This window comes from Kineococcus esterisolvens, assembly GCF_050871405.1.
In the GTDB taxonomy this organism is placed as follows: domain Bacteria; phylum Actinomycetota; class Actinomycetes; order Actinomycetales; family Kineococcaceae; genus Kineococcus.
The window spans coordinates 55,691-107,318 of the sequence record NZ_JBJLRI010000006.1 but is presented as its reverse complement, the minus strand read 5'-3'; the positions used below and the strand labels follow the sequence as shown (position 1 = coordinate 107,318).

46 protein-coding genes, 1 tRNA gene and 1 pseudogene (1 of these 48 only partly in view) are annotated in these 51,628 nt (G+C 76.3%); 26 read left to right on the top strand and 22 right to left on the bottom strand.

What is annotated here, in order from left to right; all coding sequences use genetic code 11:
- Positions 1 to 184 precede the first annotated feature (184 nt).
- From ACRYR8_RS04215 to ACRYR8_RS04205, 3 genes are all read left to right on the top strand, one after another.
- Positions 185 to 1,174: a putative endonuclease domain-containing protein gene (locus ACRYR8_RS04215; protein ID WP_432482822.1), complete on the top strand. Its 990-nt coding sequence runs from the start codon at positions 185 to 187 to the stop codon at positions 1,172 to 1,174.
- Positions 1,171 to 1,347: a hypothetical protein gene (locus ACRYR8_RS04210; protein WP_432482821.1), complete on the top strand. Its 177-nt coding sequence runs from the start codon at positions 1,171 to 1,173 to the stop codon at positions 1,345 to 1,347. The genes ACRYR8_RS04215 and ACRYR8_RS04210 overlap by 4 nt, the downstream gene beginning before the upstream one ends.
- Before the next feature lie 267 nt (positions 1,348 to 1,614).
- On the top strand, positions 1,615 to 3,624 hold the full coding sequence (locus tag ACRYR8_RS04205) for a putative bifunctional diguanylate cyclase/phosphodiesterase (protein ID WP_432482820.1): 2,010 nt from the start codon (positions 1,615 to 1,617) through the stop codon (positions 3,622 to 3,624).
- 31 nt (positions 3,625 to 3,655) lie between these two features.
- Here the strand turns inward: ACRYR8_RS04205 and ACRYR8_RS04200 are convergent, their stop codons facing one another.
- The 6 genes from ACRYR8_RS04200 to ACRYR8_RS04175 all read right to left on the bottom strand — a co-directional run bounded on the left by ACRYR8_RS04200 (position 3,656) and on the right by ACRYR8_RS04175 (position 11,467).
- Positions 3,656 to 4,318, bottom strand: coding sequence for an SAF domain-containing protein (locus ACRYR8_RS04200; protein WP_432482819.1), 663 nt, complete (start codon positions 4,316 to 4,318; stop codon positions 3,656 to 3,658).
- 115 nt (positions 4,319 to 4,433) lie between these two features.
- Positions 4,434 to 4,802: an FmdB family zinc ribbon protein gene (locus tag ACRYR8_RS04195; protein WP_432482818.1), complete on the bottom strand. Its 369-nt coding sequence runs from the start codon at positions 4,800 to 4,802 to the stop codon at positions 4,434 to 4,436.
- Between the two features lie 86 nt (positions 4,803 to 4,888).
- Positions 4,889 to 7,963 carry a phosphodiester glycosidase family protein gene (locus ACRYR8_RS04190; protein ID WP_432482817.1) on the bottom strand — a complete coding sequence of 1,025 codons (3,075 nt, stop codon included), beginning with the start codon at positions 7,961 to 7,963 and terminating at the stop codon, positions 4,889 to 4,891.
- 21 nt (positions 7,964 to 7,984) lie between these two features.
- A complete protein-coding gene (locus ACRYR8_RS04185) occupies positions 7,985 to 9,511 on the bottom strand; it encodes a potassium/proton antiporter (RefSeq protein ID WP_432482816.1) in 1,527 nt (508 codons plus the stop codon).
- Positions 9,512 to 9,610: 99 nt separating this feature from the next.
- Entirely contained in the window at positions 9,611 to 10,669 is a 1,059-nt protein-coding gene (locus ACRYR8_RS04180; protein WP_432482815.1) for a glycosyltransferase family 2 protein, read from the bottom strand.
- 144 nt (positions 10,670 to 10,813) lie between these two features.
- The gene (locus ACRYR8_RS04175; protein ID WP_432482814.1) at positions 10,814 to 11,467 is read right to left on the bottom strand and encodes a 5-formyltetrahydrofolate cyclo-ligase; all 654 of its coding nucleotides are present in this window, start codon (positions 11,465 to 11,467) and stop codon (positions 10,814 to 10,816) included.
- A gap of 157 nt (positions 11,468 to 11,624) precedes the next feature.
- Here ACRYR8_RS04175 and galU point away from each other — a divergent pair, with 157 nt between their 5' ends.
- The 8 genes from galU to ACRYR8_RS04135 all read left to right on the top strand — a co-directional run bounded on the left by galU (position 11,625) and on the right by ACRYR8_RS04135 (position 18,534).
- Positions 11,625 to 12,551 carry a UTP--glucose-1-phosphate uridylyltransferase GalU gene (galU, locus tag ACRYR8_RS04170; protein WP_432482813.1) on the top strand — a complete coding sequence of 309 codons (927 nt, stop codon included), beginning with the start codon at positions 11,625 to 11,627 and terminating at the stop codon, positions 12,549 to 12,551.
- The gene (gene glp / locus ACRYR8_RS04165) at positions 12,548 to 13,858 is read left to right on the top strand and encodes a molybdotransferase-like divisome protein Glp (RefSeq protein ID WP_432482812.1); all 1,311 of its coding nucleotides are present in this window, start codon (positions 12,548 to 12,550) and stop codon (positions 13,856 to 13,858) included. Before galU ends, glp begins: the two co-directional genes overlap by 4 nt.
- Entirely contained in the window at positions 13,855 to 14,364 is a 510-nt protein-coding gene (gene moaC, locus ACRYR8_RS04160) for a cyclic pyranopterin monophosphate synthase MoaC (RefSeq protein ID WP_432482811.1), read from the top strand. Before glp ends, moaC begins: the two co-directional genes overlap by 4 nt.
- Positions 14,357 to 14,866, top strand: a complete 510-nt coding sequence (locus ACRYR8_RS04155) for a MogA/MoaB family molybdenum cofactor biosynthesis protein (protein WP_432482810.1) — start codon at positions 14,357 to 14,359, stop codon at positions 14,864 to 14,866. The genes moaC and ACRYR8_RS04155 overlap by 8 nt, the downstream gene beginning before the upstream one ends.
- Positions 14,867 to 14,873: 7 nt before the next feature.
- Positions 14,874 to 15,473: a GNAT family N-acetyltransferase gene (locus tag ACRYR8_RS04150; protein WP_432482809.1), complete on the top strand. Its 600-nt coding sequence runs from the start codon at positions 14,874 to 14,876 to the stop codon at positions 15,471 to 15,473.
- Positions 15,474 to 15,597: 124 nt separating this feature from the next.
- Positions 15,598 to 16,500, top strand: a complete 903-nt coding sequence (locus ACRYR8_RS04145; protein ID WP_432482808.1) for a SepX/GlpR family protein — start codon at positions 15,598 to 15,600, stop codon at positions 16,498 to 16,500.
- A 96-nt stretch (positions 16,501 to 16,596) separates the two neighbouring features.
- Positions 16,597 to 16,669, top strand: a tRNA-Ala gene (locus ACRYR8_RS04140).
- Positions 16,670 to 16,971: 302 nt separating this feature from the next.
- On the top strand, positions 16,972 to 18,534 hold the full coding sequence (locus tag ACRYR8_RS04135; RefSeq protein WP_432482807.1) for a sugar transferase: 1,563 nt from the start codon (positions 16,972 to 16,974) through the stop codon (positions 18,532 to 18,534).
- Between the two features lie 21 nt (positions 18,535 to 18,555).
- Here ACRYR8_RS04135 and ACRYR8_RS04130 read toward each other — a convergent pair whose 3' ends face one another.
- From ACRYR8_RS04130 to ACRYR8_RS04115, 4 genes are all read right to left on the bottom strand, one after another.
- Entirely contained in the window at positions 18,556 to 19,764 is a 1,209-nt protein-coding gene (locus tag ACRYR8_RS04130; RefSeq protein ID WP_432482806.1) for a right-handed parallel beta-helix repeat-containing protein, read from the bottom strand.
- Positions 19,765 to 19,949: 185 nt separating this feature from the next.
- Positions 19,950 to 20,408, bottom strand: coding sequence for an acyltransferase (locus tag ACRYR8_RS04125; RefSeq protein WP_432482805.1), 459 nt, complete (start codon positions 20,406 to 20,408; stop codon positions 19,950 to 19,952).
- Between the two features lie 51 nt (positions 20,409 to 20,459).
- The gene (locus ACRYR8_RS04120; RefSeq protein WP_432482804.1) at positions 20,460 to 21,326 is read right to left on the bottom strand and encodes a glycosyltransferase; all 867 of its coding nucleotides are present in this window, start codon (positions 21,324 to 21,326) and stop codon (positions 20,460 to 20,462) included.
- A 47-nt stretch (positions 21,327 to 21,373) separates the two neighbouring features.
- Positions 21,374 to 22,309, bottom strand: coding sequence for a right-handed parallel beta-helix repeat-containing protein (locus ACRYR8_RS04115; protein WP_432482803.1), 936 nt, complete (start codon positions 22,307 to 22,309; stop codon positions 21,374 to 21,376).
- Positions 22,310 to 22,586: 277 nt separating this feature from the next.
- On the opposite strand from ACRYR8_RS04115, the gene ACRYR8_RS04110 reads away from it, so the two are divergent.
- From ACRYR8_RS04110 to ACRYR8_RS04090, 5 genes are all read left to right on the top strand, one after another.
- Positions 22,587 to 23,459 carry a hypothetical protein gene (locus ACRYR8_RS04110; RefSeq protein ID WP_432482802.1) on the top strand — a complete coding sequence of 291 codons (873 nt, stop codon included), beginning with the start codon at positions 22,587 to 22,589 and terminating at the stop codon, positions 23,457 to 23,459.
- Between the two features lie 110 nt (positions 23,460 to 23,569).
- Entirely contained in the window at positions 23,570 to 24,862 is a 1,293-nt protein-coding gene (locus tag ACRYR8_RS04105; RefSeq protein WP_432482801.1) for an O-antigen ligase family protein, read from the top strand.
- Between the two features lie 5 nt (positions 24,863 to 24,867).
- Entirely contained in the window at positions 24,868 to 25,935 is a 1,068-nt protein-coding gene (locus ACRYR8_RS04100) for a polysaccharide pyruvyl transferase family protein (protein WP_432482800.1), read from the top strand.
- A 195-nt stretch (positions 25,936 to 26,130) separates the two neighbouring features.
- On the top strand, positions 26,131 to 27,711 hold the full coding sequence (locus ACRYR8_RS04095; RefSeq protein ID WP_432482799.1) for a lipopolysaccharide biosynthesis protein: 1,581 nt from the start codon (positions 26,131 to 26,133) through the stop codon (positions 27,709 to 27,711).
- Positions 27,701 to 28,618, top strand: a complete 918-nt coding sequence (locus ACRYR8_RS04090) for a glycosyltransferase family 2 protein (RefSeq protein WP_432482798.1) — start codon at positions 27,701 to 27,703, stop codon at positions 28,616 to 28,618. The genes ACRYR8_RS04095 and ACRYR8_RS04090 overlap by 11 nt, the downstream gene beginning before the upstream one ends.
- Before the next feature lie 133 nt (positions 28,619 to 28,751).
- Here ACRYR8_RS04090 and ACRYR8_RS04085 read toward each other — a convergent pair.
- Both ACRYR8_RS04085 and ACRYR8_RS04080 read right to left on the bottom strand, forming a co-directional pair.
- Positions 28,752 to 29,489, bottom strand: a pseudogene (locus ACRYR8_RS04085) (nucleotidyltransferase family protein); the annotation flags it as partial.
- Between the two features lie 322 nt (positions 29,490 to 29,811).
- Entirely contained in the window at positions 29,812 to 30,681 is an 870-nt protein-coding gene (locus tag ACRYR8_RS04080) for a glycosyltransferase family 2 protein (RefSeq protein WP_432482797.1), read from the bottom strand.
- Positions 30,682 to 30,785: 104 nt separating this feature from the next.
- Between ACRYR8_RS04080 and ACRYR8_RS04075 the strand changes: the two genes are divergently transcribed.
- Both ACRYR8_RS04075 and ACRYR8_RS04070 read left to right on the top strand, forming a co-directional pair.
- The gene (locus ACRYR8_RS04075) at positions 30,786 to 31,724 is read left to right on the top strand and encodes a glycosyltransferase family 2 protein (protein WP_432482796.1); all 939 of its coding nucleotides are present in this window, start codon (positions 30,786 to 30,788) and stop codon (positions 31,722 to 31,724) included.
- Positions 31,725 to 31,747: 23 nt separating this feature from the next.
- Entirely contained in the window at positions 31,748 to 32,920 is a 1,173-nt protein-coding gene (locus ACRYR8_RS04070) for a glycosyltransferase family protein (protein WP_432482795.1), read from the top strand.
- Here ACRYR8_RS04070 and ACRYR8_RS04065 read toward each other — a convergent pair.
- Complete coding sequence (locus ACRYR8_RS04065; RefSeq protein WP_432482794.1) at positions 32,913 to 34,124, bottom strand: glycosyltransferase family 4 protein; 1,212 nt, start codon at positions 34,122 to 34,124, stop codon at positions 32,913 to 32,915. The two genes, ACRYR8_RS04070 and ACRYR8_RS04065, sit on opposite strands and share 8 nt — an antisense overlap.
- A 107-nt stretch (positions 34,125 to 34,231) precedes the next feature.
- Entirely contained in the window at positions 34,232 to 34,861 is a 630-nt protein-coding gene (locus ACRYR8_RS04060) for a dTDP-4-dehydrorhamnose 3,5-epimerase family protein (RefSeq protein ID WP_432482793.1), read from the bottom strand.
- A 148-nt stretch (positions 34,862 to 35,009) separates the two neighbouring features.
- On the opposite strand from ACRYR8_RS04060, the gene rfbD reads away from it, so the two are divergent.
- Positions 35,010 to 35,855 (top strand): dTDP-4-dehydrorhamnose reductase, encoded by an 846-nt coding sequence (gene rfbD / locus ACRYR8_RS04055; RefSeq protein WP_432482792.1) that lies wholly within the window; start codon positions 35,010 to 35,012, stop codon positions 35,853 to 35,855.
- 11 nt (positions 35,856 to 35,866) lie between these two features.
- On the opposite strand, the gene rfbA is transcribed toward rfbD, so the two are convergent.
- A complete protein-coding gene (rfbA, locus tag ACRYR8_RS04050; RefSeq protein WP_432482791.1) occupies positions 35,867 to 36,739 on the bottom strand; it encodes a glucose-1-phosphate thymidylyltransferase RfbA in 873 nt (290 codons plus the stop codon).
- Positions 36,740 to 36,759: 20 nt separating this feature from the next.
- Between rfbA and rfbB the strand changes: the two genes are divergently transcribed.
- Positions 36,760 to 37,749, top strand: a complete 990-nt coding sequence (gene rfbB / locus ACRYR8_RS04045) for a dTDP-glucose 4,6-dehydratase (protein ID WP_432482790.1) — start codon at positions 36,760 to 36,762, stop codon at positions 37,747 to 37,749.
- Positions 37,750 to 37,844: 95 nt separating this feature from the next.
- Here rfbB and ACRYR8_RS04040 read toward each other — a convergent pair whose 3' ends face one another.
- Together ACRYR8_RS04040 and ACRYR8_RS04035 are read right to left on the bottom strand one after the other, a co-directional pair.
- Positions 37,845 to 38,786, bottom strand: coding sequence for a glycosyltransferase (locus ACRYR8_RS04040; RefSeq protein ID WP_432482789.1), 942 nt, complete (start codon positions 38,784 to 38,786; stop codon positions 37,845 to 37,847).
- 123 nt (positions 38,787 to 38,909) lie between these two features.
- Complete coding sequence (locus ACRYR8_RS04035) at positions 38,910 to 40,535, bottom strand: dolichyl-phosphate-mannose--protein mannosyltransferase (RefSeq protein WP_432482788.1); 1,626 nt, start codon at positions 40,533 to 40,535, stop codon at positions 38,910 to 38,912.
- Positions 40,536 to 40,661: 126 nt separating this feature from the next.
- Between ACRYR8_RS04035 and rsmI the strand changes: the two genes are divergently transcribed.
- From rsmI to ACRYR8_RS04020, 3 genes are all read left to right on the top strand, one after another.
- Positions 40,662 to 41,543, top strand: a complete 882-nt coding sequence (gene rsmI, locus ACRYR8_RS04030; protein WP_432482787.1) for a 16S rRNA (cytidine(1402)-2'-O)-methyltransferase — start codon at positions 40,662 to 40,664, stop codon at positions 41,541 to 41,543.
- Positions 41,544 to 41,679: 136 nt separating this feature from the next.
- Positions 41,680 to 42,852, top strand: a complete 1,173-nt coding sequence (locus tag ACRYR8_RS04025; RefSeq protein WP_432482786.1) for a hypothetical protein — start codon at positions 41,680 to 41,682, stop codon at positions 42,850 to 42,852.
- A gap of 193 nt (positions 42,853 to 43,045) precedes the next feature.
- The gene (locus ACRYR8_RS04020; protein WP_432482785.1) at positions 43,046 to 44,065 is read left to right on the top strand and encodes an acyltransferase family protein; all 1,020 of its coding nucleotides are present in this window, start codon (positions 43,046 to 43,048) and stop codon (positions 44,063 to 44,065) included.
- Positions 44,066 to 44,192: 127 nt separating this feature from the next.
- Here the strand turns inward: ACRYR8_RS04020 and ACRYR8_RS04015 are convergent, their stop codons facing one another.
- Complete coding sequence (locus ACRYR8_RS04015) at positions 44,193 to 45,860, bottom strand: monocarboxylic acid transporter (RefSeq protein WP_432482826.1); 1,668 nt, start codon at positions 45,858 to 45,860, stop codon at positions 44,193 to 44,195.
- Positions 45,860 to 46,225 (bottom strand): DUF485 domain-containing protein, encoded by a 366-nt coding sequence (locus ACRYR8_RS04010; RefSeq protein WP_432482784.1) that lies wholly within the window; start codon positions 46,223 to 46,225, stop codon positions 45,860 to 45,862. Before ACRYR8_RS04010 ends, ACRYR8_RS04015 begins: the two co-directional genes overlap by 1 nt.
- A gap of 228 nt (positions 46,226 to 46,453) precedes the next feature.
- On the opposite strand from ACRYR8_RS04010, the gene ACRYR8_RS04005 reads away from it, so the two are divergent.
- Positions 46,454 to 47,656, top strand: coding sequence for a glycosyltransferase family 61 protein (locus ACRYR8_RS04005; protein ID WP_432482783.1), 1,203 nt, complete (start codon positions 46,454 to 46,456; stop codon positions 47,654 to 47,656).
- A 60-nt stretch (positions 47,657 to 47,716) separates the two neighbouring features.
- A complete protein-coding gene (locus ACRYR8_RS04000; protein ID WP_432482782.1) occupies positions 47,717 to 48,637 on the top strand; it encodes a diacylglycerol/lipid kinase family protein in 921 nt (306 codons plus the stop codon).
- A 29-nt stretch (positions 48,638 to 48,666) separates the two neighbouring features.
- Here ACRYR8_RS04000 and ACRYR8_RS03995 read toward each other — a convergent pair whose 3' ends face one another.
- Positions 48,667 to 49,272: a DUF7711 family protein gene (locus tag ACRYR8_RS03995; RefSeq protein WP_432482781.1), complete on the bottom strand. Its 606-nt coding sequence runs from the start codon at positions 49,270 to 49,272 to the stop codon at positions 48,667 to 48,669.
- A 135-nt stretch (positions 49,273 to 49,407) separates the two neighbouring features.
- On the opposite strand from ACRYR8_RS03995, the gene ACRYR8_RS03990 reads away from it, so the two are divergent.
- Entirely contained in the window at positions 49,408 to 49,911 is a 504-nt protein-coding gene (locus ACRYR8_RS03990) for an OsmC family protein (RefSeq protein WP_432482780.1), read from the top strand.
- A 50-nt stretch (positions 49,912 to 49,961) separates the two neighbouring features.
- On the opposite strand, the gene ACRYR8_RS03985 is transcribed toward ACRYR8_RS03990, so the two are convergent.
- Both ACRYR8_RS03985 and ACRYR8_RS03980 read right to left on the bottom strand, forming a co-directional pair.
- A complete protein-coding gene (locus tag ACRYR8_RS03985) occupies positions 49,962 to 51,053 on the bottom strand; it encodes an aldose epimerase family protein (protein WP_432482779.1) in 1,092 nt (363 codons plus the stop codon).
- A gap of 46 nt (positions 51,054 to 51,099) precedes the next feature.
- On the bottom strand, positions 51,100 to 51,628 hold the 3' portion of the coding sequence (locus tag ACRYR8_RS03980; protein WP_432482778.1) for a uracil-DNA glycosylase. Its footprint extends 179 nt past the window's final position; the window shows 529 of its 708 coding nt (coding positions 180-708); its start codon lies off the right edge, out of view; its stop codon occupies positions 51,100 to 51,102.

Sequence of the window (51,628 nt, the reverse complement as noted above, 5' to 3'; positions counted from 1 at the left end):
CCCCCCCCCCCCCCCCCCCCCCCCCCCCCCCCCCCCCCCCCCCCCCCCCCCCCCCCCCCCCCCCCCCCCCCCCCCCCCCCCCCCCCCCCCCGCCCCCCCGCCCCCCCCCCCCCCCCCCCCCCCCCCCCCCCCCGCCCCCCCCCCCCAGGACTCCCTGCCCGGTGCCGGGCCCGACCCGCGGGCGGTGCACCGCACCTCGGCGCGGGCCGTCGGTGCCCGCCGCGGGCCCGACGCCCTGGTGGACCTGGTCGTCGGCGTCGTCGCCGACGCGCTGCGGCAGCGGCCGGGGCAGTCCCTGGGGGTGCTGGTCCCCGACACCGCGGGCGCCGACCTCCTCGCCGACGCCGTGCGCCGCCGCGTGGCCGGGCAGGGCCTGGGGCGGGTCAGCGGTGTGGAGGAGCTGCTGGTCGCCGAGCCGTCCCGCTGGAGCGGTGAGCGTCGCGACCACGTCGTGGTGCTCGTGGACCCCGTGCTCGTGGACCCCGTGCTCGTGGACCCCGTGCTCACGGACCCCGCGCAGGCCGGGCCCGTGACCGGCGGTGGGCGGGAGGAGGCCGTGCTCGCGCTGACCCGGTCGCGCCTGCGCACCACCCTCGTGCTGGACGACGCCCGCTGGGACGGGCCGGAGCCGTCCGGTGAGGCGGTACCCGCGGGGTCCACCCGGCACCTGCTGACGCGCACCGCGCTGGCCTGGGAAGCCGGCACGGCCGAACCCGCTGCGACCCCCGGTGCGCTGGAACGCCGGCTCGCCGACGCCTGCCGCGACCTCGGGCTGCCGGTGAACCCGGGCGTGGGCGATTCGCGGACGGTGCCGCTGGCCGTGCGCCGCCCCGACGGGACCGGCCCGGCGCTCGCGGTGGAGCTGGACGGCCCGGCGTGGGCCGCCGCCCCCGTGCTGGAGCGCGAGGTGGCCGGGCCGGCGCGGCTGGAGCGCTGCGGCTGGCGCTACGTGCGCTCCCTCAGCAGCGACGTGCTCGCCGACCCCGTGGCGGAGGCGGAGCGGATCGCGGGCCGGTGGCGCGAGGCGGTCGCCGAGCTGGGCCCGGACGCCGACCTCGTGCTGGACCTGCGCGGGCCCGCCGCGCCGCCGCCACCGCCGCGGGAGCCCGACCGCGACGTGCTGCCGCAGCAGCAGGGGCCCCAGGTGCCGGTCCCCCGGGAGGAGGCGTCGTGAGCGCCGCGGGTGCCGGCCGTCCGGGGGGCGCGGAGCCGGGGCGGGCCGCGGACCGGCAGACCGCCCCGGAGGACGAGCGCTCGGCCGACGACCGCGACGAGGGCTGGGGGGACGCCCCGGGTGGGCTCGACGACGAGTGGTACCTGTCCCAGCGCCCGCCCCACTGGGACTGAACGTGCCCGGCGGACGGGGAGCGCCGCTGCTCCCCGCACACCTCCACCACTCAGCGTGTTCGGTTCGTCGTCGATCAGCGAGGTCTTGATGACGTCGAGTCGTTGATCCGTGACGGTCGGTCGAGGTTCGTGGACCACTACTGCCGCAGGGGTTCCTCGTGCGGGCGCGGGCGCACATGATGGGCGCCAACCAGCGACCGGGGTGCACCCGAGCGGTCGTGGTCGAGGCGACGAGCGGTGCGACGGTCACGACGGGGGAGGTGGGCTGTGCACCGGCACCCGTCCTCCTCCACCGCTCCCGCCGTCCCGCCCGAGCCGGTGGGGACGCTCCTCACCGCCCCCGCTGAGCCCGCCGCCGCACCGGCCCCCGCCCGCCGGCCCCGCGCGGGCCGCTCCCCCGCGGGCCTGCCGGCGCCGGTGCCGACAGCGCTGGTCCTGGTGGTCTGCGCGTCGCTGGTGCTGACGCCCCCGTGGCGGGCGACGCCCCCGGCCCTCGCCCTGGCCGCTGCCGTCGCCGTCGTCACCTGGATCGCCCCCCGGGCCGGTGCTCCCGGCGCCGCCGCCTCCCGGCGCGCGGCGCTCCGCCGGTTTGCGACCCGGGTGCCGCCCTGGTGCCTGACGGCGACCCTGACGGCGGTGTCCCCCTTCCCCCTGGCCGTGGCGGCGCGGTGCCTGCCCCTGCTCCACCGCGGCCTGCGGCACGGCCACCCCCGCGAGCGCGTCGTGGCCGACCTGGTCACCGCGGCGGTCGGCGTCCTCACCTGCCGGCTCGTGACCTGCGCGCTGACGGCCACCTCCCCCCTGGCCGGGGTCGTCGTCCTGGACGTGCGGCAGTGGCCGGTCGTGCTGGCCGGCGCCTCGGCCGGCCTGCTCGCGGAGGCCCTGGTGGCGAGCGCCGTGGGGGTTCCCGGTGCGGCCGCCCGCCCCGGTCGCCAGCCCGCGCGCGACGAGGTGACCGGGCTGCCGGGGCGGGAGGTGCTGCTCGAGGTCGCCGAGCGCGCCCTCGGCGCCGCCGGTGCGCCGGGTCCGGCCGGGCCCGGCGCACCCGGCCTGCTGCTGGTCGACCTGGACCGCTTCCGCGACGTCAACGACGCCCTGGGCCACCGCGCGGGGGACGAGGTGCTGCACCGGGTGGCCGGGCGCCTGCTGGCGCTGGCGCCACCCGGCGCGGTGGTGGCCCGCCTGGGCGGCGACGAGTTCGCCGTGCTGGTCGCCGACGGCGGCTGCGCAGAGGACCTGGCCCGGCGCGTCGTGGCGCGCGCGGCGCAGCCCCTGCACGTCGGCGGGCTGCAGGTGCTGCTGCCCGCGAGCGTCGGCGTGGCCCTGGCGCCCGAGCACGGCCGCAGCGCCTCGGCGCTGCTGCGCGCCGCCGAGGCCGCCCTGTACGAGGCCAAGGAGGTGCGGGGCCGGGCCTGCACCTACGCGGGGGAGCGCGGCGACGGCGTGGAGCGGCTGCGGCTGCAGGGTGAGCTGGCGCGTGCGGTGCAGCGCGGTGAGCTGTTCGTGCAGTACCAGCCGCAGGCGGACCCGGCGACGGGTGCGCTGGTCGGGGCCGAGGCCCTGGTGCGCTGGCGCCACCCCGAGCTGGGGACCGTGGCCCCGGACCGCTTCGTGCCCCTGGCCGAGCGCTCGGACCTCGTGCGCGACCTGACCCGGGTGGTGCTGGAGCGGGCGCTGGCCGACGTGGCCGGCTGGCGGGCCTGCGGTTGCGACGTGACGGTCTCGGTGAACCTGTCCGCCCGCTCGCTGGCCGACGCCGACCTGGCGGGGCTGGTCGCCGAGGCGCTGCAGCGGCACGGGGTGCCGGCGCGCACGCTGGTCCTGGAGATCACCGAGACGGGGCTGGTGTCGCACCCGGAACGGGCCGGTGCCGTGGTGCGCGCGCTGCGCGCGCTGGGCTGTTCCGTGGCGGTCGACGACTACGGCACCGGTCACTCCTCGCTGTGCCACCTGACGGACCTGGCCGTGGACGAGCTGAAGATCGACCGCAGCTTCGTCACCGCCATGACCACCGACCGCACCCGGGCCGTCATCGTCCGCTCCACCGTGCAGATGGCGCGCGACCTGGGGCTGCGCGTGGTCGCCGAGGGCGTGGAGGACGCCGGCACGCTGCGCGCCCTGGCCGCGATGGGCTGCCACGTCGTCCAGGGCACCCACGTGGGCGTCCCCGTGGCACCGGGGGAGGTGCTGTGGCTGCTGGCGACGCGGGGCGCGGCGGGCGGGCCGCACGCCGCGTCGCGGCTCGTCGCGACGCGCCGCGCGGCCGGCACCGGCTGAGGGGGCCTCGGCGGGACGGCGCTCACCGGTGTCACGGTGCCCGCAGGACCAGGACGGTGCGCCCGGCGGCCCCGGCGAGGGCGGTGGCGGTGCGCGCGTCCACGGCCACCAGCACGCCGCCCGCGGCGGTGGCCGGCGCCGCGCCCAGCAGGCCGCCGGAGGCGCTCGCCGAGGGCGCGGCGAGCACGACGACGTCCGTGGCCACGCGCTCGGCGCCGGTGGCCAGCCCGGTGACGGGGTCGTCGGTGCGGGCGAGGACGTCGACGCGGGCACCGGGCCGCAGCCCCTCGAGGACGGCCTGGTCGCCCACGGCGACCGTGGTGGCCAGGGTGCCCGGTGGCTGCCCGGCCATCAGCCCGGGACCGGTGGTGCGGGCGTCGGTGAGGACCTCGCCGCGGCGCACCGCACCGGCCAGCACCGCGCCGGCTCCGGCGCCCGGTCCCAGGGCGCCGTCGGGCACGGTGTCGAGGGGGCGGTCGGTGCGCTGCAGGTCGCCGGCCGCGAGGACCGCTCCGGCGGGCAGGTCGTGCGCGGCGACGAGGACCGCCCGCGTGCGCGGTTCCGGCGGGGCGAGCGTCCAGACCGCCACCCCGGCGGCGGCCGCGGCCAGGCCCGCGCTGAGCCGGCGGCGGGCCAGGCGGCGGTGCCGCCGCTCGCGGGGGCCGGGAGGGCGGGGTGTCGTCTGGCGCAGCACGCGGCGACCGTAGGCACCGGCCGGGGACTCCCCGGCGGCTGAGCGGGCTCGTTGTGGACGGCCGGGCCCGTACGGCGCCCGTGGACACCGCGCGGGCCCGGCCGCGGGGGTGCCGTCAGGCGGCGGAGGTGGACCCCTTCGAGGACGAGCCGGCCGAGCCCGACGAGCCGGCGGAGGAGGAACCCGACGAGGACGCCGAAGGGGCGGGCGACGCGGAGGAGGACGCGGAGGACGCCGAGGAGCCGTCCTTCGACGCGCCGTCGGACGAGGAGCCCGAGGAGCCCGTCGAGGAGGGGCCCTTGGCGCCGTCGCGGGAGTCGTTGCGGTAGAACCCGGAGCCCTTGAAGACGATGCCGACGCTGTTGAAGAGCTTGCGCAGCCGCCCGGAGCACTCCGGGCAGGTGGTCAGGGCGTCGTCGCTGAAGGACTGGCGGACCTCGAAGGTGTGGTCGCACTGCTGGCACGCGTAGGCGTAGGTGGGCACGTCGTCTCCAGGGAGCTGCGGACCCCGACTGGCACTCGGGGTGTTCGAGTGCCAATCGTACTCGTCGTGCGGGCTCCGCGCGGCGCCTAGCGCGCCACCCGCTCCCGGCGCGCCACCAGGGCCCCCAGCGGCCGGGCGTGCACCCGCAGCCAGCCGTCGTCGCGGCCGGCCGGTGCTGCGCCGGCGACCTCCGGCGGGGCGGGGGCCGCGGCGTCGGCGGTGAGCAGCGTCCAGCCGCCCGCGGTGGTCCCGGGCACGACCGCGCGGGCGGCCGCCACCTCCAGCACCCCCTCGCGCCGGGTGACGAGCGGTGCCGGGCCGGGGGACCGCCCCAGGAGCGCCACGCGCTTGCCGGTCGCGGCGCGCCAGTCGGCCGCCCAGCCGCGCAGCAGGGCCGTCTCGTCGGGGTCGGTCAGGTCGCCGGCTCCCCGCCCGGGCCCGCGGGAGGCGGCGACGACGACGCCGGTGACGGCTGCTCCACCCGCTGCGGCGTCGAGCTCGGCGCGCAGCCACGGCAGCTGCGCGAAGCCGGCGGTGCGCAGCGACCCGCCGGTGGCGTCCAGCAGCAGGTAGCGGGTGCCGGCCAGGTCCAGGCGGCGGTGCCCGGCCCCGCCCGCCGAGCCCGCACCCGGGGCGGCGGCGGTGCCCGCCTCCCCGTCGCCGGGCAGCCACGACCACCCCGTCCCGGCGGGCAGGACCGCTGCGAGCACCTCGCGCACGAACGCCACGTCGGCGTCGGTACCCCGGTGGCCGGGTGCGCCCACCACGTCCCCGGCGAGCAGGACGTGCTGCGCCCCCGCCTCGGCCGCCTGCTGCAGCGCCTGGCGCAGCAGCGCCTCCCGGCCCGCCCCGCCGGCCCGCACGTGCAGGGCGGCGAGGACCGCCACGCGCCCGGTGCGCGGCCCGGTGGCGGTGCCCGGCCCGAGGGCGGGCTCGCGCGGGCCACCCGTCCCGGCCGGCGCCCCCGGCGCGGCGCCGGCCTCCAGCAGGGCCAGGTCCAGGGCGCCCGCCGCCCTGCGCGTCACGTCCGTCTGGGCCAGGTAGACGCGTTCGAGGGCCACGTCTCGCGCGTCGGCGGGCACCGCGGACACCAGCCGCCGCCAGCCGGTGACGCCGACCCGCTCGGCGAACGTCAGCGGCCGCGCGGCCCCGTCGACGCGCAGGACCGCCCTCAGCCAGCCGCCGGTGCCGTCGCCGCGCACGTGCAGCGCCACCTCGCGCGTGCCGGTGGGCAGCGCCACGGGCGGGTCGGCGACGGCGGCGGCCACCGAGGTGCCGGCCGGATGGTCGCGGGAGTCGTACGCCAGCCGCAGCGCGGTGCGCACCCCCGGCAGGTCGGGCACGGGCACGGCGGTGAGCGTGGCGGTGGCGCGGGTGGCGGACGCGCGCCAGCGCGCGGGGTCGGTCACCGGGTCGGCGGTGGTGGTGCGCAGCCCGAGGGCGACGGGGGTGCTCACGCGCACCGGCCCGGCGCGCAGCACGAGACCGGTGACGGCCGGTCCGGCGCCGGTCGCGGTCAGCCGCACCCGCCCGTCGGGCAGCGCGGTGGCGCTCAGGAGCGCGGGGTCGGCGCTCAGCTCCACGTCGGCGGCGTCCACGCGGGCGCGCCGGCCCTCGCCGTCGCGGCCGACGACCTCCACGTCGGCCACGGCACCGGCGGTGGTCAGCACCGGGTCCGGCTGCAGCTCCAGGGCGGTGAGCGGGCCGAGCACCTGCAGGGCCAGCTCACCGGAGGCGCTGCCGGAGAGCACGCGCAGGGCGGTGCGGCCGGGGGCGAGGCCGCGCAGCAGCACCTGCACGCCCGCCCCGCCGGCGCTCCCGGCGCGCTCGACGAGCGCGACGGCGGGGTCGACGGTGGCGACTGACGCCGCGGGCAGGGGTGCGGGGGCCAGCGCGGCGTCGGTGCCCACGGCCTCCACGGCCAGGTGCAGGCCGGGGAAGACCCGCCCGGCCGGGCCCCGCCAGGCGACTCCGGTGGCGCGGCCGTCCGCGGGGGGCGGCAGCAGCCCCACCGCGTGGGCGACGGGGCGGGGGGCGCCGTCGGAGGGTTCGCCGACGACGGCGACGGAGGCCTCGCCGGCCGGGCGCGCCACCAGCTGGGCCGAGCCGCCGCCGTCGAGCATGACGGCGCCGGCGGCCCCGGCCTCCAGCAGCCGCTGGGCGGTCTCCACGGCCGTCAGCCCCCGCGAGCGGGAGGTGCCGCCGTCGACCGTCAGCAGCAGCAGCTCCCCGGCGCCGGTCCAGCCGATCGCGGTGCGGGCGCGCAGGGCGGCCCAGGTGGGGTCGGCGGCGTCGATCGGCGCGAGCCGCCCGTCGCGCACGAGCTCCAGCCGGGCGCCGAGCGCGAACCCGTCCGAGCCGGGCTCGAGGGCGTCGACGCGCACGTCGACGGTGGTGGTGGCGGGCGTGCCCGCGGCGGTGCCGGCCAGGGCGGCGGCGACGGTGCCGGTGGCGACGAGGACGACGCCGTCAGCGGGCACGGGGACGTGCCCGGGTGCGCGGACGGCGCTGACGCGGCCGGCGCGCACCTCCAGCTCCAGGCCGCCGGGTGCGGCCGGGGCGCGGTCCCCGGGCCCCCAGGCGGGGGTGAAGAGGGCCACGGCGTCGGCGGGGACGGTGCGGGTGCCGAGGGCGGCCAGCGGCCAGGTGCGGGTGCCGACGGTCGCGGTGCCGGTCAGCCGGACGTCGCCGAGGCGGCCGGCCCACCCGGCGGGGGAGTCGTCGACGCCGACGGCGCGCTGGCCGGCGGCGTCGGCCTTGAGGGGGCGCCCGTCCACGACGACGGGGCCGTCGGGGGTGCCGGTGCGGTCGATGTCGAAGAAGTCGCCGTTGACGGCGGCGACCGCACCGGCGGCGGTGGCGAGCGCCGCGGGGGTGCGCGGCGCGGACAGGCTGTGCTGCAGCAGCGCTGGGCGGGTGCCGGTGCCGGGGGCCAGCCGCAGCAGGGCGCTGCGCACGGGGCCGGCGGCGTCGAGGGTGGCGAGCCGTTCGAGGGTGAGCCCGGGGGCGACGGTCGTCAGGCCGCGGCTGAGCTCGACGCGGCCGGGCGCGGCGGCGAGCGAGCGCAGGTCGGGCAGGTCGGGCAGGGCGGCGCGGGCGGGGACGCCGGTCGGTGCGAGGAGGATCCCGAGGCTCCCGGTGAGGACCGTGCGACGGCGCATGGACGAACCGTACCCATGCGGCTACGCCCCGTGACCGCCTTCGGTGTGCCGCGTGCGCCAGCCCGCCAGCTTGCCGTGCCTGCTGACCTGCTGAAGCCGCTCCTCCACCGCCGCCCGCTCGGCGGCGCCGGTGACCACGAGGACCTCGTCGCCGCGGCGCAGGACCGTGCGCGCGCCGGGCACGAACGTCGCCCCGTCCCGGAACACCAGCGTCACGTTCGCACCGGCCGGCAGCCGCAGCTCGAACACCTCCACCCCGTGCAGCCGCGAGCCGGGACCCACCCGCACCTGCACCACGTCCGCCGACAGAGCCCCCAGCGGCGAGACCTCCACGTCCAGGTCGGCGGTGGCGGCGGTGGGGACCAGGCCCAGCCGGCGCGCCAGCGGCTGCAGGGTGGGCGCCTGCAGCAGGGTGAAGACCACCACGAGCACCAGCACCACGTCGAAGAGCCGCTCGGTGCCCGGCACCCCCGCCACCGCCGGCACCGTGGCCAGCACGATCGGCACCGCCCCGCGCAGCCCCGCCCACGACAGGAACACCAGCTCCGCCCGGCTCGCCCGCTGCTCCCCGCGGAAGGGCAGCAGGCTCACCAGCACCGACGCCGGCCGGGCCAGCACCGTCAGCACGAGCCCCACCAGCAGGGCGTCGAGCACCACGCCGGGCAGCCGGCTGGGGGTGGCGAGCAGGCCGAGCACGACGAACAGCCCGATCTGGGCCAGCCACCCGGCGGACTCGGCGACACCGCGCGTGGCCTGCCGGTGCGGCAGTCGCGTGTTGCCCAGCACGAGACCGCACAGGTAGGTGGCCAGGAACCCCGAGCCGCCGACCAGGTCGGCCAGGGCGTAGGCGCCGACGGTCAGGGCGAGCACCGCCACCGGGTACAGGCCCGAGCTCGGCAGGGCGCTGCGGCGCAGCAGCCACGCCCCGGCGAAGCCGCCCCCCACGCCGACGAGCGTGCCCAGGAGCAGCTGCAGCACCGCCTGCCCCGCGGAGAACCACCACGCCGGTGACGCGCCGCCGCCCGCGATCTCCGTGAGGGTCAGCACGGCGATGACGACGGGCGCGTCGTTGAGCCCGGACTCGGCCTCCAGCATCCCCGTCAGCCGCCGCGGCAGGGGCACCGAGCGCAGCACGGAGAAGACGGCGGCGGCGTCGGTGGAGGAGACCACCGCACCGATCAGCAGCGACACCGGCCAGGAGGTGCCCAGCAGCAGGTGCGCGCCGACGCCCACGACGGCCGTGGACACGGCGGTGCCCACCGTGGACAGCACCGCCGCGGGGGCCAGGACCCCGCGCACGGTGCTCCAGCGCGTCGTCAGCCCGCCCTCGGCCAGGATCAGCACGAGGGCGCCGTAGCCGAGGACCTGCGCCAGCTCGGCGTCGGAGAAGAGGATGCCCAGCCCGTCCTCGCCCAGCAGCAGCCCCAGCCCCAGGTACAGCAGCAGGGACGGGAGCCCGGTGCGGGCGGACAGCCGCACGGCCAGCACAGCGGCCAGCAGCACGAGGGAGGAGACCAGCAGGACGGTGCTGAACTCCTCGACGTCCATGCGGCACCGTACCGAGCGCCCGGGCGGTGTCCCGGCGGCGGGGGTCCCCGCAGCGGGGGACCGGCGGCGGGGGTCCCGGTGGCGGGGGTCCCGGTGGCGTCAGCCGGTGACCGCGCCCCGCTCGCGCAGGTCGACCTCGGCGCGAGCGCCCGTCACGGTGACGAGCTCGCCGGACACGGGCCCGCGCACCGCGGCGACGGCGTCGGCGGGCCAGCCGGCGCCCCAGTCGCGGCGCTCGCGCCACAGCGGCGCCCAGGTCTCCTCGCGCCCGCCGCGGCCGACGAGCGCCAGCGCCTTCTCCCCGGCGGTGCGCAGCCCGGCCCCGGCGGCGAGCAGGCCGATGCCGGCGGCGGCGCGCGCCGGGCTCCAGTGCTTGCGGGCGAACTCGGCCTTGCCGCGCATGAGCATGCGCAGCTTGCCGGTGCGCGAGGACGACGACTTGCCGCCGGCGTGCACGACGACGGCGTCGGGGGTGACCGACGGGTGCAGGCCGCGGGCGATGGCGCGGGCGCTGAGGTCGGCGTCCTCGCTGTACATGAAGAAGGCCTCGTCGAACCCGCCGAGGGCGTCCCACGTCTCGCGGGAGGCGAGCAGGAAGGCGCCGCTGACGACGCCGACGTCGCGCACGCTGTCGCGGTCCCAGCGCCCCAGGGACTCGGGGTCGAAGACGGGGGAGCGCTTGAACGCGGTGGACAGCCCGGTGGCGTAGCAGAACCAGCTCCACAGGGTGGGCTGGGCGAAGCAGGAGGTTAGGGACACCGAGCCGTCGGGGTAGAGGACGCGGCCGCCGACGATGCCGCGGCGGGGGTCCTGCTCCAGGAAGGCCAGCAGCGCGTCGACGGCGCCGGGGAGCACGACGGCGTCGGGGTTGAGCAGCAGCACGTACCGTCCGCGGCCGAGCTCGGCGGCGCGGTTGCACGCCGCGGCGAAGCCGAGGTTCTGCGGCGACAGGTGCACGCGCAGCGAGGGGTCGGCCGCGGCGCGCTCGGCGAGCAGTCGGCGGGTGGGTTCCTCGGAGGCGTTGTCGAGGACGACGACCTCGTGGCTGGCCGCGGGCCGCCCCTCGCCGGCGAGGGCGTCCAGGCACTGGGCGGTCCACTCGGGGGCGTTGTAGGTCACGACGACGACGGACACGTCCACGGTCTCGTCCAGGGTCACGGGGCTCCTCCTCGCCGGCACCGCCGGGCGGCACGCGGAGTCGATCTGGGCACAACTCGCAGTCACCATCGACGGGGCACAGTGAACCACGGCCGGTGCCCGGCGCCGCCGGGCCGAGGGCCTGCGGCGGGCGTGGAGGGGCGCTCAGGCGGTCAGCGGCATCCAGCGGGTGGGGGTGACCACGGCGTGCACGGGCCGGTCGTGCGGCAGCACCGGCAGCGGGCTGACGGCGGCGTCGAACAGCTCGTCGTCGTGCACGAGCGCCACCACCGGCACCCGCGGCGGCACCCGCAGCAGCGCCCGGTCGTAGCTGCCGCCGCCCTGGCCGAGGCGGCGCCCGGCGGTGTCCACGGCCAGGGCGGGCACGACGACGACGTCGGCGGTGGCGATGGCGTGCGGCCCCAGGGGCCCGGGGTCCTGCCCGTGACCGGCGCCGGTGCGCGCCGGGCGCGCCTCCCAGTCCAGGTCGGCGTCGGGCAGCAGGACGGGCAGCAGCACCTCCACGCCGTGGCGGCGCAGCTCGGCCAGGACGCCCCGGGTGCCCGGCTCCCCGGGCAGGGAGGAGTAGCAGGCCACGCGGTGCGCGCCGGCGACCAGGGGGCAGGTGAGCAGGGTGCGGGCCAGGGCGGCGTCGACGTCGGCGGCCTCGCCGGCGTCGCGCGCGCGGCGGCGGGCGCGCAGGGCACGGCGCAGGCCGAGCTTGCGCGCTGCGACCTCGAGGTGGTCGTGCGTGACGCGCAGGTCGCCGGGACCGGCCGTGGTGGCGCTGGTCCTCGCGTCGTCGCGGGTGGGGGGCACGGCGGCTCCTGGGTCCGGACGCCTCGCGCAGGGGGTTGCGCGCGCGGCGGGGTGGTGCGTCCAGTCTGCCTCCGCGGAGACCGGAAAGCCATGCCCCCGCGTGAGCGCGCGGCTGCGGTCGGTGGGCGCGGTGGGCCGGGCGGTAGCCTCCGGCCCCATGAGCGAACGCGACGAGCGTCCCGGCCGCCCGGTCCGCAAGGCCGTCATCCCGGCCGCCGGCCAGGGGACCCGGTTCCTGCCCGCCACGAAGGCGATGCCCAAGGAGATGCTGCCGGTGGTGGACACCCCGGCCATCCAGTACATCGTCGAGGAGGCCGTGCGCGCCGGCCTGACCGACGTCCTCATGATCACCGGCCGCAACAAGCGGTCGCTGGAGGACCACTTCGACCGCAACGTCGAGCTGGAGGTCGCGCTGCAGGCCAAGGGCGACGAGGCCAAGCTCGCCCGCGTGCAGGAGTCCACGGACCTCGCGCAGGTGCACTACGTGCGCCAGGGCGACCCCAAGGGCCTGGGGCACGCGGTGCTGGTGGCCGAGCGGCACGTGGGCGACGAGCCGTTCGTGGTGCTGCTGGGCGACGACATCGTCGACTCCCGCGACCCGCTGCTCGACAGGATGATCGAGGTGCGCGAGCAGCGCGGCGGCAGCGTCGTGGCGTTCATGGAGGTCCCCGAGGACCAGATCCACCTGTACGGCTGCGCGGTGGCCGAGCCCACCGACACCGAGGACGTCGTGAAGGTCTCCGGGCTGGTGGAGAAGCCCAAGCGCGAGGAGGCCCCCAGCAACCTGGCCATCATCGGCCGCTACCTGCTGGACCCGTCGGTGTTCGCGGTGCTGCACGAGACCCCGCCCGGCAAGGGCGGTGAGATCCAGCTGACCGACGCCCTGCAGGTGCTGGCGCAGTCCGACGCCCCGGGCGGCGGCGTGCACGGCGTCGTCTTCCGCGGCCGCCGCTACGACACCGGCGACAAGCTGGACTACATCAAGGCCGTGGTGCGCCTGGCCAGCGAGCGCCAGGACATCGGGCCGGAGCTGCGCACGTGGCTGGGCGAGTACGTCGCCTCGGGGGCCGGCGCACCCTCGTGAGCGCCCCGCACGTCGGTCCCCACGCCTCCTCGCACGGCGACGGGCCGTTCACCCCGGTCGCCGAGCACGTCCGCACCTGCCTGGACCTGGTGCGACCGCTGCCGCCGCTGGACCTGGCGCTGCGCGACGCGCTGGGCTGCGTGCTGGCGGAGGACGTGGTGAGCCCGCGACCGCTTCCGGCGTTCGACAACTCCGGCATGGACGGCTACGCGGTGCGGCTGCGCGACGTGGAGGGCGCCTCGGAGGAGTCCCCGGTGGGGTTGCCGGTGGTGGTGGACATCGCCGCCGGCAGCGGTGACCCGATGCGCCTGCCGGGTGGTGCGTGCGCGCGCATCATGACCGGCGCGCCGGTGCCGGCGGGCGCGGAGGCCGTGGTGCCGGTGGAGTGGACCGACCGCGGGGTGGCCCACGTGACGGTCCGGCGCGTCCCGCGCCCCGGTCAGCACGTGCGCCGCGCCGGGGAGGACGTGGCGGCCGGCGTGGTGGTCGTGGAGGCCGGCACGCGCCTGCAGCCCCGCCACGTCGGGGTCCTGGCGGCGGTGGGCCGCGCCCGGGTGCGGGTGCGCCCGCGCCCGCGCGTCGTGGTGGTCTCCACCGGCACGGAGGTGGTGGAGCCGGGTGCGGCGCTGGCGCCGGGGCAGCTGCACGACGCCAACGGCTACCTGCTGACCGCGGCGGCCGAGGACGTGGGCGCCCTGGCGTACCGGGTGGGCGTGGTCGCCGACGACGCCGCGGCGCTGGCGTCGGTGCTGGACGACCAGCTGGTGCGCGCCGACGTGGTCGTGACCTCCGGCGGGGTCAGCGAGGGCGCCTACGACACGGTCAAGGAGGTGCTGTCGGGCCGGGCGGCCGAGCGCGCCGGGCACCGGGTGCGCTTCGAGCGGGTCGCGGTGCAGCCGGGCATGCCGCAGGGTGCGGGCACGCTGGGCGAGCAGCGGGTGCCGGTGTTCACGCTGCCGGGCAACCCGGTCAGCTCGTTCGTGTCCTTCGAGGTGTTCGTGCGCCCCGCGCTGCGGCGGATGCTGGGCGCGCAGGGCCCGGACCCGGACCGGCCCCGCGTGCGGGCCGTGGCGGCGGAGCGCTGGACGTCCCCGCCGGCGAAGGAGCAGTACGTGCGCTGCGCGTGGACGCGCGGCCACGACGGCCGGCTGCACGTGGCTCCGGTGTCCGGGCACGGCTCGCACCTGGTGACCGCCCTGGCGCGCACGACGTGCCTGGCCGTGGTACCCGTGGGCACGTCCGAGGTGGAGGTGGGCGACGAGGTGGAGTGCGTGCTGCTGGGACCGCTGCCGGTGGAGCAGCCGTGAGCGGGCGGGCGGGTGAGGGCGGCGAGCGCCTGACGCACCTGGACGACCGCGGTCACGCGCGCGTCGTGGACGTGTCGGCCAAACCCGTCACGGTGCGCGAGGCGCGCGCGGAGGGCCGGGTGCTGTGCTCGCCGCGCGTGCTGGAGCTGATCGCCTCCGGTGGGCTGCCCAAGGGCGACGCGCTGGCGGTGGCGCGCATCGCGGGCCTGCAGGCGGCCAAGCGCACCCCCGACCTGGTGCCGCTGGCGCACCCGGTGGCGGTGCACGCCGTCGAGGTGGAGATCGACGTGGAACCGGGTGCCGAGCAGCCGGGCGTGCTGATCCGCTCGGCGGTGCGCACCGCGGACCGCACGGGCATCGAGATGGAGGCGCTGACGTGCGTGGTCGTCGCAGCGCTGACGTTCGTGGACATGGTGAAGGCCGTGGACAAGCGCACCGTCGTGACGGGGGTTCGGGTGACCGCGAAGAGCGGTGGCCGCTCGGGGGACTGGAGCGTCGATGGCTGAGCGGGTGCAGCGCAGCGCCCTGGTGGTGACGGTGTCGAACCGCGCGTCGGCGGGGGTGTACGCCGACGACTCCGGTCCCGTCGTCGTCGACGGGCTGCGGGGCCTGGGTTTCTCCGTGGACGGCCCCGTCGTGGTCCCCGACGGCGACCCGGTGGAGGAGGCGCTGCGCGACGCGGTGGCCGCCGGGTACGACGTCGTGGTCACCAACGGCGGCACGGGTCTGAGCCCGCTGGACCTAACGCCGGAGCGGACCCGGCGCGTGCTGGACTACGACGTCCCCGGTGTGCCGGAGGCGATCCGGGCGGCGGGCGTGGCGAAGGGGGTTCCCGCGGCGGTGCTCTCGCGCGGGCTGGCCGGTGTCGCCGGGCGCACGTTCGTGGTGAACCTGCCGGGTTCGCCGGGTGCCGCGCGCGACGGCGTGCAGGTCCTGTCGGGGTTCCTCGCCCACGCCGTGGAACAGCTGCACGGTGCCGACCACCGTCGGGCGGGGGGAAACCCGTGAGCCGGCCGTGACGGGTCCCGTCTGGCCGGTGGAGCTCGTCGAGGGCCCGGTGCGGCTGCGGCCGCTGCGCCGTCGCGACGCCGCGCAGTGGCGTGCGGTGCGCGCGGCGAACGCGTCGTGGTTGCGGCCGTGGGAGGCGACGAGCCCGGACCCCGCCGGCCCGGTGCCCACGTTCGGGCAGATGGTGCGGGGTTTCTCCCGCGAGGCGCGCGCGGGGCGGATGCTGCCGTTCGTGGTGGAGCTCGACGGCCGTCTCGTGGGGCAGGTCACCGTCTCGGGGGTGACGTGGGGTTCGCTGCGCTCGGCGCACGTGGGGTACTGGATCGACCAGCGGGTCGCCGGGCGCGGCACGATCCCGCTGGCGCTGGCGATGGTGACCGACCACTGCTTCCGGACGTTGCGGCTGCACCGGATCGAGGTGAACATCCGCCCGGAGAACGCCGCGTCCCTGCGGGTGGCGGCCAAGCTGGGCCTGCGCGACGAGGGGCTGCGCGAGCGGTTCCTGCACATCGACGGCGCCTGGCGCGACCACCGCACGTTCGCCGTCACGGCGGAGGAGGTCCCCGAGGGGTTGGTGGCCCGGTACCGGAACTCGCGCGGTTCCTGACGCGGCGGCTCGCCGGGGTCTGCGCTCGTTCCGGGCGGGGCCGGCCGGGGTTCCCGGTGAATGCACAGGCGACACGCCCGGCACGTGCACGTCGGTGCAGTTGTCAAACCGTAGCGTTGCGCCCGTGCCCGCGAGCAGCCTGATCTTCCTCGTCATCGTCGTCCTGTGGGCTGCCTACCTGGTGCCCTCGGCCATCCGGCGGCGCCGGCACGCGGCCGAGGCCCGCGTCGGCGACCGCGACTCCGGCGCGATGCGCGTGGTGGTGCGGCAGGGACCGGCCGCGCTGGGCCAGACCGCCGCCGTCCCCGGCTCCAGCCGCCCGGTGCTCGCCGGCCCCGCCGCCCGCCCGCAGCTGGCGGCGCCCGCGGCCGCCGCGCCCACCGCTGCCGTGGTGCCGCCGGTGGCGCCGGTGGCGCGCGAGCCCCGCGTGCTGGTGCAGCAGTCCCGCACGAGCCGGGTGGTGCGCCGCCGCCGGCGGCTGCTGGGCGCCGTGCTGGCCGCCGCCGCGGTGACGTGGGTGCTGGTGCTCGCCTCCGTGGCGCCGGCGTGGGCGGCGCTGGTGCCGACGGCGGTGCTGGCGCTGGTCGTGGTGGCGCTGCGCCGCCACGCGGCCCAGGCCCCGGCCCGCCTCGTGGTGCCGACCGCGGTCGTGCCGGCGCCGGCGACGGTGGCCGAGGAGGGGGTCTCCGTGCTGGACGACCTGACCGCGCAGCTGGAGCGGGAGCTGGCGGACGAGGTGACCAGGGTCACCGCTGCGGCGTCCGCTGCGGCCGCCACCGTGCCGGCGCCGCGGCCGGAGACCCCCGCCGCCGCTGCGGGGGAGGGGGCGTCGTGGGAGCCGACCGAGGTGCCGCTGCCGACCTACCTGCTCAAGCCGCGCGCCCGCGTGGTGCGTCCCGCGGCCGGTGCCCCGGTCACCGCGCCGGCCGCCGGGCCGGTCGAGGTGGACGTGGAGGTCGCCGCGCCGTCGGTGCGCAGCCACCGGGTCATCGACGTGCGCGACCACGCCCGGGTCGTCAACGGCTGAGCCGGGGGCGTCCCGGGGGCGACCCCGCGGTGTCGGGACCGCCGGTGCGAGCCTGGTAGTGTTCTTCTCGCTCCCGCGGTCACGGGGAGCGAGCAAGGGGCTGTGGCGCAGCTGGTAGCGCACCTCGTTCGCAACGAGGGGGTCAGGGGTTCGAGTCCCCTCAGCTCCACGTCGTTGAAGAGGCCCCCGCCGGGTTCGGCGGGGGCCTCTCGTCGTTCCCGGGGTCCACTGCCGCTCGACGGGAAGCCGCCCACCACCTCTCGTGCCGTTCCTGTGAACGGAGGTGTCGATGGTGCTGATGTTGCGCTGAGCGGCCGTTGTGGGAGGGTTGCGGAGAACGGGTGAGCGACGGCTACTATCGGTGGCGCAGGTTCACCCGAAAGTACGCAGGTCGCTTGAGGCGGCCGGGTGACCCGGCACCACACCGTCGTGGTCGCGAAGATCTGTAGCAACCTCGACGGGGGGAGAGGCATGGCCGCAGAGGAACTGGCCGCCGGAGAAGTGCGGGTGCTCCCGCTGCAGCAACGACGGGTCATCGACGGCTCCGCCACCTCTGCTCCCTTCCTGCCCGTCTCCCGGCGCCGCCCGGGCGCGACCGGCGCGCACCGCGCCACCCGTCGTTCGGTGTGGCAGCGCGAGTACGTGCGCACCCTCGTCGTCAGCGACGCCCTCGCCGCCCTGCTGGGGGCCCTGCTCGGCTGGGCGGCCCGCTTCGGCGGCTCCCCGCTGCACCTGGGCACCACCAGCGGCATGTCCGTGCTGTGGCTCATGGCTCTGCTGCCGCCGATCTGGGTGGCGGCGGCCGGTCTGATGCGCGCCTACGAGCCGCGCTTCCTCGGGGTGGGGTCCGAGGAGTTCCAGCGGGTCCTGACCGCCGGCACGGCCGTGGTCGCCATGGTGGGGACCCTCTCCTGGGCGTTCAGCCTGGACGTGGCGCGCGGCTTCGTGGTCGTGGCGCTGCCGGTGGCCGGTGTGCTGACGCTGGTGGGCCGGCTCGCGGCGCGCCGCTACCTCCACCGCCGCCGCGCGGCGGGCGAGTGCGTGCAGTCCACCCTCGTGGCCGGGCACCCCGGTGCCGTCGCCGCCCTGGTGCGGCAGGTGCGCCGCGACACCGACCACGGCCTGCGCATCGACGGCGCCTGCACCCCCGGTGGTCGCAGCAGCGTCGAGCTGCAGGAGCTGGACGTGCCGGTGCTGGGGTCGCTGGAGGACGTCGCCGCGGTGGCGCGCCGCTCCGACGTCGACGTGGTCGCCACCCTGACCTGCCCGGAGCTGGACGGCCCCGTGCTGCGCCGGCTGGGCTGGCAGCTGGAGGACACCCGCGCCGACCTCGTCGTGGCTCCCGCCCTGACGGACGTCGTGGGCCCGCGCGTGGTGATCCGCCCCGTCTCGGGGCTGCCGCTGCTGCACGTGGACCGCCCGGAGCTGCGCGGCCTGCGCCACGTCGGCAAGGCCCTGCTGGACCGCGGCTCCGCCGCGCTGGCACTGCTGCTGCTCAGCCCCGTGTTCCTGCTGATCGCGGCGATGGTGAAGCTGGACTCCAAGGGCCCGGCGTTCTTCCTGCAGACCCGCGTGGGCCGCGACGGCCGCGAGTTCACGATGGTGAAGTTCCGCTCGATGGTCACCGACGCGGAGAAGCTGCTCATCGACCTGCGTGAGCAGTCGGAGGGCAACGGCCTGCTGTTCAAGATGAAGCGCGACCCGCGCATCACCCGCGTCGGCGGCTTCCTGCGCCGCTACTCCCTGGACGAGCTGCCGCAGCTGTTCAACGTCCTCACCGGGTCGATGTCCCTCGTGGGCCCGCGCCCGCCGCTGCCCAAGGAGGTCGCCGAGTACGGCGACGACCTGCGCCGCCGGCTGCTGGTCAAGCCCGGCCTGACGGGCCTGTGGCAGGTCAGCGGGCGCTCGGACCTCGACCTCGACGAGTCCACCCGGCTGGACCTGCAGTACGTGGAGAACTGGTCGCCGATGTTCGACGCGATGATCCTCGCGAAGACGGTCAAGGCCGTGGTGAGCGGTCGCGGGGCGTACTGAGCGAGGGCTCCGCGCCGCACGTCACCACGTGTCGGCGGTGATCTCCTTGCCGGTCCAGCCCATGACGTTGCGGCTGATGGCGATGTCCTTGCCCGCCGGGGTGACGATCGCCCCGTAGCGGCTGTTGTCCTCGAAGGTGTTGCCCCGGATGACCAGCCCGCTGATGTTCGCGTCCCCGCGCACGTTGATCGTGTAGGTGCCGCCACCGAGGCGGTTGTCCTCGATGAGGACGTTGGACAACTTCTTCGTGCCCAGCTCGGTGCCGATCATGATGGCCGCGTTGAGCGGATCACCGCCGCTGGACGGGTCCAGCACGTTGCCGCGGATGACGACGTTGGAGCCGGAGGTGGTCTGGGTGGCGTCGCTGTGCAGGCCGTCGATGCGGGACATGCCGTGGATCCAGCTGTCCTCGATGACGACGTTGTGGCCCCAGCGGGCGCCGTCGGCGGAGCCGTGCAGGTTCACCCGGCGCAGCGTGTAGTTGCCCCACCCGACACCGACGTCGGCGCCGGTGGCGTCGATCTCGGTGTCCTCGATCAGCAGGTTGCGCTTGCCCTCGGCGACCTTGACCGCCACCTGGCGGCCCTTCTTGCGGCACACGACCTCGCTGTTGCGGATCACCACGTCGTTCGCGTCCACGACGACGCACCCGACGATCCGCACGCCGTCCAGGACGGTCCCGTCCCGGGTGATCGTCTGGTCGCCGGTCAGGGTGCGCTGCGCGCGCCCGCCGCGCAGGCCGGTCGTGAAGGGGCCGGGGCGCCCGTCGGTGGCCTGCGCGCGCACCTTGCGGGCCGGGCGCTCCACGACGGCGGTCCCGCTGCCGGAGCCGAGGCTGGAGGTGGGGTCCACCACGCGCAGCGACTTCGCGACGCTGCTGCTGCTCTTCCCGCTGACCATCCTGGCGGTGATGCTGGTGCGCCCGGAGAACGCCGACAGGTCCGCGTCGGCGGTGGCGACCCAGTCCCCGTTGGACGCGGGCGCCGCGGTGACGGTGGCGCTGACGGCCTTGCCGCCCACGAGGTACGTGAGGGTGTCGAACGCCTTGGGCGAGCGCGTCGTCAGGCTCACCGTGGTGGCGGGCACGCGGGCGTTGTTGACGCTGGTGCCGGCGTAGGCGATCCACGGCGCGTTGCTCGCCGCCTGGGCCGGGGCCCCGCTCGCGGCGAGGACGAGGGCGGTGCCCACGGCGGCCAGGGCGGCCTTCCAGGTGCGCTTCCTGCCGGCCACGGGAGCCTCCGCTCGACTGTCTCAGGGGACGTGCTGTCCCTTGAGGCATCGGATCGGTGGAGGCGTGAGCGCCATCCCCCCGTCGTGTGAGGCGGACGGGGTGGTTTCTGCAGCGAAGCGTCACGCTCCGTGGCTGGAGGCGGGGGGAGCGGCGCACGGGTCCCCCGGACGGGTGGTGCCCCGGGTCAGACCTGCGGTGCGACGGCCGGGTGGTCGGTGCGCACGAGCCTGCCGTAGGGCCCGACGACGATGTCGCTGCGGATGACGCGGGCGGGGGAGCCGGCCACGATCGAGCCCGGCGGGACGTCCTTGGTGACCACCGCGCCGGCGGCCACGATCGAGCCGTCCCCGATCGTGACGCCGGGCAGCACGATGCTGCCGGCGCCGATGAAGCAGTGCCGGCCGATGCGCGTGTGCGTCTTCTTCGCCCTCGTCATGTCGTGGGCGAGGATGATCGCCTCCAGGGCCACGTAGCTGCGCTCGCCGATGTGGATGCCCTGCGGGTGGGTGCGGTCGAAGCGGGCGGACAGGCTGAACGTCGCCGTGGGGTGGATGTCCATCCCCCACACGCGCACGTTCACCGCGCGCCTGACCCCGACGATCCCCTTGCGCAGCCAGCGCAACTGGTTCAGCGACCTCGGCATCGCGGTGCCTCCTCGGGGCGTGGGCGTGGGCGTGGGCTTGGGCGTGGGCCGTCAGGCGGCGGGGGCGGTGCGGGAGGTGGTGTCACGGTCCCAGGGGGCCTGCGCGCCGGCGCGCAGGCGGCGCCTGGCGCGCAGCCGCGTCAGCAGCCCCACGGCCGCGTACACGGGCACGGACGGCCACAGCCCGGGCCGCGCGGCCAGCCGGCGCGCGGCGGAGGCCGGCTGCGGGCCCGCCCCGGCGGCGGTCGGTGCCGCGGAGACCACGTGCTCGCCGACGCTGAAGCGTGCGCGCGTCTTGATCGCGAGCAGGGCGCCGAGGGTGCGCGGGGGGTGCACGGTGAAGGTCGTGCCGGGCACCGAGACGCGCTCGCCGGGCGCGAACAGGGCCCGCACGAAGGTGTCGTCGCCGGTGGCTGCGGGGAAGCGGCCGAAGCGGGCCCGGCCCTCGCGGGACAGGGCGTACAGCCCCGAGCCGATCAGGTCGTCGGTGACGTACGGCAGCGCCGTCCACACCCGGTAGTAGGCGCGCACCGGCCAGGAGGAGCGGCTGACGTCCACCCGCAGGCGCGGCGCGGCCGCCAGTGCCGGACCCTCGCGCAGCAGGTCGAGGACGCGGCGCAGGTCGTCGCCGTCGACGGTGACGTCGGCGTCCAGGTAGGCGCGGGGGAAGACCGTGCACGCGTCGTCGCCGAGGTCCAGGGCGTTCGCCTTGCCGGGGACCGGGGTCTCCACGACCCGCACGCCGTGGGCGCGGGCCCGCTGGGCGGTGTCGTCGGTGCACGCGTTGGCGACCACCACGACCTCCAGGTCGTCACCCGGCCGCAGGGCGCGCAGGCACCGGTCGATGACGGCGCCCTCGTCGTGCGCGGGGACGACGACGCTGCCCTTCGGCGGCTCCCCGGGGCTCGGCGTGCTCACGCAGCGCACCGTAGCAGTCACCCCCGAGCGTTCGGCCGTGTCGCTGATCACGGTTCCACGACGCGCACGGTCGCCTCGGACCGCTTGCCGGTGTTGTCGTCCGCGACCTGCACCGCGTCCTGCGGGGCCAGCACCGGCCCGTAGCGGGCGCCGTCGCCGAAGACGTTGCCGCGCAGCACGATCCCGGAGACGCCCTCGTCGTCGCGGACGTTGACGCTGTAGTTGCCGCCGTCGAGGTAGTTGCCCTCGATCAGCACGTCGGACAACTGCCCGGAGTCGTTCTCGGCCCCCAGCTGCACGGCGGCGTTCAGGACGTCGCCGGTGCCGGTGTCCGTGGGCACCAGGGTGTTGCCCCGCACGACGATGCCCGTCCCGCCGTTGGACTGCAGGGCGTCGCTGTGGAGGTCGCCGACCCGCACCATGTCGTGGATCCAGCTGTCCTCGACGGTGACGCCGCTGCCCAGGCGGGGCCCGTCGACCACGTCGTGCACCTCCACCCCGCGCAGCGTGTAGCCGCTCCACCCCACGGCGATCTCGGTGCTCCCGAGGCCGTCGATCTCGGAGTCCTCCACGAGCAGGTTCCGGTCCGAGCCCTCGATCACGATCGCGCGCTGCTGGTGCCCGCACCGGATCCGCACGTTGCGCAGGACGACGTCGTCGGCCTTGACGGACACGCACCCGTCGACGTCCAGGTTCTCCACGACCCGGCCGTCCTCGGTGATCGTCAACGGTCCCGACGGCTGCAGCACCGCACCCAGTGGCACACCGGTGTCGTGCGGGCCGGGGAAGCCCTCGGGGATGCCCAGGACGCGGGCCTGCTGCTCCAGGCGCGTGCGCTGCGCGGCGAAGCGGTCCTCCTGCTCCTCCTCCCCGCCGCACGCCCCGGTCAGGAGGACGAGCACGAGGGCGAGCAGGGCGGCGGGGGCGGCGGGGCGGGGCAGCCGGGGCACGGGCACCTCTCGGGAGTCGTCCGGCGTGCTCACCCTCGAGGACACCGCGGCCGGGCGGTCGGGACCAGTCGGGACTGGCGGCGCGGCCAGCATACGAGCGGGCCTTGCACGGACGGTCACCGCGGACGTCGCGACGGCCGCGACCGGTCGACGGAGCCCCGAGCACGTATTCCTGCTACCTCCGGTGACTGTGCAATGCTCTGCGTCGTCAACCGAGGGCCGGGTGGGTGTCACCCGGCCTGACGATGCCCGAGGACGCGCCCTCTCCCGTCCCGGGTGCGCGAGGGAAGACGACGCCGAGGAGAAGTCGATGACCATCGGATCGCTCACGCGGGTGCTCCTGCACCGCTGGTACCTCACCGTCGTGGTCGTCGCCCTCGTGGCCTGGGCCGCGCGCGGGGTGTGGAACCAGGCGGAGCCGGAGTACGAGACCTCCGCGACCTTCCTGGTGACCCCCAGCGTCTCCCTGTCCACGCCCCGGCCGGAGCAGGAGCCCGGGACCCAGCCGGGACCCAGCAACCCCTTCTCGCTGTCCGGCGGGGCCAGCACGCTCGCCGCGACCGTGTCGACGGCGCTGAACACCGCGCCCGTGCAGGCCGGGGTGCTGTCCGCCTTCCCGGACGCGGGCTTCTCCGCCGGCGAGGCGAGCAGCAGCTCCGGCAACCGCACCTACTTCCCCGTCGTGGTGAGCACGACGAGCCCCGAGGCCGGCCCCGCCCTCGTCGAGGCCGCGCTGCAGGCGGCGAGGCAGCAGCTGCTGGAGGTCCAGCAGCGCGTGGAGGCCCCCGCCGACGGGTTGTTCATCGTCATCCAGTCCACGCCGACCGACGGGCCCCGCGAGCTGTACCCGGACCGGGCGCGCTCCGTCGGCGCCATCGCCCTCGGCGGGCTCGCCGCCGGCACCGTGCTGATCGTGCTGATCGACTTCGCCCTCACCTCGCTGGCCGAGCGCCGCCGCCGCCGCGCGTCCACGTCCGGCTCGACGTCCGGCTCGACGTCCGGCTCGACGTCCGGCTCCACGTCCGGCTCGAGCCCCGCTCCCGCGACCGCGGGCGCCGCCGGGCTCGACCTGCGCGGTCCCGACGGCGGCGGGCAGCACAGGGCCGAGCAGGGGGCCGAGCGCGGCGCGCAGGGCACCGGCCAGGCGCGGGCGCGGGCGGGCAGCTCCGCCCGGTCCTCCTGAGCGCCACCTCGGCGGCCGCGTCGATCGGTCGCGCCGTCGCGGACCCGCTGCGGTCCGTCGCGACCCGCCCGCGCCCGCTGCGGATCTCCTGGCTGCCGATCGCGGTGGTCGTGTTCGCCTTCACCCTGCCCGGCAACTTCGTGCTGCCCGGCCCGCTGAAGTCCAACGGCGCCCCCGCCCGGCTGCTGTCCCTGGCCTGCCTCGTCCTGGCGGTCCTCACCGTCCTCGCCGCGCGCCGCCGCCGCGCCGACCGCGAGGACCCGCGCTGGTCCCTCGTGGGCGGCGTCCTCGTGCTCACCCTCGCCGAGGCGTTCTGGACCTACGGCGTCGCGCTCACCAGCCCCCTGGACGCCGCCGAGACCGCCGGGGCGCTGCGCTCGCTCACGGGCTCGCTCAGCGCGACCGGTGTCGGCTTCTACCTGTGGCTGGCGCTGCGCCGCCGCGACGACCTCGACCGGATCCTCGGCTGGATCGTCGGGTGCGCGGCGTTCTCCGCCCTCGTGGCCGCCGCCAGCTGGGCGGGGCTGCTGCCGAGCTGGGCGTCGCTCGTGCGGGCGGTGGGCCTGGTGGAGAACACCCCCACCCTGGGCACCGTCAGCCGCCTGGACTTCCTGCGCGCGCGCGGCACCGGGGAGCACCCCATCGAGTACTCCCTGGGCCTGACCGCGGCCCTGCCGATCGCCCTGCACCTGGCCCGGCACGCCGTCACCGCCCACGGCCGCCGCTGGGCCTCGGTGGCCTCCGCCGTCATCGTCGTCGGCATCCCCCTGTCGGTCTCGCGCACCGCCGTGCTCGGCCTGGTCCTCGGCCTGGCCGTCGCCGTGTCGGTGTGGCCGGCGCGGCAGAAGCTCGCCGCGCTCGTCACCGCCGCCGTCGGCGCCGTGCTCATGTTCGTCCTCGTGCCGGAGCTGTCGCGCTCCCTCACGCAGATCTTCCTGCTGGCGGAGGAGGACGACAGCGTCACCGGGCGGCTGGACGACTACGCCCTCGTCGAGCAGATGTTCCGCGAGAACCCCTGGTTCGGGATGGGCGCCGGCGTGTACCGGCCCGAGACCGGCGGGGTGTACCTCGACAACACCTTCCTGGGGACCCTCGTGGGCGGCGGCGCGATCGGCGTGGCCGTGTTCGTGCTGGTGTTCCTCGTCGGCGGCGCCGTGGCGTGGGACCGCAGCGTGCTGGCCCCCGACGCCGCCGACCGCAGCCTGAACCGCTCGCTGCTGGCGGTCCTCGTGGTCGTGGCCATGGGGGCGGCGACCAGTGACGTGATGTCCTTCCAGCACCCGAGGGTCCTGTTCGTGGTGGCGCTGGGGTTGCTGGCGTCCCGGGCGGGCGCCGCCCGGAGGCGGATCGAGGACGGTGCGAGCGGGCCGGGCGCACCCCGTCCCGCGGGGGCGCGGCGGTGAGCCGGGTGGCGGGTCGCGACGGGACGGACGAGAGGGGCGGGACGGACGTGCAGGACGGGGTGGACGTGCAGGACGGGACGGACGGGGGCGGCGACGCGGTGGGCGCCGGCCCTCCGGTCGTGCAGGCGCTGCGCGCGCGGTTGCTGAGCGACCTGGGGGAGGTCCTGCCAGCGCACCGGTCATGGATCGCCCTGGACTTCCCCATGCACCTCAACTGCGGCGACTCCGCCCTGCACCTCGGGCTGGAGGCCGTCGCGGCCGAGCGCGGGGCGCGGGTCACCAGGATCCTGGACCGCCGTTCCTACCGCCCCGACCTGCTGGATCCCGGCTCGCTGCCCGTGTCCATGGCCGGTGGCACCTGGGGAGGGCTATACCCCACCCACCACGAACTGCGCCTGCGGTTCCTGCGCGACACCCGCGGCAGAGACGCGGTCCAGATGCCCCAGTCCATCGAGCACGTGGACGAGCGACACCGCGATGAGCTGCGCCGGGCGGTCGGCGAGCACGGGCGCTTCACCTTCCTCGTGCGCGACCGGCGCAGCTACGACATCGCGGTGCGGGACTACGACTGCGAGGTGCGCCTCGTGCCCGACCTGGCCTTCGCGCTCGGTGCGCTGCCGCGCGGCACCGCCGGCCGGCCCCTGGTCGTGCAGGCCCGCACCGACCGCGAGGCGGGCGGTGTGGAGGGCTTCGAGGAGACCTTCGACTGGATCACCGCCCCGCCCCGCTCCCGGTCAGCGGTGCTGTTGCGCCTCGCTCGCCGGCTGAACGCCCAGCAGCGGCGCACCGGCGCCCGCCCGGTCGCCGTGGCGGCCAGGACGGCCATGCGGGCACTGGCGCGGGCCAACCTGCAGCGCGCCTGCTCGATGCTGTCCGTGGGGGAGCGGGTCGTCACCGACCGGCTGCACGGGCACGTCATCAGCACCCTGCTGGGCATCCCGCACGTCGTGGTCAACGACAGGTTCGGCAAGGTGCGGGCGCTGCACGAGACCTGGACCGCCGAGGACCCGGGGACGTCGTTCGCGGCCTCCTGGTCGGAGGTCCCGGAGGCGCTGGCGCGGCTGGGGCGCTGATCGCGTTGACCACCCGCGTCGCCCCCTCGCTGCTTGAGGCCGTGAGATGACCGTCGGTACCCTGGGCCGCGCGTGTGACGGTGGGGTCCAGTCGAGTGTGGTCGACCCGGCCTCGGCGCTGGGCGGAGAGAGGTGTTCCTTGCCCGTGCCATCGCCCGTGCCACCGTGTCCGGCGGAGCTCCCGCGAGCTGCGCGGTGACGCCCTCGCTGCGGGCGCGCGCCGCGTCCGGCGTCTTGTGGAGCGGCGCCCAGATGTGGCTCGTGCGCGCCACGACCGCCGGCGCGTTCATCGTCATCAGCCGCCAGCTGCAGCCCGCCGAGTTCGGCCTCGTCGCGCTGGCCATGTCCGTCATCGCCGTTCTGCAGCTGCTCGGCGACAGCGGCATGGCGACCTACCTCATCCGCACCCCCGGACTCGGCGAGCGGCACCGCAGCACCGCGTTCTGGACGAGCATGCTGCTCGCCACGCTCCTCGCCGGCGCGCTCGCCGCGCTCGCCGGACCGGTGTCCGCGCTGTTCGGCGAACCCGGCCTGGCGCCGGTGCTGCGCTGGCTCAGCCTCGGTCTCGTCCTGACGGGCCTGGGCAGCGTGCCCAGCGCGCTGATGCGCCGCGACATGCGCTTCAAGCAGCTGGCCCTGCGCGGCACCGTCGCCACACTCCTCGGCTCCGTGGTCGCCATCGTCCTGGCCCTGCTCGGCGCGGGCGTGTGGGCGCTCGTCGCCCAGAACCTCGTGCGCGGGGTCGTCAACGTCGCCATCACCTGGTCGGTGGTGCACTGGTGGCCGCGGTTCCTGCTGGACCGGCGCGAAGCCCGCGCGATGCTCACGTTCGGGAGCAAGCTGCTGAGCATCGACCTGTTGCTGCAGGCCCGCACGCGCGGCGAGGAGTTCGTGATCGCCGGGGTGGCCGGCGCCACGACCCTCGGGTTCTGGGCGCTGGCGAACCGGCTGGTGAAGATCATCCAGGAGACGGGCAGCTCCGTCGTCAGCACCGTGGCCACCCCCGCCTTCGCCAAGCTGCAGGACGACCGGCCGAGGTTGTTCCGCGCCTACGAGTCGGCGTTGTACACCGCCGGGCTCGTCATGTTCCCCGCCATGCTGCTGCTCGCCGTCACCAGCACCGACCTCGTGCCGCTGCTGCTGGGCGAGCAGTGGGCCGTCACCTCCCGCGTCGCGCAGGTCGTCGCCCTCTCCGCCGCCCTCGCGGTGTTCAGCCAGTTCGACCGCGCCGTGTTCGTGGCCGTCGGCACGCTGCGCCCCGAGGTCGTCATGGTCAGCGTCATCGTCGCCCTGCACCTCGGGATCGTCGTGGTCCTTCTCCCGCACGGGCTCCTCTGGGTGGCCGTCGGCCTGCTGGCGCGGGTCGTGCTGGCCCTGCCGGTGCGCCAGGTTGTGCTGCACCGCACCGTCGGGCTGCCGCTGCGCAGCTCCCTCAAGGCCTGGCGCGTGCTCCTCGCCGCGGTCGTGATGGCCCTGCTCGTGCAGGTCTCCTCCCTCCTGCTGGACGACGCCGAGGCGTGGCTGCGCGTGGTCGTCGCCCTCGCGGTCGCCGCCGCCACCTACCCGGTGGCGCTGTGGCTGGTGGCGCGCCCGGTCGTGCGCAGCGTCCTCGCCGACGTGCGCGGCCTGCGCCGCCGGCGGCCGGCCGCACCGCCGGCCCAGGCGCCGTCCGAGGACGCCGTCGCGGTCGGCGCCGCACCCGGCACCGCCGTCACCCCGGACGTCCCGCCCACCGTCACCCCGACCCCAGGAGCTGGCACCGACCGTGAGCGCTGAGCCCACCACCGCCCCCGCGCCCGACGCCGCCCCGGCCGACCGGGCCGTCGACGTGTCCGTCGTCGTGCCCTGCCTGAACGTGGTCGGCGTGGTCGAGGAGCAGCTCGCCGCCCTGGCCGCGCAGGACTACGGGGGCACCTTCGAGGTGGTCCTGGCCGACAACGGCAGCACCGACGGCCTCGCCGACCACGTGCCCGGGTGGGCGCAGCGGTACGGGCTGGACCTGCGCCACGTCGACGCCTCCGACGTGCGCGGCGTCAGCCACGCCCGCAACGCGGGGCTTCGCGCGGCGCGCGCCGACCTGGTCGCCGTCTGCGACGCCGACGACGTCGTGGTCCCCGGCTGGCTGCGCGCCCTCACCGACGCCGCCCGCGACGCCGACCTCGTGGCCGGCACCATGGACGTGGTCACGCCCAACGACGCGGTGCGCCGCGAGTGGCGCCCCGGCCCCGCCCCCGGGCAGCTGCAGACCCGCTTCGGGTTCCTGCCCTTCGCGATGGGCTGCAACGTCGCCGTGCGCCGCGAGGTCGCGCTCGCGGTCGGCGGCTGGGACGAGTCGTACGTGGCCGGCGGCGACGACGTCGACTTCAGCTGGCGGGTGCAGCTGGCCGGGCACCGCATCGCCCTGGCCGAGGACGCCGTCGTCCGCTACCGCTACCGCACCGACCTGAAGGGCACCGCCCGCCAGTTCCGCGACTACGCCCGCAACGAGGCGCGCCTGCTGGCGCAGTACCGCGAGCACGGTGCGGTGCCGCCGGACGGCGTCTCGCGCTCGGACCTGGTGTGGCTGCTGCGGCACTGCTACCACGTGCTGCAGGGCCCCGGCCGGCGCGGGCGGTGGGTCTGCCGCGCGGCCCGGCTCCTCGGGCGCGAGCAGGGCCGGCGGCGCTACCAGCGCACGGGCTAGGCCCGCCCCGCCCCGCCCCGGTCAGGGCGTGCGGGGGCCGCAGCGCGGTCGCGGCGGTGCCCAGCACCGCCCACGGCGAGCGGCCGGCCAGGGCGCGCAGCGCCGGTGCCGGGACGGGAGCGCCCAGCACGTCGCGGGCGCGGCCCAGGGCCATCGCCACCGGCAGGCCGGTGCCGGCCCCGGCGCACCGCTCCGCGAGCACGTCCCAGCCGCGCCGGGTCGCCGCGCCCAGGCGCAGGTCGTACAGCCACAGCAGACGCCACGCGCCGCTGAGGCAGGCGTGCAGCGCGAGGTGGTGCAGCTGGTCGTCCGGGTCGAGCACCGGTGCGGGCGTGCCCAGCAGCGGGACGGGCCGGGTGCGCCCCAGCAGCGACGGCACGTCCACGCGGAAGCGGGAGCGGCGCGCGGGGCGGTTCACCAGGTGCCAGTGCAGGTCCAGGAACGTGCCGTGCGGCAGGGCGACCGCGATCTCGCCGGCGCCGGCGGCGCGGATGCCCGCCCGGTCGGGGTCCATCGCGCGGGCCCCGCGGGCCTCCAGCGCGCTCAGGGCGTCCCCGAAGGCGGCCGGGTGCACGAGCACGTCGAGGTCGTGGAACTCGCGGGGGGCGCCGGCGTGCAGGGTGGCGGCGACGGCGGGGCCCTTGAGCACCGCCCAGGGCAGGCCGTCCAGGGCCTCGGCGACCACGCGCAGGTCCAGCTGCACCGTCAGCCGCCGGGCGCCCTGCACGACGGCGGCCCGGTGGGTGGCCGCCCGCAGCGGGGCGAGCGCCCGCCCCGGTGCGGTGGCCAGCAGGTGGTCCAGGGAGGGGCCGACGCGGTGGTGCGCCGCGACCCGGGCCAGGGCACCGACCTCGACGCCCGCCGGGTCCACCGCGCGCTCGCGTGCGGGACCGGGTGCCCCGGCCAGCACGGAGCGCGCGAAGGCTCCCGCAGCGCGCAGCGCGCGGCGGGAGCCTTCGGGAGCACTCGGAGGGCGCCGGAGGAGCAGTCGCAGGAGACCGTGTGGAGCGGCTTGCCGGCGACGAAGTCGCCGTCGCTGGTGACGCCGAACTCCTTGGGGCTGGCCAGGGTCGGGTCCGCCAGCGACCCCGGGGTCGTCAGCGCCGGTGCTTCGCGGGGTCGTGCCACGGGGTCCTCCTGGTGCCGGGCCAGGGCGAGGTCGTCGACCCGGGCTCCGCCGGTCCCCGCCGTGCTCAGCGGTACTTCACCGCGGCCGCGGCGCGCCCGTAGCGCATGTAGAAGGCGCCCACGACGTACGCCAGGCGGCTGCGCGGGCCGTCCAGCTCCGCGGCGCGCACCGCCCGGGCCAGCGCCCCCACCGGCGGCACGAACGCCTTCGCGGTCAGCGCGCCGGGGGGCTCCTCGCCGTTGCGCACCCGCAGCTGCCGGCCGTGCTGCACGCGGCACAGCTTCGTCCACGCCTCGGCGTAGGACTCGCGGGCGGGGTGGCGCACGACGGCATCGTGGACGTAGGTCAGCGGGAAACCGGCCGCGACGGCGCGCCCGCACCACTCCGCGTCACCGCCGGAGGGCAGGTCGGCGTCGAAGGGCCCCACCGCGTCGAACACGTCCCGCGGCACCACGAGGTTCGCGGTCACGGCGAAGCCCCGCGGCACGGTGCGGTCCTGGCGGAAGGCGTTGACGACCTCGAAGGCCTCCACGGGGTGCGGGCGGCGGGCGTCGCGCGGGTACACCCGCACCCGACCGGCGACGACGCGCGCCCCCGCCTCCAGGGCGCGCACGGCCGCCGACACCCACGAGGGGTCCGGCAGGGTGTCGGAGTCGGTGAACGCCAGCACGTCCCCCCGCGCCACCGCGACGGCGGCGTTGCGGGCGGCGTAGGAGCCCGGTCGCGGCTCCGACAGCACCGTCACGCGCGGGTCGAGGTCGGCCAGGTCGGTGCGCGGCTCGCGCGAGCCGTTGTCGGCCACGACGATCCGCAGCTTCTCGGCGGGGTGGTCCTGGACCAGCAGCGCGCGCACGCACGCCTCCAGGCGCGGGTCGTCCTTGACGGGGACGACGACGTCGACGGTCGGCGCGCTGGTCGGGGCGGCGCTCGGCATGGGGACGGGCGTCCTTCCGGGGGCGGGCTGCCTGGGGGTGGTGGGCGCATCGTCGCACACCCGGCGTTGCGCCCCAGCGACCACGCGTAGCAGGATCCCGCTGCGTGAGCGCCCTCAGCGAGACCGCCGAGCGGGAGCCCGCGACGCCCTCCCCGCCCCCCACCGCCAGCGTCGTGGTGCCCGTGCACGACGGCGTGCAGGAGCTGCGCCGGTGCCTGTCGGCGCTGCTGCGCCAGGACTACCCGGCGGGCAGGTTCCGCGTGATCGTCGTGGACAACGCCTCCCGCGAGGACGTCTCGGCGGCCCTGCCCGACGACGAGCGGTTCGTGCTGCTGTCCGAGCCGGTGCCCGGTTCCTACCGCGCCCGCAACCGCGCGCTGGCCGAGGCCGACGGTGAGGTGGTGGCCTTCACCGACGCCGACTGCACGCCGGAGCCGGACTGGCTGCGCCGCGGCGTGGAGGCGCTGCGGCGCACCGGCGACCACCTGGCCATGGTGGGCGGTGCGGTCGAGCTGACCTTCCCGGCCGGGCGGCCGCGCACCGCGTGGGAGCTCTACGAGGCCGCGCACGCCTTCCCGCAGCGCGAGTACCTGGCCAAGCAGCGCTTCGCCGTCACCGCGAACCTGTTCACCTGGCGGTCCGCGCTGGAGGAGATCGGCCCGTTCGACGCCTCGCTGGCCTCGCGCGGCGACGCGGAGTGGGGTCAGCGCCTCGCCGCCCGCGGAGGGGCCCAGGGGTACGCCCCCGACGCGGTCGTGCACCACCCGGCCCGGTCGACGTGGTCGGCGATGTGCACCAAGACGCTGCGGGTGGCGCGCGGGCGCCGCGACGTCGACCTGGCCCGGGGGCGCGGCAGGCGGCACTTCCTGGGGGTCGCCGCGGCGCACGTGCGGCTGGGTGCCGTGGGCGTCGTGCGTCCCCCCGCACCGGCGCACCTGCTGTCCACGCGCTCGGCCACGGCCCGCTACGTGGCCGCGTACTCCACCGCCAGGGCGCTGTACGTCGCGGTGAACCTCGCCACCGGCGTGCGGCCGCGTCTTTGACACCGGCTGCGCGGAACGGTCAGATGACCGCTGTGGAGGACGTCCTGTTCTACGGCAGCAGTCCCTGGGACGAGACCTGGCTCACCGAGCACTACCTGTCGGAGGCGCTCTCGCAGCGGGTCCGGGTGCTGTTCGTCGACCCCGCCTTCAGCGTCCTCACCCCGCTGCGCCGCCACGGCGCCGTGGCGGGCGCCCGCCGCGTGGCCGGGTTGCTGGCCCGCCCCCGGCGCAGCGAGGGCCACGTCCACGTCCTGCGCACCACGGCGCTGCCCCCCAAGGAGAACCGCTGGGCGCGCGCGGCGTCCGCGCCGTGGCGGCGCGCCCAGGTCCAGCGGGCGGTGCGGGCCGCGGGGCTGGACGTCGGTCTCGTGGTGACGGCCGCCGCGTTCGACGACAGCACCTGGATCCCCGACGGCGCGGTGCGCGTCTCGATCGTCAAGGACTGGCTCGAGGCCGGTGCCCACCTCACCGGGCTGCCCGCCGAGGTGGTGCGCGAGCGGCAGCAGCGCACCTGGCGCACGGCGGACCTCGTCTGCGCGATCTCCACGCGGCTGCAGGACCGGCTGCGCGAGGAGGGCGTGGAGGCGGAACTGCTGCGGCACGGTTCGCTGTCCGCCCGGACGGCCCCGGTTTCCGGCCGGCCGGTGCCGGCGGCGCTGAGCGCGCTGCCGCGCCCGCTCATCGGCGCCGTCGGCCGCATCGACGCCCGCTGGGACCACGCGGCGCTGGCGGCGGTGGCCGAGGAGAACCCCGGCGGTTCCGTCCTGCTCATCGGGCCGGTCAGCCCGCGCGCCGACCGCGGTGCCCTCGAGCGTTTGCAGCGGCTGCCGAACGTGCACCTGCTGCCCGCGGTGCCCAACGTGCAGTTGCCCGCGTGGGTGGAGGCCCTGGACTGCGCCACGGTGCCCTACGTCGACGACCCGTGGCAGCGCTACGCCTCCCCGCTGAAGATCTGGGACTACCTGCGGGCGGGGACCCCGACCGCGGCGACGGGCTGCCCGGCGCTGGGGGAGTTCCCCGACGGCCTGGTCCACTTCGCCCTGCCGTCGCGCGAACTGCCCCGGCTGGTGCGCGAGGCGCTCGCCGAGCCCGCGGAGAACCGCCAGCACCGCACGGCGTTCGCGGCCGCGAACACGTGGGACGACCGCGCCGCGCAGCTGCTGGGGCTCGCCGCGTCGCGCCGCGCCCTCAGCTGAGGGCGGCGGCGCCGGGGCGGCGGGGCAGGAACTCCGGCAGTTCCGCGGTGCCCGGGTCCACGCCCAGCCCCCGCACGAGGCGGCCCGCCAGCGCCGGCCACGTGAACAGCGGTGACCTCGCCGCGGCCCGTGCCCCAGTCCCCGCCGCCGTCGAGGGGTCGCTGAACCGGCGCATGGCCTCCAGCACCGCGTCGGTGTCGGTGGGGTCCACCACGACACCCCCGTCGCCGATGAAGTCCGCCGACCCGCCGTTCGTGCCGCCGATGCTCGGCAGGCCGGCGGCGGCCGCCTCGGTGAACACCACGCCCGCGGGTTCGTACAGGGAGGGCATGACGAAGCACGTGGCCGCGTCGAAGAGCCCCTGCAGGCGCGCGCGCCCCTCGGGCGTGCCGCGCGGGATCCGCCCGTGCGTGCGGACCCCCGGGGCGGAGATCTCCGGGTGCCCGCCCACGACGTCGAGCGTGGCGGCGGGGTGCTCGGCGCGCAGCCGGGCGAACGCCTCCAGGACGCGGGGGCCGTTCTTGCGCGTGAAGTCCAGGCCGACGAACAGGAACCTCGGGACGGAGAAGTCCCGCTCAGGGCTGCGCGGGACCTCGTGCGTGCCGGCGCCCACGACGCGCACCCGCCCGGCCGGCACGCCGTAGTCGGACTCCGCGGAGTCCGCCGCCCAGCTGCTCGTCATGCAGCACGTCGTGGCGGAGACGTAGGCCTCGGCCTGCACGCGCAGCCGCGCCTCGACGTCCCGGCGGCGCATCGCGTCCCAGTTGGCGTACGGGTACCGCAGGGCCTGCGCGACGGTCATGTCGTCGTAGACGACCCTCGGCAGCTCGGTGCGCACGAGGTAGCCGGCGCCCAGCTGCACCACGCCGTCGAGGCCGCGCAGCGCGTCCAGGCGCCGCTGGCCGGTCCGGCTGCGCAGCGCGGCCAGGTGCGCGCCGACGAGCGCGGCGCTGTACCCGCGGCGCAGCCGCTCGCGCGGCGGCAGGCCGGCCCCGCCGCGGCGGTGCAGCGGGCTCAGCGCCAGGGCGAGGCCCCGCTCCAGCCGCGGGTCGGGCCGCACGTCGACCGGGACGACGTCCACGCCCCAGTGCCTCAGCCCCTGCAGGACCCCGTAGGGGGTCCCGGAGCGGACGGTGGGGTCGGTGGCGTCCCCCGGGAACAGCACCGCCAGGCGCAGACGGAGGGAGGGGCGGTCGTCCGGCATGGCGTCAGGGTAGGGCATCGGTCACGCAGCGTCGCCAACGCTGCCGGGGTCCGCATGCGCCGCGCAACCGCCTTGCGCCGCAGGCGTTCTCGCGCGCAGGGCGGAGCTCAGCGGTCGGCGGCCGCCCGCAGGCCGGCGACGAACCCCTCCACGTCGGCGTGCGACGGCAGCGCTCCCGCCTCGCGCGCCTGCGCCAGGGTCGGCGCCTGCTCGTCCTTGCCGGACAGCGTGAACTCCAGCTCCCGCCCGTCGCGTCCGGTGCGCGGCCACTCGATGCCCAGCTCGGGGTCCAGCGGGTGCACGCCGTGCTCGCGCTCGGGGGCGTAGCCCTGCGAGCACAGGTAGACGACGGTCGAGCCGTCCGCCAGGGACAGGAACGCGTGCCCCAGGCCCTCGGACAGGTACACCGCGCGGCGGTCGACGTCGTCGAGCAGCACCGATTCCCAGCGCCCGAACGTGGGGGAACCCACCCGCAGGTCCACGACGACGTCCAGGACGGCGCCGGCGGCGCAGAACACGTACTTGGCCTGTCCGGGCGGCACGTCGGCGTAGTGGACGCCGCGCAGGACCCCCGCCGCCGACACCGAGCAGTTCGCCTGCGCCAGGGACAGCCCGTGCCCGGCGGCGCCGGTGAGAGCAGGCTCCCTGAACCACTCCAGGAACGTGCCGCGGTCGTCGCCGAACTGCCGGGGAGTGAACTCCCAGGCGCCGGCGATGCTCAGTTCCCGGGTCTGCACCGCGTCGTCCCCCTCGTCGCCGAAGCGGCCCGCCCGGACCGCAGGCGCGACCCTACCCACCCCGCCGGCCCACCGGTGGAGGCTGTCGGTGAGGAGCCGGTCACCGTAGGCTGCGGCGCGTCGTGCCGGAGGAGGACGAGGGGGACGTGTGCGCTGGGTCGTGACCGGGGCCACCGGGATGCTGGGGACGGACGTCGTGGCGGCGCTGCGCGAGCGCGGGGAGGACGTCGCACCCCTCGGGCGCGCGGACCTGGACGTCACCGACCTCGCCGCCTGCCGGCGCGCGGCGGCCGGTGCGGACGTCGTCGTGAACTGCGCCGCGCACACCGCGGTGGACGCCGCGGAGACGGAGGAGGCCGCGGCGTTCGCCGTGAACGCCGTCGGCGCGCGCAACCTCGCCCTCGCCGCCGCGGGCGCCGGGGCGCGACTGGTGCACGTGTCCACCGACTACGTGTTCGACGGCGAGGCCAACGAGCCGTACGCGCCGGACGTCCCGCAGGCGCCGCGCAGCGCCTACGGGCGCACCAAGGCCGCGGGGGAGTGGGCGGTCGCGGCCAGCGGTGCCGACGCGCTCGTGCTGCGCACCGCGTGGCTGTACGGCGCGCACGGGCCGTGCTTCCCGAAGACGATGGCGCGGGTGGGTGCCGAGCGCGGTGCGCTCTCCGTCGTCGACGACCAGGTCGGCCAGCCGACGTGGACCGTGGACGTGGCGCGCCTGGCCCTGGACCTGGTCGCGGTCGCCGCCCCGGCGGGCACCTACCACGCGGTCTCGGCGGGGCGCTGCTCGTGGTTCCGGTTCGCCGGCGCCGTGCTCGCCTCGGCGGGCCTGGGGCGCGTGGCGCTGGAACCCGTCACGAGTGCGGAGTTCGTGCGCCCCGCGCCGCGGCCGGCGTTCTCCGTGCTGGACACCTCGAACCTGGCTCCGGTGGGGGTGGAGCCGATCGGCGACTGGCGCGAGCGCTGGGAGGTGGCCGCGCCCGCCGTCCTGGGCTGAGCGCCGGCGCGTCAGCGCGCCCCGCGCGCCAGCAGTTCCAGCAGGTACGCGCCGTACCCGCTCTTGGCGAGCCGCTCGCCGCGCGCGCGCAGCGCGTCGTCGTCCAGCCAGCCGTTGCGCCAGGCGATCTCCTCGGGGCAGCCGATCTTCAGGCCCTGGCGCGCCTCCAGGGTGCTGACGTAGTTGCCCGCCGCGAGCATCTGGTCGAACGTCCCGGTGTCCAGCCAGGCCGTGCCCCGCGGCAGCACCTCCACGCGCAGCGCACCCCGCTGCAGGTAGGTGCGGTTCACGTCGGTGATCTCCAGTTCCCCGCGCGCCGACGGGCGCAGGCCCTCGGCGATGCCCACGACGTCGTTGTCGTAGAAGTACAGGCCGGGCACGGCGTAGTTGCTGGCGGGGTTCGCGGGTTTCTCCTCCAGCGACAGCGCGTTGCCCTCGGCGTCGAAGGAGACGACGCCGTAGGCGGTGGGGTCGCCCACCCAGTAGGCGAAGATGGCGCCGCCGGTCAGCCCGTCGAAGCGGCGCAGCTGCGTGCCCAGACCCGGCCCGTAGAAGATGTTGTCGCCCAGCACGAGGGCCACGGAGTCGGACCCGATGAACTCCTTGCCGATGAGGAAGGCCTGTGCCAGGCCGTCGGGGGAGGGCTGCACGGCCCAGCTGATCGAGATGCCGAACTGCGAGCCGTCGCCCAGCAGCCGCCGGAACCCCTCCGCGTCGTGCGGGGTGGTGATGACCAGGACGTCGCGCACCCCCGCCAGCATGAGCGTCGACAGCGGGTAGTAGACCATCGGCTTGTCGTACACCGGGACGAGCTGCTTGCTGATGCCCTGGGTGATGGGGTGCAGCCGGGTACCGGATCCGCCGGCGAGGATGATTCCGCGCATGGCACCGTAGTATGACGCTCATGAGACTCCTGGTCACCGGCGGTGCAGGTTTCATCGGGAGCCACTACGTGCGCTCCGCGCTGACGGGGGCGCACGGCGCGCAGGACGTCGAGTCCCTCGTCGTGCTGGACAAGCTCACGTACGCCGGGAACCTGGCGAACCTGGACCCGGTGGCCACCGACCCTCGCCTGGAGGTCGTCGAGGGCGACATCACCGACGCCCCCACGGTGGACGCGCTCATCGAGCGCGCCGACGTCGTGGTCCACTTCGCCGCCGAGAGCCACGTCGACCGCTCCATCACCGGAGCGGCGGGTTTCGTGCACACCAACGTCGTGGGCACCCAGACCCTGCTGGACTCCGCGCTGCGCCACGGCGTGGACAAGTTCGTCCACGTCTCCACCGACGAGGTGTACGGCAGCATCGAGTCCGGTTCCTGGAGCGAGGACCACGCGCTGGAGCCGAACAGCCCGTACTCGGCGTCCAAGGCGTCCAGCGACCTGCTGGCGCGGGCCTACCACCGCACGCACGGCGTGCCCACGGTCGTCACGCGCTGCTCGAACAACTACGGGCCCTACCAGTTCCCGGAGAAGGTGATCCCGCTCTTCATCACCTCGCTGATGCGCGGCGGGACGGTGCCGCTGTACGGCGACGGCCTCAACGTGCGCGACTGGCTGCACGTGGACGACCACTGCCGCGGCATCCAGCTCGTCGTCGACGGCGGCCGCCCGGGCGAGGTCTACAACATCGGCGGCGGCACGGAGCTGACCAACCGCGAGCTCACCGAGCGGATCCTGGACGCCCTCGGCGCCGGCTGGGACCGGGTGCGGCAGGTGGAGGACCGCAAGGGCCACGACCGGCGCTACTCCGTGGACATCTCCAAGATCCGCGGCGAGCTCGGCTACGAGCCGCGGCACACCTTCACCGAGGGGCTGGCCGACACGGTCGCGTGGTACCGCGACAACGAGCAGTGGTGGCAGCCCCTGCTGGCGCACCTGTCGGTGGTGCGCTGACCGGTGGTGCGCTGACCGGTGGTGCGCCGACCCTTGGCGCGCCGAGCGGCACGGGCGGCGGCCCCGGACTCCCGCCCGGGGCGCCACCGCCCGCGCTAGAGCGCCAGCGGCTGGGCGTCGCCGCGCAGCTCCACGGCGCTGGAGGCCGCGGTGAGGAAGTCGTCGTGGTCCAGAGCGTCGGCCTCGCGCACGACGGCCAGGCCCCGGGCGCGCAGCATCGCGGCGATCTGCTCCTGGTGGTCGTCGACGTGCTCGGCGAACTCCGCGCGCCGCGGCACCAGGATCGGCAGCTTGCCGGCCTGGAGCGCCTCCAGGGCCACGCCCGTGCCGGCGTGCGCGACCACCAGGTCGGCCTCGCGCATGGCCGCGCCCAGCTCCGCGGCCGGCACGGCGGTGCGCGGGTCGATCACGGGCAGGCCCGTGGTGTCGGTGGTGCCGGTCTGCCAGAGCACCTCGGCGCCCGTGTCGTGCAGCATCGGCGCGAGGTGCTCGACCAGCCTGCGGAAGCCGTAGGTGCGCGAGGTGCCGAGGGAGACGACGACCTTGGAGATCTTCTTCCGGTCCTCGGCGCGGCGCGCCTCCCAGCCGTCGAAGACGGAGCCGGCGTACTTCCAGCGGCGCGAGGCCCAGGCGGAGTTCTGGGTGTACAGCTCCACGCCGGGGACCCTGGAGAGCAGGCGGCCGCTGAGGGAGGGCCCGTCGGTGCGGGTGGCGCTCTCGATGTAGTAGGCGGGGGCTCCGTGCAGGCGGGCCTGCGGCAGGACGGAGACGGCCAGGCTGGAGCCGGTGCTCACCACGGCGGAGATCCGGCGGCGCTTGAACAGCGGCGAGGCCAGCAGGGCGTTCTGCACGGCGGCCTTGACGTCACGGGTGGGGCCGGGCTTGACCCAGGTCACCTCCTCGCCCTCGAGCAGGGACAGCGACTGCGGGGTGGGCACGGTGACCCAGTGGAAGGAGTCCTGGAGGGGCAGGCGGCGGGCGAGGGTCTTCAGTTGCATGAGGTGTCCGCCGTCGTTGGCGACGAGCAGTGCTGTCATGGGCGAGACCTCATCCGATCGCGGCCACCTGGTTGGAGCAGCCTGTGACAGCGCGCACTGTAGTCATGCCTCAACGTAACTGTCACATGACGATCACCACACTGGTCCCGGTGGTGCCTCGCATCACACCCAGCTCGGCAGCCACATGCGCCGCTGCCACTCCTCGTAGGGGATGACCTCCGCCGTGTAGATCGGCCAGAAGAAGGCGAAGCAGGCCACGCAGCCCACCACGACCACCCCCGCCGCCAGGGCTCCCCGGCGCCTCCGGCTCAGGGCCGCCTCCACGCCCTTCCCGCCGCGCAGCACCGCCGTGCCCGGGTCGGGGCCGAGCACCAGCCCCAGCACGTACACCACGCCCAGCACCACGAAGGGCACCAGCACCACCGCGTAGAACGTGAAGATCGTGCGCTGCTGGTACTGGAACCACGGCAGGTAGGTCGCCGCGTACCCGGCCAGCACCGCACCCGCGCGCCAGTCGCGGCGCAGCGCCCAGCACCACAGCAGCACCACCAGGGCCGCCACCCCCGCCCACCACAGGACCGGGGTGCCCAGCGAGGTGATCGCCTTGGAGCACTGCGCCACGGTGCAGCCGTCCTCGCCCAGCACCGGGTCCTCGTAGAAGAACGACGTGGGCCGGCCCTGCACCAGCCACGACCAGGGGTTCGCGGAGTACGGGTGCGGGCTGTCCAGCCCGACGTGGAAGGCGTACGCCTGCTGGTGGTAGTGCCACAGGCCGCGCAGCGCGTCCGGCACGAGGTCGCCGACGCCGCTGGAGGGGTGCTGGGCGCCCCACTGCCGGTCCCAGCCGTCGTCGGAGGCGAACCAGCCCGCCCAGCCGGCCACGTAGACGGCCACCGCCACCGGCACCATCGCCAGGAACGCCGGCACGCCGTCGCGCCAGGCGGCCGCCGGCAGCCAGGACCGCACGCCCACCGCGCGCCGGGCACCGGCGTCCCACAGCACCGTCACCAGGCCGAAGACCGCCAGCACGTACAGGCCGGACCACTTCACCCCGCACGCCAGGCCCAGGCTCACCCCGGCCGCCAGCCGCCAGGGCCGCCACCCCAGCCGCGGGCCCAGACCCCCCGCGCCGTGCTCGGCCACCGCCCGGGCCAGCCGCTCGCGGGCGCGGTCGCGGTCGACCAGCAGGCAGGCGAAGGCCACCAGCACCCACCAGGAGAGGAAGACGTCGAGCAGGCTCGTGCGGCTCTCCACGAAGTGCAGGCCGTCGGTGGCCAGCAGCACCGCGGCCGTCACCCCCAGCACGGTGGAGCGGAACAGCCGCCGCGCCACCCGCCCGAGCACCAGGATCGACAGCGTCCCCACCAGCGCCGCCGCGAAGCGCCAGCCGAAGGAGGAGTCCACCCCGAACAGCCACTGCCCGAGGCCGATCATCCACTTGCCCACCGGGGGGTGGACCACGAAGTCGCCCTCGGTGCCGAAGACGTCCGGCGTGCCCGCGGTGAACAGCGCGTCCGGGGTGGGGATCGAGGCGTCGTTGCGCAGCTCCACGCCGTGCTGCAGGAGCGAGTACCCCTGCTTGACGTAGTACGTCTCGTCGAAGACCAGCTGGTGCGGCTCGCCCAGGCGCCAGAAGCGCAGGAAGCCGCCGATGAGGGTCACCACGAGCAGCGGCAGCCAGCCGCGCCGCCACGACTCCCCGGTGATCTCCGACGCGCCGCCGAGCAGGCGCTCGCGCACCTCCTCCGGACGCCACCGGGCCGGCCGGGCGCCCACCGTCGCGCTCACCGCCCCCTCCTCGGCAGCGGCCTCACGCGACGTCCCCGCAGCTGTGGATCACGCGGTTCATCGTAGGTGCGGGGGCGGGGAGCGGGGCGGTGCCGCCCCCGCGGCGGTGTGCGCGACGATCGGGGGGTGGAAGACCAGGCAAACCCGGCCGTGGCCGGCGACGGCCGTCTCGTGCTGGCCGCTACCCCCATCGGCAACCCAGGCGACGCCTCGCCCCGGCTGCGCGAGCACCTCGCCGGCGCCGACGTCGTCGCCGCCGAGGACACCCGCCGGCTGCACCGGCTCTGCGCCGCCCTGGGCGTGACCACCGGCGGCCGGGTCCTCAGCTACCACGAGCACAACGAGGCGGCCCGCACCCCCGCGCTGGTCGAGGAGATCGCCGCGGGAGCCACCGTCCTGCTCGTCACCGACGCCGGGATGCCCTCGGTCTCCGACCCCGGTTTCCGCCTGGTCCGCGCCTGCGCCGACGCCGGCCTGCTGGTCACCGCCGTCCCGGGCCCCTCGGCGGCCCTCACCGCGCTCGCCCTGTCCGGCCTGCCCAGCGACCGGTTCGCCTTCGAGGGCTTCCCGCCCCGCAGGCCCGGGCAGCGCGAGCGCGCGCTGCAGGAGCTGGCCGCCGAGGAGCGCACGCTCATCTTCTTCGAGTCCCCGCACCGGACCGCCGCCACCCTGACCGCGATGGCCGCCGCCTTCGGCGCGCAGCGCCCGGCCGCGGTGTGCCGGGAGCTGACCAAGACCTACGAGGAGGTCGTGCGCGCACCGCTGGGGGACCTGGCCGAGTGGGCCGAGGCGCGCGAGGTGCGCGGGGAGGTGTGCCTGGTCGTCGCGGGCGCCGAGCCCGGTGCCGGTGCCCTCGACGAGACCGAGCTGGTGGAGCGGGTGCTGACCCGCGTCGGGGCGGGGCAGCGGCTCAAGGACGCGGTGCGCGAGGTCGCCCGGGCGCACGGCGCGACCTCGAGGGAGCTGTACGACGCGGCCGCTGCCGCGCAGCGGGCCGCTCGCGGGTGAGCCCCTACCCCGCGGCGGGACGGGTGTAACCGGGGTTCACCCGTTCGCCAGCACCCCGCGGGCGGAGAGAGTAGGCGGCTCAGGACCCCGATGCAGAGGGGGCAACGCGAAACCCTCTGAACCCCGGAGTCCTGCCATGCTCACCGTCGCCACCCCCCGCCGCCCCCGCCGCGGGCGCGCCCTGTTCGCGGCCGCCGCGCTCGTCGCCGCCCTCGGCGCCGGCGCCGGTACGGCCCCGGCCGCCGAGGCCGCCCCCGCGCCCGTCATGTACTACGACGGTGCCAGCGTGAACAACGCCCGCATCCCCGCCGCGGCCATCGACATCGAGACCACCACGACGGTGGCCTTCGACCGCGGCACCTACTGGATCGGTTCCACGCAGGTGGGAACCATCGACACGGTGACCAGCGAGGACGGTCTCCACCGGGGTTCCGGGACGGTGGACCTGACCGGCCGCACCGACTCGGTGACCCTCGTCGCCAGGCTCTACGCGGGCAAGTACATGGTGCAGAAGGTCTACAAGGTGCTGCGCCTGGTCCCGCCGACGCCGCTCGGGATCCCGGCCGGCTGGCCGAACGCCGACACCACCGGCGTGCCCGCGGGCAAGGTGCTGCAGCCGGTCGGCGACGTCCTCGTCACGACGCCGGGGACCGTGCTCGACGGGCTGGACATGGGCTGCCTGACGGTGCGCGCGACCGACGTGGTCGTGCGCAACTCGCGGGTCACCTGCGCCGACGATCGCCTCCTCGCCGTGTCGCTGAGCGGCGCCAAGGGCTTCGTTATGGAGGACTCCGAGATCGACGGCGCGAACGGCGCGGCCGAGGTCGCCATCGGCTGGGGCGGGTACACCCTGCGCCGGGTGGAGGTCCGCGGCACCCAGGACGGCCCCCGCCTCGGCTACGACGTCACCATCGTCGACAGCTGGGTCCACGGACTGGTCCGCGACCCCGACGTGCACACCGACGCGATGCAGTCCACCACCGGCGCCCGCATCCTGGTCCGGCACAACACCCTGGACCCGCGCACCCCGGGCGTCGACGACTTCCTCAACGCGGCCGTCCAGCTCGGCACCGAGACCGGGAACCAGGAACTGCGCACCGCGGTCTTCGAGAACAACTACTTCAACGGCGGCACGTTCTCGGTGAACGTCAGCTGCACCGCGCGGTTCACCGGCAGCGTGGTGTTCCGCAACAACACGTTCGGCCGCGGGGGCAAGTACGGCCCGATCATCGCGCCCGCCGGCGTCACGTTCACCGGCAACACCTGGGTCGACACCGGCGCCCTGGTGCCGGTCGCGCCGGCCTGCTGATCCCCGCCCCCCGGACGGGGGGCGGGGATCGAGGTCCCGGGGGATCGTGGTGACCGCGGGTCGGTCAACCGTCGCGAAGAGGCGCCCGGCTCGGCTACCGTGCGCCTCGCACCGGCGCGTTCCCGCCGAGCCCTCGGCCGGACGACCCCGGGCCCCCACGTCCGGCGGCGGGCAGGAAGGCGGTTCAGCACGCATGGCGACCGTTCCCCGCACCTCGGCATCCCCCACCCCCGACGACGGGGTGGACGTGGGGCGGCCCGCGCGGACCCGGGCCGACTGGATGGACGTGCTGCGGGGGGTCGCCCTGATCGCCGTGGTGCTCTTCCACGCCGGCACCCTCCTGCGCTTCGCCGGCCTGCAGGTGCCCGAGGGCCTGCAGTCCGTCAACGGTGCCGTGGCGCCCTTCCGCATCCCGCTGCTCGTGCTGCTGTCCGGGCTCCTGCTGCCGCGCTCCATGAGCAAGGGGCTCCGGCGCTACGCCGGCGGCAAGCTCGCCGCGATCGGCTACCCCTTCCTGCTGTGGACGGTCCTGTACGGCCTCGTCTACTGGCCCGGGCTGGGGGTGGAGGCGCTCGCCTGGCTGGTGCCCTCCCTCCTCGTCGGCGGCTCGTACCTGTGGTACCTGCTCTTCCTGCTGGTCTTCTACGCCGCCGCCCTCGCCGTGCGGCGCCTGCCGCGCCTGCCCGTCGCGGCGGTCTTCCTGCTCCTCGCCGAGCTCGCCCCGGACGGGACCAAGTACCTGGAGCGCCCGGCGTTCCTGTTCGCGCTGTTCCTGGGGGGCTGGTGGCTCGCGGAACGCCCCGGCCTCCTGCGCGCCGCGGTGCGCAGCCCCCTGGCGGCGGCGGTCGCCGCCGCGGTGCTCGGGGCCTCCTACGCGCTGCTGGACATGTCCGGGTACGGGCCCCGGGCGTTGCCGGGCACGCTGGCGGGTGCCCTGGTGCTGGCGTTCTGCACGCACCGGATCGCCCGGAGCGCGCTGCTGCGGCCGCTGCGGTTCACCGGGCGGAACTCGGTCGTCTTCTACGTCGTGCACTTCCCGGTCATCTACGTCCTCGTGCGGTGCGCCGACCTCGCCGGGGTCGAGGACGCGACGTTGCTCGTGGCCGTCTCGGCGAGCGCAGCCCTCCTCGTCGGTGCCGCCCTCGCCCTGGCGCGTCCCCGCTCCGCGCTGGTCCGCGCCCTGTTCACCGCTCCGCGGCGAACAGGGCCGTGACGGTGCAGGCGGGGCGGAAGGAGCCCGCCCACCCCGACCCCTCGGCGACGGTACGCGAACGGGCCGCGCGCCCGGGGGGTCCCCCGGGCGCGCGGCCCGTCGTCGTGCGGGTTCCCGCGCCCAGCCGTCAGTGCTGCACGGCCTTCTCCGCGCCGGCGCCCGTCAGCGAGCGCACCTCCATCTCCGCGGCGCGCTTCTCGTTGCCGGTCTCCCGGCCGGTGACCGAGCCGAGCCAGCCGAGGAAGAAGGCCAGCGGGATCGTCACCAGGCCCGGGTTCTCCAGGGGGAACCAGGCGAAGTCCACGCCCGTGTCGCGGATCATCGACAGGCTCGCCCCGCTCTCGTCCACCTTGCCGGAGACGACGGGCGAGAAGGCGATGAGCACCAGGCAGGAGATCAGCCCGCCGTAGGTGCTCCACAGCGCGCCGCGCGTGGTGAACCGCCGCCAGAACAGCGAGTACAGGATCGTCGGCAGGTTCGCGCTGGCGGCGACGGCGAACGCCAGCGCCACCAGGAACGCGATGTTCTGCCCGTTGGCGAAGATGCCGCCGACGATGGCCACCGCCCCGATGACGACGATCGTGATGCGCGCGACACGCATCTCCGCCTCGGGGGACGCCTCGCCCTTCTTCACGACGCTGGCGTAGATGTCGTGCGCGAACGAGGCGCTGGCGGTGATCGCCAGGCCGGCGACGACCGCGAGGATCGTCGCGAACGCGACCGCGGCGATGATGCCGAGCAGGATCGTGCCGCCCAGCTCGTAGGCCAGCAGCGGTGCGGCGGAGTTCGCCCGCCCCGGGGCCGCCCGGATGACGTCCGGCCCGACGATCGCGCCGGCGCCGTAGCCGATGACCAGGGTGAACAGGTAGAAGACCCCGATGATCCAGATCGCCCAGACGACGCTCTTGCGCGCCTCCTTGGAGCTGGGAACGGTGTAGAACCGCATCAGCACGTGGGGCAGGCCTGCGGTTCCCAGGACCAGTGCCAGCGACAGCGACAGGAAGTTCAGCTTGGAGACCTCGCTGCCGCCGTACTGGGCGCCGGGCCCCAGCAGCGCCTCGCCCGCCGAGCCCGGTGCCGACACCGCCGCGCCCAGCAGGTCGGACAGGTTGAACCCGTACCGCGCGAGCACCCAGACGGTCATCACGGCGGCACCGGCCACCAGCAGGCACGCCTTGATGATCTGCACCCAGGTGGTGCCCTTCATGCCACCGACGAGGACGTACAGCACCATCAGGGACCCGACGACCGCGATGACGACGTTCTGCCCGGCGCGCGACTCGATGCCCAGCAGCAGCGCCACCAGGCCGCCGGCGCCGGCCATCTGCGCCAGCAGGTAGAAGAACGACACGGCCAGGGTGGAGATCGCCGCCGCCGTCCGCACCGGCCGCTCACGCAGCCGGAAGCTGAGGACGTCGGCCATCGTGAAGCGGCCGGTGTTGCGCAGCAGCTCGGCGACCAGCAGCAGCGCGACCAGCCACGCCACGAGGAACCCGATCGAGTAGAGGAATCCGTCGTAGCCGTACAGGGCGATGGCGCCGGCGATGCCCAGGAAGCTGGCCGCCGACAGGTAGTCGCCGGCGATGGCGACGCCGTTCTGCCCGCCGGTGAACGAGCGGCCCCCGGCGTAGAAGTCCGCCGCCGTGCGGTTGTTGCGGCTGGCCCGCAGGACCACCGCGAGGGTCACCGCGACGAACGCTGCGAAGATGGCGATGTTGACCGCGGGGTTGCCGACGTCGGTGCCGGCGGCGGCCGCGACGGGCAGCGCGGCGGGCGCGGTGGAGAAGGCGGCGATCACCGGGACCTCCCCTCGACGCGCTCGCGCAGCTCCTCGGCGGCGGGGTCGAAGTGCCTGTTCGCCCAGCGCACGTACGCCGTCGTGATGGCGAACGTCGAGACGAACTGCCCCAGGCCGAACAGCAGCCCGACGGTGATGTTCGTGTCCCCGACGCGGGTGCTCATGAAGTCGTGCGCGTAGTCCGCCAGCAGGACGTACGTCGCGTACCAGACGAGGAAGAACGCCGACAGCGGCAGGACGAAGCGGCGGAACCTCCGCCGCAGCGCCTGGAACTCGGGGGAGTCGCGCACCTCCTCGTAGGGCGTGCGGTCCGGGCCCGCACCGGCCGGCGGGCCGCTCGATCCGTGGTCCGTCGTGCTCACCAGAACCTCCTCGTCCTCCCGGGGACGTCCCCCGGCCGTGAGGGTGGTCACGCTAGCCGCACGGGTGCCCGCAGCGCGCGCGAAACGCGCAGGTTCCTTCCGGAACGTCGCCGCCGACTTCCGGAAGGCGGGCCGCGGCGCCAGCCCGCCCGCGCTGCTCACCCCCCTGCGCGGGGGGTGAGGTGGGGGAGAGTGGTCGCACGTCGAACGAACCGCCATCATGGCGCGGTGCGAGCGGGCAACACCGGGTGGCCCTACCTGCTGAGGCGCGCCCTCGGCCACCACGTCCGGGACCGGGTGCGCGACCGCGCGCGCGACCTCTCCGGCCGGCGCGTCCGGCACCCCCTGACGACCTCGGCCGAGCTGGCCGCCGCGGGCGCCGCCCGCCGTCTCGTCGTGCACCCGGCCGCTCCCGCACCCCTGCGGCGCCCGGGAGGGCTGCCCGAGCCGCTGTGGCGGTCCTGGTGCGCCGGGCACGTCGGCGAGTCCGCCGAGCAGGTCGTCCTCGACGTCCGGGGCGCCACCGTCGTCAGCGGGTTCGGGTGGGTCTTCGCCTCCGGCCGCCTCGTCGCGGACCTGTGGCAGGAGCGCGTCCGCTCGGCCCCGCGCCTGGCCGCCCACGTGCGGGCGGACGGTCCCGCCGTGCACCTGGAGGGCACCACCGCCTCCCTGCTGGCCCCGTGGGCGCAGAACTACTACCACTGGACGGTGCAGGGGGTCCCCCGCGTCGGCATGCTCGCCGCGGCCGCCGACCTCGCCGAGGTCGACCACTGGCTGGTCCCGCCGCACACCCACCCCTACCTCGGCGAGTGGCTCGACCTCCTCGGCGTCCCCCGCGCGGCACGCGTCGAGGTCTCCGGCGCCGACCGCCGCTTCACCACCGAGCGGCTGCTCGTCAGCTCCGTGCCCGCGGCCGGGTACAACGTCCCGCCCTGGGTCGTGGACGACGTGCGGCAGCGGGTGGCGCCCTCGCGCGTGGGGGGCGGCCCGGCCCTGCTGTTCGTCGACCGGCCCGACACCGGCCGGCGGCGGCTCATCAACCGCGAGCAGGTGCTGCGCGCGGTCCGGGAGCGGGGCTTCACCGTGGTCCACCTCGAGGACGCGCACCTCGCCGAGGAGGTGTCGCTGTTCGCCTCCGCCCGCGTCGTGGTGGGGGTGCACGGGGCGGGCCTGACCAACGCCCTGCACTGCCCGCCGGGCGCGCACCTGGTGGAGATCACGCCGACCGGCCTGTCGTACCCCACCTTCCACAAGCTCGCGGCGGTCGCGGGCCTGCACCACCACGTGCTGCCGGGCACCGAGCCCGCGCTGCCGGGGGCGCTGGCCTTCCTGGACAACCAGGCCGACGTCGTCGCCGACGTGGCCGCGCTGCGTCGGCTGCTGGACCGGCTCGTGCCGGTCACCCCCCGGGTGGGCGGGGGAGTGCTGTGAGGGTGCTGTGGGCAGCCCGCGCCGGGGCACGCCCCGCCCGGTCGCGGCGTTGATCCCGTCGTGCGAACGCAGCAGCAGGTGGAGCCACCCGGCGGGATCCTCGCCCTCGTCAACGCCGGCGCCGGGTCGGCGCGCGAGGGGGCCGTCCAGGCGGTCGTCGGCGAGCTCGGCCGCCGGGCGGACGTGGAGCTGCGGCGCACCCGCGACCTCGCGGGGCTGCGCGAGGCGCTGCTCGGCGCCGGCGGCCGCCGCGTCGTCCTCCTCGGCGGCGACGGCACCCTGCACACCGCGCTGCAGCTGCTGTGGGACGCGGGCGCCACGCGCTCGGTGGGCCCGCTGGGCATCGTGCCCCTGGGCACGGGCAACGACCTGGCGCGCTCCCTGCACCTGCCGCTGGACCCGGTGGCCGCAGCCCGCATCGCCGCCGGGGGCCGTCCCCGCGACCTGGAGCTGCTCGTGGACAGCCGGGAGCGCATCACCGTCAACACCGTCCACGCCGGCATCGGCGCCGCCGCCACGGCCCGCGCGCAACGGCTGAAGAAGGTCCTGCGCGCCGGCGCCTACCCCGTGGGAGCCGCCTGGGCGGGCGTCAGCGCCGGTCGCGGCTTCCGCCTGCGCGTGGAGGTCGACGGCCGCGTCATCGCCTCGGGGCAGCGCCCCGTGCTCGTCGTGGGCATCGGCATCGGCGGCACCATCGGCGGCGGTGCGCCCCTCGTGCCGGCCGCCGACCCGCACGACGGCGTCGCCGACGTCGTCGTGTCCGCCTCGACCGGCCCGCTGGCGCGGGTGGGCTTCGCCGCCGGGCTGCGCCGCGGCGTCCACGTCGAGCGCCAGGACGTCACCACCACCACCGGCAAGGTCGTGGAGATCACGGCCCTGGAGGGCACCTTCCGGCTCAACTCCGACGGGGAGGTCACCGACCCCCAGCGCAGCGAGCGCTTCGAGATGCACACCGACGTCTGGCGGGCCGTCTGCCCCTGAGCGGCGGCCCCCCCGGGCCCCGTGACCCCTCAGCCCTCGCGGGCCCCCAGCAGCTGCAGGTAGCCGCGCACGGCGGCCGCCAGGGCGTCGGCCCGCCCCACCGGTGAGCCCGGCGACCAGCGGTGCTCGTCGTGCTCGGCGCTCGCGCGGCGCACCGCTTCGAGGCTCGCCGCCAGCTCCCGGTCCAGCCGCTCGCGCAGCTCGGCCGGCGAGGGCGCCGGCGGGCGCAGGGCCGCGCCCCCGCCGGCGCGCAGCGCCTCGAGCACGTCCTGCGCACCGCCGGCGGCCGCGCTCCACAGGCGCACCGGCGTGGTGACCTCGTGGTTCCAGACCGGCTCGGCCGCGGAGCGGAACACCAGCCGCACGGGGCGCTTGGCCAGGCCGGAGGCGGCCAGCCACTGCCCGGCGCCGGGCGGGGTGGTGCCCCACGCGCACTCCACCGGGTCCGCCTCGCACACCAGGGCCACGTCCACACCCCCGTCGTCGGGGACCTCCGCGGCCGGCGGCCCGAGCAGCGGGCCCCACAGCCACGCCTCGACCACCCGCAGCCGCACGATCCCCGCCGGCTGCGCGGCCACGTGCGCGCACCGCTCGGCCACCTGCTCCGCGGTCCGCACCGCCGTCGTCCACCTCACCGCGCCAGTCTCCCCGGTGCGCCCGGCGGTGCCCGCGGGGACCACCGTGCGGACCACCGCGGGGACCACCGCGCGGACCGGGTCGCGGCGTCCGCCGGGGTTTGACCTGCTGCCGCGGAGGCCTAAGGTGCCCCGGTGGACGCGACCGAGCTCAGGGCCCTGCAGAAGCCGTTGAAGGACCAGTACCGCGAGGACCCCTCCGCCGCGGCCGTGCCCGCCAAGGCGGTGGCCGTGCTGGACGGGCAGTCCATCGGCGTCTCCGTCGACGGCTTCGCCGGCACCACCCGCGCCGGGCTGCACCCGGCCGCCGGCGGCGACGGCACCGAGGCCTGCTCCGCGGACATGCTCTGCGAGGCGGTCGCGGCCTGCGCCGGTGTGACGCTGCGCAGCGTCGCCACGGCGATGGGCGTGGAGCTGCGCAACGCCAGCGTCACCGCCGAGGCCGTCTGGGACGCCCGCGGCACCCTCGGGGTGGACCGCACGGTGCCCGTCGGCATCACCGACGTCACCGTCACCTTCGACTTCACCTCCGACGCCGACGAGGCCACCGAGGCGAAGATGGTCTCCCTCGCCGAGCGCTACTGCGTCATCGCGCAGACGCTGCGCACACCGCCGAACCTCACCGTCCGGCGCGCCTGAGCCGCCGGGCGCCCGGGGCCCGGACGCCCGGCCCCCGGGCGCTGCGCGCCTCAGGCGCTGAAGACGAACGTCGTGGTGGTCGTGAAGACCTCCCCGGGGCGCAGCACGGCCTCGCCCAGCCCGCCGCCCGTGAAGGCCGGCCGGTTGACCGCGTCGGGCAGCAGCTGCGTCTCCAGGCACAGCGCGTCCCCCTGGCGCACCGGGCGGCCCTCGAGGGTGCGCCAGGCGCCGTCGAGGAAGTTGCCGGTGTACAGCTGCAGGCCCGGGGCGTCGGTGCGCAGCTGCAGGCGCCGGCCGCTGCGCGGGCCGGTCAGCTCGGCCACGACGCGCTCGCCGGTGCCGGCGTCGTCGAGCACGAGGCTGTGGTCGTAGCCGCCGGCGCGCAGCAGCTGCTCGTCGGCGTCGCGCAGGCGCTCGCCCAGGCGGGTGGGGGTGCGGAAGTCGAACGGCGTGCCGGTGACGTCGCGCAGCTCCCCGGTGGGGATCAGGTGCTCGTCGACCGGCAGGTAGCGCGAGGCGTGCAGGCGCAGCACGTGCTCCTCCACCGTGCCGGGGCCGTCGAGGTTCACGTAGGCGTGGTTGGTCAGGTTCACCGGTGTCGGTGCGGTCGTGGTGGCGCGGTAGTCCAGCCGCAGCCGCACCCCGTCGGCGTCCTGGGTGAGGGCGTAGGTCACCTGCGCGGTCAGCTCACCGGGGAAACCCATGTCGCCGTCGGGGCTGCGCAGCGTCAGCCGCACCGCCGGCCCCTCGCCGCCGGTGACCTCCTCGGCGTCCCACACCCGCTGGTCGAAGCCCTCCGCGCCGCCGTGCAGGGCGTTCGGTCCGTCGTTGCGCGGCACGTCGTGGCGGACCCCGCCGAGCTCGAAGGTGCCGCCGGCGATGCGGTTCGCGACCCGGCCCACCACGGCGCCGGGGTAGCCCTCGGCGGCCTCGTGGGAGGGGACGTCCGGCAGGGCCACCACGACGTCGCCGAGCGCGCCGGCGGCGTCGGGCACGACCACGCGGTGCAGCGCCGCACCGCGGGTGAGCACGTGCGCGCTCACCCCCGAGGGCAGCCGCAGCTCCCAGCGCTCCACGGGCTCCCCGCGGCGGGTGCGCCCGAAGGGGGTGCGGATGACGGTTCCGGTGGCGGGTGCGCTCATGGCCCGCATCGTGCCGTGCCCGCCGCGCGCGGCGCCCGGGGGGTCGCTACGGGTCCAGCCGCCAGTCGACCCCCTCGCCGCCGGCCTCGCGCAGCAGGGCGTCCACGCGGCTGAAGGGCCGCGAGCCGAAGAAGCCGCGGGAGGCCGACAGCGGGCTGGGGTGCACGCCGGTCACCACGGGCACCCCCTCCAGCAACGGCTGCACCGACTGCGCGTCGCGGCCCCACAGCAGCGCCACCAGCGGCCCGCCGCGCGCCGCCAGGGCGCGCACCGCGGCGTCGGTCACCGCCTGCCAGCCCAGCCGCCGGTGCGAGCCGGCGTCGCCGGCGCGCACGGTCAGCGCCCGGTTGAGCAGCAGCACCCCCGAGCGCGTCCAGGCGGTCAGGTCGCCGTGCTCGGGCGGCTGCACGCCCGTGTCCTCGCGCAGCTCCCGGTAGACGTTGACCAGGCTGCGCGGCAGCGGGCGCACGTGCGGCTCGACGGCGAACGCCAGCCCGATCGGGTGCCCGGGGGTGGGGTAGGGGTCCTGCCCGACCAGCAGCACGCGCACGTCGTCGAAGGGCTGGCGGAAGGCG

Coding starts and splice junctions, on each gene's coding strand:
- ACRYR8_RS04190 (WP_432482817.1), bottom strand. CDS start 7,963: ATGCGCCGTCGCACGGTCCTCACCGGGAGCCTCGGGATCCTCCTCGCA.
- ACRYR8_RS04185 (WP_432482816.1), bottom strand. CDS start 9,511: ATGGACGTCGAGGAGTTCAGCACCGTCCTGCTGGTCTCCTCCCTCGTG.
- galU (WP_432482813.1), top strand. CDS start 11,625: ATGAGCGAACGCGACGAGCGTCCCGGCCGCCCGGTCCGCAAGGCCGTC.
- ACRYR8_RS04155 (WP_432482810.1), top strand. CDS start 14,357: ATGGCTGAGCGGGTGCAGCGCAGCGCCCTGGTGGTGACGGTGTCGAAC.
- ACRYR8_RS04135 (WP_432482807.1), top strand. CDS start 16,972: ATGGCCGCAGAGGAACTGGCCGCCGGAGAAGTGCGGGTGCTCCCGCTG.
- ACRYR8_RS04125 (WP_432482805.1), bottom strand. CDS start 20,408: ATGCCGAGGTCGCTGAACCAGTTGCGCTGGCTGCGCAAGGGGATCGTC.
- ACRYR8_RS04110 (WP_432482802.1), top strand. CDS start 22,587: ATGACCATCGGATCGCTCACGCGGGTGCTCCTGCACCGCTGGTACCTC.
- ACRYR8_RS04080 (WP_432482797.1), bottom strand. CDS start 30,681: ATGCCGAGCGCCGCCCCGACCAGCGCGCCGACCGTCGACGTCGTCGTC.
- ACRYR8_RS04070 (WP_432482795.1), top strand. CDS start 31,748: ATGACCGCTGTGGAGGACGTCCTGTTCTACGGCAGCAGTCCCTGGGAC.
- ACRYR8_RS04065 (WP_432482794.1), bottom strand. CDS start 34,124: ATGCCGGACGACCGCCCCTCCCTCCGTCTGCGCCTGGCGGTGCTGTTC.
- rfbA (WP_432482791.1), bottom strand. CDS start 36,739: ATGCGCGGAATCATCCTCGCCGGCGGATCCGGTACCCGGCTGCACCCC.
- rfbB (WP_432482790.1), top strand. CDS start 36,760: ATGAGACTCCTGGTCACCGGCGGTGCAGGTTTCATCGGGAGCCACTAC.
- ACRYR8_RS04040 (WP_432482789.1), bottom strand. CDS start 38,786: ATGACAGCACTGCTCGTCGCCAACGACGGCGGACACCTCATGCAACTG.
- ACRYR8_RS04025 (WP_432482786.1), top strand. CDS start 41,680: ATGCTCACCGTCGCCACCCCCCGCCGCCCCCGCCGCGGGCGCGCCCTG.
- ACRYR8_RS04020 (WP_432482785.1), top strand. CDS start 43,046: ATGGCGACCGTTCCCCGCACCTCGGCATCCCCCACCCCCGACGACGGG.
- ACRYR8_RS03985 (WP_432482779.1), bottom strand. CDS start 51,053: ATGAGCGCACCCGCCACCGGAACCGTCATCCGCACCCCCTTCGGGCGC.